The organism is Yoonia sp. SWMV100, from assembly GCF_056108365.1.
In genome coordinates, this window is record NZ_JBWBAQ010000003.1 from 506,798 (window position 1) to 563,789 (window position 56,992).

54 protein-coding genes, 1 tRNA gene and 1 riboswitch (2 of these 56 cut by a window edge) are annotated in these 56,992 nt (G+C 57.1%); of the genes, 27 read left to right on the top strand and 28 right to left on the bottom strand.

All coding sequences use genetic code 11. The features are described 5' to 3' along the window. From pncB to ACXJGX_RS07335, 3 genes are all read right to left on the bottom strand, one after another. Nucleotides 1-1,228 carry the 5' portion of a nicotinate phosphoribosyltransferase gene (gene pncB / locus ACXJGX_RS07325; protein WP_474780117.1) on the bottom strand. 65 nt of this gene lie to the left of the window's left edge, so 1,228 of the gene's 1,293 nt are visible here — the first part of the coding sequence; it begins with the start codon at nt 1,226-1,228; its stop codon lies off the left edge, out of view. Between the two features lie 247 nt (nt 1,229-1,475). Continuing rightward, the gene (pncA, locus tag ACXJGX_RS07330; RefSeq protein WP_474780119.1) at nt 1,476-2,069 is read right to left on the bottom strand and encodes a bifunctional nicotinamidase/pyrazinamidase; all 594 of its coding nucleotides are present in this window, start codon (nt 2,067-2,069) and stop codon (nt 1,476-1,478) included. Then, on the bottom strand, nt 2,032-2,598 hold the full coding sequence (locus tag ACXJGX_RS07335; RefSeq protein ID WP_474780121.1) for a P-loop NTPase family protein: 567 nt from the start codon (nt 2,596-2,598) through the stop codon (nt 2,032-2,034). The genes pncA and ACXJGX_RS07335 overlap by 38 nt, the downstream gene beginning before the upstream one ends. Nucleotides 2,599-2,701: 103 nt before the next feature. On the opposite strand from ACXJGX_RS07335, the gene ACXJGX_RS07340 reads away from it, so the two are divergent. Continuing rightward, nucleotides 2,702-3,949: an Hsp70 family protein gene (locus tag ACXJGX_RS07340; RefSeq protein WP_474780123.1), complete on the top strand. Its 1,248-nt coding sequence runs from the start codon at nt 2,702-2,704 to the stop codon at nt 3,947-3,949. A gap of 23 nt (nt 3,950-3,972) precedes the next feature. Continuing rightward, nucleotides 3,973-4,881: an oxygen-dependent tRNA uridine(34) hydroxylase TrhO gene (gene trhO, locus ACXJGX_RS07345; RefSeq protein WP_474780125.1), complete on the top strand. Its 909-nt coding sequence runs from the start codon at nt 3,973-3,975 to the stop codon at nt 4,879-4,881. On the opposite strand, the gene ACXJGX_RS07350 is transcribed toward trhO, so the two are convergent. Both ACXJGX_RS07350 and ACXJGX_RS07355 read right to left on the bottom strand, forming a co-directional pair. After that, a complete protein-coding gene (locus ACXJGX_RS07350; protein ID WP_474780127.1) occupies nt 4,878-5,186 on the bottom strand; it encodes a hypothetical protein in 309 nt (102 codons plus the stop codon). The two genes, trhO and ACXJGX_RS07350, sit on opposite strands and share 4 nt — an antisense overlap. Before the next feature lie 57 nt (nt 5,187-5,243). Continuing rightward, nucleotides 5,244-5,615, bottom strand: coding sequence for a class I SAM-dependent methyltransferase (locus ACXJGX_RS07355; protein ID WP_474780768.1), 372 nt, complete (start codon nt 5,613-5,615; stop codon nt 5,244-5,246). Nucleotides 5,616-5,734: 119 nt separating this feature from the next. On the opposite strand from ACXJGX_RS07355, the gene ACXJGX_RS07360 reads away from it, so the two are divergent. Beyond that, complete coding sequence (locus ACXJGX_RS07360) at nt 5,735-6,790, top strand: AbrB family transcriptional regulator (protein ID WP_474780129.1); 1,056 nt, start codon at nt 5,735-5,737, stop codon at nt 6,788-6,790. On the opposite strand, the gene ACXJGX_RS07365 is transcribed toward ACXJGX_RS07360, so the two are convergent. The 10 genes from ACXJGX_RS07365 to ACXJGX_RS07410 form a co-directional block, all read right to left on the bottom strand. Continuing rightward, nucleotides 6,787-7,932: an ABC transporter ATP-binding protein gene (locus ACXJGX_RS07365; protein ID WP_474780131.1), complete on the bottom strand. Its 1,146-nt coding sequence runs from the start codon at nt 7,930-7,932 to the stop codon at nt 6,787-6,789. The genes ACXJGX_RS07360 and ACXJGX_RS07365 overlap by 4 nt on opposite strands. A gap of 96 nt (nt 7,933-8,028) precedes the next feature. Beyond that, nucleotides 8,029-9,246, bottom strand: a complete 1,218-nt coding sequence (locus ACXJGX_RS07370) for an ABC transporter substrate-binding protein (protein WP_474780133.1) — start codon at nt 9,244-9,246, stop codon at nt 8,029-8,031. 40 nt (nt 9,247-9,286) lie between these two features. Next, nucleotides 9,287-10,168: a carbohydrate ABC transporter permease gene (locus ACXJGX_RS07375; protein ID WP_474780135.1), complete on the bottom strand. Its 882-nt coding sequence runs from the start codon at nt 10,166-10,168 to the stop codon at nt 9,287-9,289. Nucleotides 10,169-10,177: 9 nt separating this feature from the next. After that, nucleotides 10,178-11,062, bottom strand: a complete 885-nt coding sequence (locus ACXJGX_RS07380; RefSeq protein WP_474780137.1) for a carbohydrate ABC transporter permease — start codon at nt 11,060-11,062, stop codon at nt 10,178-10,180. Beyond that, nucleotides 11,059-12,222: a Gfo/Idh/MocA family protein gene (locus ACXJGX_RS07385; RefSeq protein ID WP_474780139.1), complete on the bottom strand. Its 1,164-nt coding sequence runs from the start codon at nt 12,220-12,222 to the stop codon at nt 11,059-11,061. Before ACXJGX_RS07385 ends, ACXJGX_RS07380 begins: the two co-directional genes overlap by 4 nt. A gap of 158 nt (nt 12,223-12,380) precedes the next feature. Then, complete coding sequence (locus ACXJGX_RS07390; protein WP_474780141.1) at nt 12,381-13,301, bottom strand: ROK family protein; 921 nt, start codon at nt 13,299-13,301, stop codon at nt 12,381-12,383. Then, the gene (nagA, locus tag ACXJGX_RS07395; protein ID WP_474780143.1) at nt 13,298-14,440 is read right to left on the bottom strand and encodes an N-acetylglucosamine-6-phosphate deacetylase; all 1,143 of its coding nucleotides are present in this window, start codon (nt 14,438-14,440) and stop codon (nt 13,298-13,300) included. Before nagA ends, ACXJGX_RS07390 begins: the two co-directional genes overlap by 4 nt. 9 nt (nt 14,441-14,449) lie before the next feature. Next, on the bottom strand, nt 14,450-15,538 hold the full coding sequence (locus ACXJGX_RS07400; RefSeq protein ID WP_474780145.1) for a D-TA family PLP-dependent enzyme: 1,089 nt from the start codon (nt 15,536-15,538) through the stop codon (nt 14,450-14,452). Nucleotides 15,539-15,540: 2 nt separating this feature from the next. After that, nucleotides 15,541-17,046, bottom strand: coding sequence for a M81 family metallopeptidase (locus tag ACXJGX_RS07405; RefSeq protein ID WP_474780147.1), 1,506 nt, complete (start codon nt 17,044-17,046; stop codon nt 15,541-15,543). A 2-nt stretch (nt 17,047-17,048) separates the two neighbouring features. Further along, a complete protein-coding gene (locus tag ACXJGX_RS07410; RefSeq protein ID WP_474780149.1) occupies nt 17,049-17,555 on the bottom strand; it encodes a hypothetical protein in 507 nt (168 codons plus the stop codon). 201 nt (nt 17,556-17,756) lie between these two features. Here ACXJGX_RS07410 and ACXJGX_RS07415 point away from each other — a divergent pair, with 201 nt between their 5' ends. From ACXJGX_RS07415 to ACXJGX_RS07440, 6 genes are all read left to right on the top strand, one after another. Further along, entirely contained in the window at nt 17,757-18,671 is a 915-nt protein-coding gene (locus tag ACXJGX_RS07415) for a MurR/RpiR family transcriptional regulator (protein WP_474780151.1), read from the top strand. Nucleotides 18,672-18,735: 64 nt separating this feature from the next. Further along, nucleotides 18,736-19,506 (top strand): SDR family oxidoreductase, encoded by a 771-nt coding sequence (locus ACXJGX_RS07420; RefSeq protein ID WP_474780153.1) that lies wholly within the window; start codon nt 18,736-18,738, stop codon nt 19,504-19,506. A 20-nt stretch (nt 19,507-19,526) separates the two neighbouring features. Continuing rightward, nucleotides 19,527-21,434, top strand: coding sequence for a beta-N-acetylhexosaminidase (locus ACXJGX_RS07425; protein WP_474780155.1), 1,908 nt, complete (start codon nt 19,527-19,529; stop codon nt 21,432-21,434). A 61-nt stretch (nt 21,435-21,495) separates the two neighbouring features. Beyond that, nucleotides 21,496-22,917: a M81 family metallopeptidase gene (locus tag ACXJGX_RS07430; protein ID WP_474780157.1), complete on the top strand. Its 1,422-nt coding sequence runs from the start codon at nt 21,496-21,498 to the stop codon at nt 22,915-22,917. Between the two features lie 2 nt (nt 22,918-22,919). Further along, nucleotides 22,920-24,110: an MFS transporter gene (locus tag ACXJGX_RS07435; protein WP_474780159.1), complete on the top strand. Its 1,191-nt coding sequence runs from the start codon at nt 22,920-22,922 to the stop codon at nt 24,108-24,110. After that, complete coding sequence (locus ACXJGX_RS07440) at nt 24,107-24,847, top strand: copper homeostasis protein CutC (RefSeq protein ID WP_474780160.1); 741 nt, start codon at nt 24,107-24,109, stop codon at nt 24,845-24,847. The genes ACXJGX_RS07435 and ACXJGX_RS07440 overlap by 4 nt, the downstream gene beginning before the upstream one ends. Here ACXJGX_RS07440 and nagB read toward each other — a convergent pair. After that, nucleotides 24,817-25,596 carry a glucosamine-6-phosphate deaminase gene (gene nagB, locus ACXJGX_RS07445; protein WP_474780162.1) on the bottom strand — a complete coding sequence of 260 codons (780 nt, stop codon included), beginning with the start codon at nt 25,594-25,596 and terminating at the stop codon, nt 24,817-24,819. The genes ACXJGX_RS07440 and nagB overlap by 31 nt on opposite strands. A 4-nt stretch (nt 25,597-25,600) precedes the next feature. Beyond that, nucleotides 25,601-25,993, bottom strand: coding sequence for a RidA family protein (locus tag ACXJGX_RS07450; RefSeq protein ID WP_474780164.1), 393 nt, complete (start codon nt 25,991-25,993; stop codon nt 25,601-25,603). Nucleotides 25,994-26,793: 800 nt separating this feature from the next. On the opposite strand from ACXJGX_RS07450, the gene nirB reads away from it, so the two are divergent. From nirB to cynS, 5 genes are read left to right on the top strand one after another with little or no spacing between them, the layout of a single operon-like run. Beyond that, nucleotides 26,794-29,241, top strand: coding sequence for a nitrite reductase large subunit NirB (nirB, locus tag ACXJGX_RS07455; protein WP_474780770.1), 2,448 nt, complete (start codon nt 26,794-26,796; stop codon nt 29,239-29,241). After that, nucleotides 29,238-29,558: a nitrite reductase small subunit NirD gene (gene nirD, locus ACXJGX_RS07460; protein ID WP_474780165.1), complete on the top strand. Its 321-nt coding sequence runs from the start codon at nt 29,238-29,240 to the stop codon at nt 29,556-29,558. Before nirB ends, nirD begins: the two co-directional genes overlap by 4 nt. Nucleotides 29,559-29,581: 23 nt before the next feature. After that, nucleotides 29,582-30,406, top strand: a complete 825-nt coding sequence (locus tag ACXJGX_RS07465; RefSeq protein ID WP_474780167.1) for a formate/nitrite transporter family protein — start codon at nt 29,582-29,584, stop codon at nt 30,404-30,406. 12 nt (nt 30,407-30,418) lie between these two features. Next, on the top strand, nt 30,419-32,134 hold the full coding sequence (locus tag ACXJGX_RS07470) for a bifunctional protein-serine/threonine kinase/phosphatase (RefSeq protein ID WP_474780169.1): 1,716 nt from the start codon (nt 30,419-30,421) through the stop codon (nt 32,132-32,134). Nucleotides 32,135-32,148: 14 nt separating this feature from the next. After that, nucleotides 32,149-32,592 (top strand): cyanase, encoded by a 444-nt coding sequence (gene cynS, locus ACXJGX_RS07475; RefSeq protein ID WP_474780171.1) that lies wholly within the window; start codon nt 32,149-32,151, stop codon nt 32,590-32,592. Nucleotides 32,593-32,636: 44 nt separating this feature from the next. Here the strand turns inward: cynS and ACXJGX_RS07480 are convergent, their stop codons facing one another. Beyond that, a complete protein-coding gene (locus ACXJGX_RS07480) occupies nt 32,637-34,082 on the bottom strand; it encodes an NAD-dependent succinate-semialdehyde dehydrogenase (RefSeq protein WP_474780173.1) in 1,446 nt (481 codons plus the stop codon). 3 nt (nt 34,083-34,085) lie between these two features. Continuing rightward, nucleotides 34,086-35,357, bottom strand: a complete 1,272-nt coding sequence (locus ACXJGX_RS07485) for a 4-aminobutyrate--2-oxoglutarate transaminase (protein ID WP_474780175.1) — start codon at nt 35,355-35,357, stop codon at nt 34,086-34,088. Nucleotides 35,358-35,504: 147 nt separating this feature from the next. Here ACXJGX_RS07485 and ACXJGX_RS07490 point away from each other — a divergent pair, with 147 nt between their 5' ends. Next, nucleotides 35,505-36,077 carry a cupin domain-containing protein gene (locus ACXJGX_RS07490; protein WP_474780177.1) on the top strand — a complete coding sequence of 191 codons (573 nt, stop codon included), beginning with the start codon at nt 35,505-35,507 and terminating at the stop codon, nt 36,075-36,077. Here ACXJGX_RS07490 and ACXJGX_RS07495 read toward each other — a convergent pair. Further along, a complete protein-coding gene (locus ACXJGX_RS07495) occupies nt 36,074-36,688 on the bottom strand; it encodes a TetR/AcrR family transcriptional regulator (protein ID WP_474780179.1) in 615 nt (204 codons plus the stop codon). The genes ACXJGX_RS07490 and ACXJGX_RS07495 overlap by 4 nt on opposite strands. Before the next feature lie 118 nt (nt 36,689-36,806). Between ACXJGX_RS07495 and ACXJGX_RS07500 the strand changes: the two genes are divergently transcribed. The 3 genes from ACXJGX_RS07500 to ACXJGX_RS07510 are packed head-to-tail and all read left to right on the top strand — an operon-like array spanning nt 36,807 to nt 42,000. Continuing rightward, on the top strand, nt 36,807-37,877 hold the full coding sequence (locus ACXJGX_RS07500; RefSeq protein WP_474780181.1) for an efflux RND transporter periplasmic adaptor subunit: 1,071 nt from the start codon (nt 36,807-36,809) through the stop codon (nt 37,875-37,877). Continuing rightward, nucleotides 37,874-38,953: an efflux RND transporter periplasmic adaptor subunit gene (locus ACXJGX_RS07505; protein ID WP_474780183.1), complete on the top strand. Its 1,080-nt coding sequence runs from the start codon at nt 37,874-37,876 to the stop codon at nt 38,951-38,953. Before ACXJGX_RS07500 ends, ACXJGX_RS07505 begins: the two co-directional genes overlap by 4 nt. Then, on the top strand, nt 38,950-42,000 hold the full coding sequence (locus ACXJGX_RS07510) for an efflux RND transporter permease subunit (RefSeq protein WP_474780185.1): 3,051 nt from the start codon (nt 38,950-38,952) through the stop codon (nt 41,998-42,000). The genes ACXJGX_RS07505 and ACXJGX_RS07510 overlap by 4 nt, the downstream gene beginning before the upstream one ends. Nucleotides 42,001-42,532: 532 nt before the next feature. Here ACXJGX_RS07510 and ACXJGX_RS07515 read toward each other — a convergent pair. Then, nucleotides 42,533-42,608: transfer RNA gene (locus ACXJGX_RS07515), tRNA-Lys, on the bottom strand. Between the two features lie 94 nt (nt 42,609-42,702). On the opposite strand from ACXJGX_RS07515, the gene dapF reads away from it, so the two are divergent. Genes dapF through ACXJGX_RS07535 form a run of 4 tightly spaced genes read left to right on the top strand, consistent with a single transcriptional unit; the run spans nt 42,703 to nt 46,073 of the window. Then, nucleotides 42,703-43,518: a diaminopimelate epimerase gene (gene dapF / locus ACXJGX_RS07520; RefSeq protein ID WP_474780187.1), complete on the top strand. Its 816-nt coding sequence runs from the start codon at nt 42,703-42,705 to the stop codon at nt 43,516-43,518. Continuing rightward, complete coding sequence (gene mtaB, locus ACXJGX_RS07525; RefSeq protein ID WP_474780189.1) at nt 43,518-44,777, top strand: tRNA (N(6)-L-threonylcarbamoyladenosine(37)-C(2))-methylthiotransferase MtaB; 1,260 nt, start codon at nt 43,518-43,520, stop codon at nt 44,775-44,777. Before dapF ends, mtaB begins: the two co-directional genes overlap by 1 nt. Before the next feature lie 35 nt (nt 44,778-44,812). Beyond that, a complete protein-coding gene (locus ACXJGX_RS07530; protein WP_474780191.1) occupies nt 44,813-45,451 on the top strand; it encodes a glutathione S-transferase in 639 nt (212 codons plus the stop codon). 19 nt (nt 45,452-45,470) lie between these two features. Further along, nucleotides 45,471-46,073, top strand: coding sequence for a glutathione S-transferase (locus ACXJGX_RS07535; RefSeq protein WP_474780193.1), 603 nt, complete (start codon nt 45,471-45,473; stop codon nt 46,071-46,073). Here ACXJGX_RS07535 and ACXJGX_RS07540 read toward each other — a convergent pair whose 3' ends face one another. Next, nucleotides 46,074-46,712 carry an outer membrane protein gene (locus ACXJGX_RS07540; RefSeq protein ID WP_474780195.1) on the bottom strand — a complete coding sequence of 213 codons (639 nt, stop codon included), beginning with the start codon at nt 46,710-46,712 and terminating at the stop codon, nt 46,074-46,076. 450 nt (nt 46,713-47,162) lie between these two features. Here ACXJGX_RS07540 and petA point away from each other — a divergent pair, with 450 nt between their 5' ends. The 3 genes from petA to ACXJGX_RS07555 are packed head-to-tail and all read left to right on the top strand — an operon-like array spanning nt 47,163 to nt 49,926. Beyond that, complete coding sequence (gene petA, locus ACXJGX_RS07545; RefSeq protein WP_474780197.1) at nt 47,163-47,723, top strand: ubiquinol-cytochrome c reductase iron-sulfur subunit; 561 nt, start codon at nt 47,163-47,165, stop codon at nt 47,721-47,723. A 12-nt stretch (nt 47,724-47,735) separates the two neighbouring features. Beyond that, nucleotides 47,736-49,064, top strand: coding sequence for a cytochrome b (gene petB / locus ACXJGX_RS07550; RefSeq protein ID WP_474780199.1), 1,329 nt, complete (start codon nt 47,736-47,738; stop codon nt 49,062-49,064). 10 nt (nt 49,065-49,074) lie between these two features. Continuing rightward, the gene (locus ACXJGX_RS07555) at nt 49,075-49,926 is read left to right on the top strand and encodes a cytochrome c1 (RefSeq protein ID WP_474780201.1); all 852 of its coding nucleotides are present in this window, start codon (nt 49,075-49,077) and stop codon (nt 49,924-49,926) included. A 69-nt stretch (nt 49,927-49,995) separates the two neighbouring features. Here ACXJGX_RS07555 and ACXJGX_RS07560 read toward each other — a convergent pair whose 3' ends face one another. Genes ACXJGX_RS07560 through thiB form a run of 3 tightly spaced genes read right to left on the bottom strand, consistent with a single transcriptional unit; the run spans nt 49,996 to nt 53,184 of the window. After that, a complete protein-coding gene (locus ACXJGX_RS07560) occupies nt 49,996-50,703 on the bottom strand; it encodes a thiamine ABC transporter ATP-binding protein (RefSeq protein ID WP_474780203.1) in 708 nt (235 codons plus the stop codon). Further along, complete coding sequence (locus ACXJGX_RS07565; protein ID WP_474780205.1) at nt 50,690-52,219, bottom strand: thiamine/thiamine pyrophosphate ABC transporter permease ThiP; 1,530 nt, start codon at nt 52,217-52,219, stop codon at nt 50,690-50,692. Before ACXJGX_RS07565 ends, ACXJGX_RS07560 begins: the two co-directional genes overlap by 14 nt. After that, a complete protein-coding gene (thiB, locus tag ACXJGX_RS07570; RefSeq protein ID WP_474780207.1) occupies nt 52,195-53,184 on the bottom strand; it encodes a thiamine ABC transporter substrate binding subunit in 990 nt (329 codons plus the stop codon). The genes ACXJGX_RS07565 and thiB overlap by 25 nt, the downstream gene beginning before the upstream one ends. A gap of 36 nt (nt 53,185-53,220) precedes the next feature. Next, nucleotides 53,221-53,319, bottom strand: a riboswitch (TPP riboswitch). 221 nt (nt 53,320-53,540) lie between these two features. On the opposite strand from thiB, the gene ACXJGX_RS07575 reads away from it, so the two are divergent. After that, nucleotides 53,541-54,308 (top strand): hypothetical protein, encoded by a 768-nt coding sequence (locus ACXJGX_RS07575; RefSeq protein WP_474780209.1) that lies wholly within the window; start codon nt 53,541-53,543, stop codon nt 54,306-54,308. A gap of 184 nt (nt 54,309-54,492) precedes the next feature. Next, nucleotides 54,493-55,599, top strand: coding sequence for a chorismate synthase (gene aroC / locus ACXJGX_RS07580; protein ID WP_474780211.1), 1,107 nt, complete (start codon nt 54,493-54,495; stop codon nt 55,597-55,599). Nucleotides 55,600-55,617: 18 nt separating this feature from the next. Here aroC and ACXJGX_RS07585 read toward each other — a convergent pair whose 3' ends face one another. The 3 genes from ACXJGX_RS07585 to ACXJGX_RS07595 all read right to left on the bottom strand — a co-directional run. Continuing rightward, on the bottom strand, nt 55,618-56,478 hold the full coding sequence (locus ACXJGX_RS07585; protein WP_474780213.1) for a DMT family transporter: 861 nt from the start codon (nt 56,476-56,478) through the stop codon (nt 55,618-55,620). A gap of 20 nt (nt 56,479-56,498) precedes the next feature. Next, nucleotides 56,499-56,831, bottom strand: a complete 333-nt coding sequence (locus ACXJGX_RS07590; RefSeq protein ID WP_474780215.1) for a DHCW motif cupin fold protein — start codon at nt 56,829-56,831, stop codon at nt 56,499-56,501. A gap of 92 nt (nt 56,832-56,923) precedes the next feature. Then, nucleotides 56,924-56,992 carry the 3' portion of an HU family DNA-binding protein gene (locus ACXJGX_RS07595; protein WP_474780217.1) on the bottom strand. Its footprint extends 222 nt past the window's final position, so only the last 69 of its 291 coding nucleotides appear in the window; its start codon lies off the right edge, out of view — the gene reads right to left on this strand; it ends in the stop codon at nt 56,924-56,926.

Here is a 56,992-nt window from a genome sequence, read left to right on the forward strand (position 1 = left end):
CGTCAACCGGTCCCATCGCCTTGTTGGGGTTGTCTGACAGTTTCACGGTGGGGCGGCCGTTGGCCGCGACGGCTTTGCACACGAGGCTGAACGGCGCGAGCGCGTCGCCTGCGGATAGGCCTTTGAAGTCGTTGGTCATCATGGTGCCCCAACCAAAGGACACGCGCACGCGCCCCACAAATTGGCTGTGCAGTTCAAGGATTTTATCCACGTCCAGCCCGTCCGAGAAGATGACGAGCTTTTGCGTCGGGTCTTCGCCACGGGATTTCCACCAGTTGATCGCGTTTTCAGCGCCGGTTGCAGGGTCGCCGCTGTCGATGCGCATGCCTGTCCAGCCCGCGAGCCAACCTGGCGCCCGGTCAAGAAACCCTTTGGTCCCGAATGTGTCAGGCAGGATGATCCGCAGGTTGCCGTCGTGCTCTTCTTGCCAGTCGGACAGCACGTCATAGGGCGATTGCAGCAGCTGCGCGTCCGTATCGGCCAGCGCGGCATAGACCATGGGCAGTTCGTGGGCGTTGGTCCCGATCGCCTCTATTTCACGCATCATGGCGATTTTACAGTTGGACGTACCGGTAAAGTTGTGTCCCAACCCTTCCATCATCGCCTGCACGCACCAGTCCTGCCAAAGGAAAGAGTGCCGCCGCCGCGTGCCAAAATCCGCGAGCTTCAGGCCTTCAATCGGCCGCAATTTTTCAACCTTTTCCCAAAGTTTGGTCATGGCGCGGGCATATAGCACCTGCAGTTCAAACCGCCCCATGTCACGCAGCACGGCCCGCGACCGCAGTTCCATGATCACAGCAAGGGCAGGGATTTCCCACAGCATGACTTCGGGCCATGACCCTTCGAACGTCAGTTCGTATTGGCCATCCTTTTTCTCAAGGTGGTAGGGCGGCAATTGCAGGTTTTCGAACCATTCCATGAAGTCGGGGCGGAACATCTGGCGTTTGCCGTAAAAGGTGTTGCCGCGCAGCCATGTGGATTCGCCGCGGGTCAAGCGCAGGGTGCGGATGTGGTCAAGCTGCTCGCGCAATGCGCCTTCGTCGATGATGTCAGCCAACCGGATGGTTTTGGTCCGGTTGATCAGCGAAAAGGTCACTTGGGTCGTCGGGTGGTTGCGAAACACCGACTGGCACATCAGGAGTTTGTAAAAATCCGTATCGATCAGCGACCGCACGATGGGGTCGATTTTCCATTTATGATTCCAGACGCGTGTTGCGATATCGACCATCTTAAGGCCCCCCTGACGTTTCGCCCGTTAGACCAACTGCCGTAAGGCAAGGCAAGGGTTTCGTGATCAACCGCACCGGCCATGTGTGTGTAAGCCATGGGGTAAGACTGCCGTTTCAAACCCAAATCAAATCAGGGCGGTTGCCGGGAAGCAGATGCCGTTTGCCGCCCCAACTGTTGCCCAATCGCCTTGTATTCGCGGCTAGGAACGGAGGCGGAGCGTGACATCCGGGAAACGACATATTCCCTTAGACAAACGTGACCCCGGCCCCGGTCATGGCTGCACGTGCGGCGTCAAGTGACCCGTCAAAATCAATCGCGCGGCACAGGCCCATATTGACGGTCACCTTGAACCCAAGTTTCGCGGCGTCTACCGCGGAATAGTTGACGCAAAAATCCGTCGCCAACCCGACAAGCGTCAAACGGTCGATGCCGCGTGTCCGCAAATACCCTTCGAGCCCGGTGGGAGTGCTGTGGTCATTTTCAAAGAAGGCAGAATAGCTATCGATGGCAGGATTGTACCCTTTACGGATAATCAAATCTGCCCGGTCCACGGTCAGATTAGGGTGAAGTTGCGCGCCGATCGACCCTTGGATGCAATGATCAGGCCAAAGAACTTGCGGACCGTAGGGCATGTCGATCATCGACATGGGTGCCGCGCCGTGGGTCGACGCGAACGAAGAATGTCCGGCCGGGTGCCAGTCTTGGGTCAGGATCACCGCGTCAAATTCGTTCATCGCGGCATTGATGCCGGGCACGATGTCATCACCGCCCGCGACGGCAAGAGCGCCACCCGGGCAAAAGTCATTCTGGACGTCGATCACAAGCAGGGCGTGAGTCATTTCGGGTCTCCTGTTTCAGGGGCAGGCTAGCAATATACGCGCGGACCTGCGAGCGGCTTTGTAGGTGGTGGACGGTCAAATGTGGGTGTTCGGCAACCACGCGCGCAACCCGCGCCCGCGTCCGGTGACGCGACGTGAAAATCCAGCGCCAGAATGCATAGGTTTCGCCGTGCAGGACCTCGGGGCAGTCGCGGGTCATGTCGGGACGTGTGGTCCCGTAATCGCGCAGCAATCGCCAGACCACCCGCCAAAACCGTAGTAAAACTGGCAAATCCAGCCAAATCAGCGTGTCGGCACGTGTGGCGCGGTTATCATAGGTCTCTGAAAATCCGCCTTCGAAAACCCATTGATCTGCGGCCTCGACCGCATGTGCCATTTTTATCCGCTCTGCGACATCGCGTGGCACCCAGCCCGGTTTCCAATGAATTTTGTCCATATGATAGACAGGCAGACCCATCCTGTCGCCCATGACCCGGGCGAGCGTGCTTTTGCCGGACCCCGGCCCACCTGTGATCATGACCCGCTGCATAGGGCGTTATTATCAACGTTTATGATGCGCGAAAAGCGCGGGTTGAACTGCGCGCGCGTTTTGCCTAGAACCCGCATCTTTCATAGCAGGAATAGAGGTTATCATGGCGACGTTGGGTATCGACTTTGGGACCTCGAATACGGCTGCGGGTGTGCTGGTCGGGGACCGCCCGTTTTTGATCGAGGTCGAGCCGGGGCGCAAGACGCTGCCGACTTCGGTGTTTTTTGATTACGATCGCAAGGTGACGACCTATGGGTCGGTGGCAAATGCCGCATTGATTGATGGCCGCGAGGGCCGGTTTATGCGGGCGCTAAAGTCCGTTCTGGGCACACCTTTGATGCGTGAAAAGCGCCAGATCGCCTATGAACGCCTGACCCTGATCGAGGTCGTCGCGCGGTTTTTGCAGATGATCCGCGAACGTGCAGAGGCGGCGACCGGACAAACCTATGACGTGGCGCTGTCTGGCCGTCCGGTGCGGTTCCATTCCGCCGACGATGCCCGCAACGCCCAAGCCGAAGTGGACCTGCGCGAGGCCTATATGATTGCAGGGTTCAAAGACGTGCATTTCATGCATGAACCCGAAGCAGCTGCGCTGGCAAGCGGTCCGTTGGACGCAGGCGCATTGGGTCTGATCGTGGATATTGGCGGTGGTACATCGGACTTTTCGGTGTTCGACCGTGACGGCGCCCGGACCCGTGTGATCGCGAGCCATGGTGTGCGCGTCGGCGGGACAGATTTCGACCGCGCGATCAGCATTGATCGGGTCATGCCGTTGCTGGGCCGCAATGCCGACATACGCAATGCAATGGGGTCGGGCACCCATGTCGCCCCAAATGCCATTTTCAACGATCTGGCGACCTGGCAGAAAATTCCGTTCACATACACGCCGGAAAATAAACGGATGGCGGCCGATTTTGCAAAGCTGGGCGTTGATCCGGTGTTATTTGCAAGGCTGCAATCGGTGCTTGCGATGGAATTGGGCCACGACATTGCCTTTGCGGTGGAAGCCGGAAAAATCCAGATCAACAAGCCGGGTGTCGACGAGGCCGGGATTGATTTGCGGGTGATCGAACGTGACTTATGGGCGCGTTTCACCAAGCCACAGATGGGCGAAATCCTGTCGGATCACGCAGGCCAGATCCGCAACTGCGCGACCGAGACGCTGCGCATGGCGGGTGTCACCCCGGCGCAGATCGGTAAAATCGTCTTTGTCGGCGGGTCGAGCCTGCTGCACGTTGTTGAAAACACAATGACCGATATGTTCCCCGATGCCGCGCTGGAACGCGCAGAGGCGTTTACCGCGGTGGCAGACGGATTGGCGATCGCGGCATCCACTCACTTGCCTCAGTAAAACAACAGGCGTATTTGACCCTCATGTATACAGTCGCTGCCCTTTACCACTTTACCCGCTTTGACGACCCTGCCGCGTTGCAAGGGCCGCTTTTGGACCTGTGCAAATCGCGCGGGGTCAGCGGCACGCTTTTGCTGGCCAAAGAGGGAATAAACGGCACAATCGCGGGTGATCGCGCAGGGATCGATGCGGTGATTTCGCATATCAAATCGCTTCCGGGCTGTGCGGATCTCGTCTGGAAGGAAAGCACCGCCAGCGTGCCGCCGTTCCACCGCATGAAGGTGCGCCTAAAGCGTGAAATCGTCACCATGGGTCAACCCGATGTGGACCCGATTGCCAATGGCACGGGGCATTATGTTGATCCTGCGGAGTGGAACGCGCTGATCAGTGCGCCGGACGTCGCTGTCATTGATACCCGCAACGATTACGAGGTGGCGATTGGCACGTTTGACGGGGCGATTGACCCAGAGACGAAATCCTTTGGCGAATTTCCTGCGTGGTGGGAAGAAAACAAACATCGATTCCACAACAAGCGGATTGCGATGTTTTGCACTGGCGGGATTCGTTGCGAGAAATCAACGAACTACCTGATGGGGCAAGGCGTTGAAGATGTTTACCACCTCAAGGGCGGCATCCTGAAATACCTTGAGGAAGTCCCCCAAGAAGACAGCAAATGGGACGGCGAGTGTTTCGTTTTTGACGCGCGCGTCAGCGTGGGCCACGGACTGAAAGAAGGCCCGCATATTCTGTGTTACGCCTGCCGCCGCCCCCTGTTGCCAGATGACCGAAACCGCCCAGAATTCGAGGAAGGCGTCGCCTGCCACCAATGTGCGCATGAAACGACCGACGACGATAAGGGCAGGTTCCGCGAGCGTCAAAAGCAGATCGGTTTGGCGAAAAAACGCGGGACGCATCACATCGGCGGGCTTTAGGCCGGTTTTTCGTAGACCGAAATGTGGAATGTGCTGTTCGCGGTGAAGGCAGATTTGTCCCAGCCGCCCCAGCGATGTTTCAACCGCAGCCCCGCAAGCCGCGCCATCAGATCAATTTCCGGCGGATAGGCATAACGCATCGGGAGTGGCACCAGTGTCATCCCGTTTTGGGTGATGCGGATTCGCTGAAAGGCGAATACCTGTTCCACGGGGTCGTGAGTGACCGCCTCGATCCAGACCGATTCCATATCAATTTGCTTCGTCTTGACCCGTTGGTTTTCGGTGAACCCGGTAAAATTTGGCACAAAGGTTTCGATCAGAAACGTTCCGCCGGGCGCAAGCCGCTTGGCGGTATTGTCAAATCATCTGATCTGCGCCTCTTGGGATGGCAGGTTAAAAAGCGTGTTAAAGACGAGGAAGGCGTGGTCGAACGTCCCTGAAACCGCGACATCAGCCATATCCCCGATATGGGTCGTAATCGCGTCTGCCCCCGGTTTTTCGCGCAGCTTGGCAACCATCTCGGGCGACCCTTCGATCCCGGTCACGTCAAATCCCCTCTGCGCCAACGGCAGGGCGACGCGCCCGGTGCCAATCGCGAGTTCCAACAGTTTGCCGCCTTTGGGCGCCAGATCTGCGATCAGCGCGACAGTGGCATCCGTAGTACCAGGGTCATGCAGGGCGTCATAGTCGTCCGCGTTGAGCTTACCAAATGTATCGGGTTGAAATGTGATCATCACTACAATCTCCTGTTGTGTGAACTGTAACAACTGCATGGCGGCCAAGTAACGGGGTTCGTTGACCCTGTAGGTTTCGCATCATATTGCAGTGGTAGGCACCCACCAAGGATCACCCTATGCCATTCATAAACCGCGCGGTTGCAGGGTTAGGCAATCAAATGCTGGCCCTGACGATTGGTATCGTTTGCGGCGTGGCGGCGTATCTGGCGGGCTTGCCACTGCCGTGGATGTTGGGTGCGTTGATTGGCAATACGGTGGCGGCGATGTCGCGCATCCCGGTGCGCGCGCCGGTAAAGCTGCGTCCTTTTGTAATTCCGATCATCGGCGTACTTTTGGGCGCGGGCGTAACGCCGCAAATTTTGGATCATGTCGCGACATGGTCTCTGACGGTGCTGCTGCTGCCACTGTTCTTGGGCAGCGCAGCGGCGGGATCATTCACGGTGTATCGCAAGCTGGGTGGCTATGACACTGTGACTGCATTTTACGCGTCGATGCCCGGCGGGCTGAACGACATGGTGGTTTTGGGCGCTGAAGCAGGGGGTGATGAACGCCGGATTGCGCTGGCCCACGCGGCGCGTATTTTGGTGGTCATCGTCTTTGTCGCGCTGTTTTTCGGGCTGGTTCTGGGGGTCAACAGCGGGTCGCGCAGCGCCGCACGCTGGGTGTCACTGGATGCGCTCAGCGTTGCTGATTATGCGATCCTTGGCGTCTGTGCTGCAGCGGGCACATGGCTGGGCCATTGGGCGAAACTGCCCGCCGCGCCAATTTTCGGCCCGATGATCCTTAGCGGAATCGCGCATTTTATTGGCTGGGTCGACGTCCCACCGCCAACCTTGATGATTATCTTGGCGCAGGTGACATTGGGCACAATCATTGGCACACGGTTTGCGGGCGCGACCTTTGACCAAGTCGGCCGCGATTTGGCTTTAGCCACACTAGCCACGCTTGTGATGCTAGCTGTCGCTATTGTGTTTGCTGTGATGATCGCGTGGGCGTCCGGCGTCCCCGTCAGCCAAGCCTTTCTTGCCTATTCCCCCGGTGGCTTGACCGAAATGTCGCTGCTTGCGCTCGCGCTGGATCAGGACGTCACCTATGTGTCGCTGATGCATATTTTCAGGATCACCATGGTGATAGCGATGGCGCCATTGGCTTTCAGCTGGCGCCGCCGTTAAGGCATCTGAATTTGCCCAACAACATCGGTCATTTCCGACAGGTTTATCTTGCGCTCAAAGGCCTGACCGTCAGCGTCGAACACATGGCAATCTGTTGTTGCGAATGACACAGTCACGGGCGCGTCGTCTTCGATAAATCGGGTGCCTGTCAGGACAAAACAGAAATGTTCTTCGCGCCCCGGAAGCGTGGCGTAGCCTATGGTTTGCTGGCCAAGGTGTTCCACCACCGCGGGTGTGACCGTCATCGCGGCGTTGCCCCCGTCGAGCGAGATGTGTTCGGGTCGAATGCCCAGCGTTATGTTTGTCCCAATCAGGGCGCTTCGTTTTTCGGCAGGCACGCCAACACCGATGGTCAGGGGCTGACCTTGCAGATCAACCGTGATGCCGTCGTCCGATGTCGACAAGACGGTAACCGGCAAAAAGTTCATCCGCGGGTTACCGATAAACCCGGCAACAAAGGTATTTTCCGGTTTGTGATACAGCGCGAGCGGGGCGCCGACTTGGGCGATATAGCCACCGTTTAATACCACAATCCGGTCGGCCATTGTCATCGCCTCGACCTGATCGTGAGTGACGTAAACCATGGTGGCGCCCAATTGTTTGTGCAGCCGGGTCAATTCGATCCGCATGTCGGCACGCAAAGCGGCGTCAAGGTTTGATAGCGGTTCATCAAATAGGAAAATTTCGGGCTGGCGCACAATGGCGCGGCCAATGGCAACGCGCTGGCGCTGACCACCAGACAGGTTGCCGGGTTTTTGGTGCAAGTGCGATTCAAGATGCAAGATCGCGGCGGCGGCTTCGACTTTGGCGCGAATTTCGGATTCGGGTGCGCGTTCGACCCGCAGGGGGAACGCGATGTTTTCATAGACAGACATATGCGGATAAAGCGCGTAGGACTGGAACACCATCGCAATGCCGCGTTTCACCGGGGCCAAATCGTTCACACGTTTGCCATCGATCACGATGTCGCCCGCTGTCGTATGTTCAAGGCCCGCAACCATGCGCAATAGGGTCGATTTTCCGCAGCCGGACGGGCCGACGAATACGACAAATTCGCCTTCGTGTACGTCCAATGAAACGCCTTTTACGACTTCAAAATCACCAAAGGTTTTCACGACGTTTTTCAAAGAAAGCTGGCCCAAGGGGGTCTCCTAGCGGTTAGAAATATCGGGCGCCCAAGGGTGGGCAAATGCAGTCCAGCCACCAAAGCGCGGCGGCTGGACCACTCTGGGGGACGCTTATTTATACTCTTCCAGCTCTGCTGCGGCCTTGGTCAACGCGGCAGCGGGTTCAGCGTCGCCGGTCACGACAGATTGCACCATGTCGATCATGACATTCTGGAACCCTTTGTAGTCGGTGAACAGTGGCTCTGGTCCACCAAAGGCGATGCCGTCGATAAATGGCTGCCAATATGGGCCATTCGCAAGCATTTCATCCACTGCTGCACCGGGGCGGAGCGGTGTCAGGCTGGCTGCGCCGCCGCCTTCATAGGCTTCTTGCACCACAGAGGATGTGATGAATTTAGCGAATTCCATCGCCTTCTCTTCCACACCAGAGCCAGCGAAAATCGCGAGCGAGTCAGTGATCAGCAGCGTGCCCGGACCGTTGGCATCGGGGCCCGTCGGCAGGTCGGTCACACCCCAGTTGATGTCGGTGTCTTCCAGCAGGAATGCGGCACCGACAGAGGTCTGGATCATGCCCACCGAACCATCAAGAAAGATCGCGCGCATCTCGTTCTGCTCATAGGCGGTCGCACCTTCGACGGAATACGGCGTGATGTCCTGATAGGCCTGAAGCGCTGCAAGAACCTGCGGGCTGTCCATCGTGATGTTGCCATCTGCGTCGATGATCTGACCGTTATTTGTATACACCCAGTGCAGGAACTGGTGCATGGTGTTGTCCATGGTTTTCGCGGGCAAACCGTAACCGGCCTTGTCGGTGCTTTCGGTGATCTGGCGCGCAAAATCGATGGTTTCTTCCCAGGTGGTCGGCGGCGTTTCGGGGTCAAGGCCAGCCTCTGCGAAGATGTCTTTGTTCCAGTAAAACGCCTTCGTGGAAAAGGCGATCGGGACGCCCCACTGTGTGCCCTCGAACGTGACGGTATCCACGATGTGCGGGTAATAAGATGCCTGTTCTTCCTCGGTCATCGGCACGGGCACGATCAATTCATTCAGCGCGAATTCCTTGAGCGTGCGCGAGCCAACGTAAGCCATGGCGACAGGGCTGCCCGCAACGGCCAGCGTCGTTGCCTTGTCTTGGCATTGGGCCCAACCGACCACTTCTGGGGTGACAGTCCAACCTTCGTTGGCGGCCTCCCATTCGGCGATGTATTGTTCATGGACTGGGTCGATTTTATCACCGCAATAGATCCAGCTGATATCGTCAGCAAAGGATGGCAGGGCGGTAGTGCCGGCCAGCATCAGGCCGATCAGGCTTTTTTGTGCAAGTGTTGTCACGTGTCGTCTCCCGGTTGGTTGTTGGTTGTTGCTTCGTTTCTTATTGTTTGATCGCGCCAGCGGTCAGCCCGCCGACAAGATAGCGTTGGAGGAAAAAGATGATGACCATGGCCGGGGCAATCCCGACGAAACTAGCGGCCATCAGTTCGTTCCAGATCACTTCTTGTTTGCCGAAATACGCAAACAGGCCCACCGGCAGCGGCATATATTCGGTCTTAGAGTTGAAGGTCAGCGCAAAGATGAACTGCTGCGCATAGGCCCCGATAAAGGTCATGATTGCCACCACGATGATCCCCGGACGGGCAATCGGCAGGATCACGCGGCGAAACGTGTAGAACTGCGATGCGCCATCCATATAGGCGGCTTCGTTCAGCTCGATCGGAATCCGCATCATATAGGTGCGCAGCAGCCAGATCGCCGAAGGGATCAGGAACGCAGCACCCGGTACGATCATCGCGTAATAGGTGTTCAGCAGCCCCAGTGTGCGCATCAACCGGAACAGCGGGATCAGCAAGACCGCGCCGGAAAACATCGACACCGCAAGGAATGCACCCAGCACCATTGCCATCCCTTTGAATTTGAACCGGGCAAAGGCATAGGCCGCAGGCACGACAAGGATCAGAACGATGATGGTTGAAATGACGGAAATCAACAGCGAGTTAAAGATATAGCGGCCAAAGCTTGGAACGCTGATCCACATCGTGCGGTACGCCTCGAATGACCCGTTTTCGGGCCAGAACGAATAGGGTGATGAAAACAGCTGCGACAGCGGTTTCAGGCTGACAAGGAACCCTTCGATGAAGGGGGCCAACATAAAAAACAAGAACAGCGCGATACCAAGATAGATCGCGATCAATTCGCCCCAGCTATAGCGATCGATCATTGCCCGGGTTTCTTTGGACCGAAAGGATAGACGTGCCATGGTTCCCCCCTATGCTTTCTCGGATGCCGCGAGTTTGCGGGTCATGCGGAAGTAAGCGACGCAGAACAGCGACAAGAAAATGCAAATCACCACAGCGCGCGCGGCGCCTTCGCCGTATTTTTTAGACCCTATGGCCGTATGGTAGGTGTCGATGATCATGGTGGTGGTGCTGCCAGATGGCCCGCCCTGGGTCAGGATCCAGATGATGTCAAAGCTGTTGAAGGTTGCGATCAATGACAGCATGGACATGGTGATAATGGCAGGCGCCATCAGCGGCACCGTAATTCGCCGGAACCGCATCCAACGGCTGGCACCGTCGGTCCATGCCGCCTCGTAAAGGTCGCGCGGTATCGACTGGATTGCCGCCAGAAAATAGATCGTGACCATCGGCACGCCAATCCAGACGTCGGTAATGATCGTGGCCCAATATGCGCTATTTCCGTAGGCTAGAAACACGACAGGTCCATCCGACAGGCCAAAGCGTTGCAGCAGGCCGGAGATCATCCCGAATTGGCCGTTATACATCCAGCCCCACATGAAAATCCCGATGGCCATTGGCACGATCCATGGCGGCATTGTCAGGATGCGGAACAGGTTCCGACCCGGCACGGCGCAATTTAACAGCACTGCGCCACAGGTTCCGATCACCATTTTCAGCAGCACGGAAAAGAAGGTCCATGTGAAGGTGCGGATGATGATTTCCAGGAAATCCTTGTCAAAAATTTTCAGATAATTCCGCCAGCCGACGTAGTTGGTTGTTTTGCGCAGCGATGCGTCGGTGAATGACAGCCGAAAGGTTTCGACCAGCGGCCATGCCACAATCACCAAAACATATAAAATCGCCGGGGCAAGCAGCGCCCACGCAAAATACCAAGCTGCGCGGTTCTGGGTCATGCAACAAATTCCTTGGTCACAAGCGCATTGTCATACCGGTCCCAAATCGGGCGCATGTCGATCACTTGTTTGCTGCGCCGCGCATCATCCATGGCCAGTGCAAGGATCCCAGCCTCGAGCGCGTCAAGCGGTGACACCGGCAGCGGCCCGCCATGCATCGTGTGCGCAATCACCTTGGCCGCCATTTCTTCGTCGGCACCATAATGTTGGGACAATTTGCTTTCGGCGTAGACTTTGTCGATCTTGGTTTCTTCGGTCAGCACATCCGTGACCTTGAAATTCGCACGGATAAAGTCGCCTTCGGCCTGACCTTTGGTGCCAAAAACAGCAAAGCGGCGAAACTGGTCGGGGGCGTTCAGGTTGGTGTGGAAATTCATGCCCACCCCGTTGGCGTATTCGATGATCGCCACCTGATAGTCGATAATATCGCCATCGCTGTCGAACACCTTGTCGGACCCGTTCCAGCCGGACGGTTTGCGGTGAAAGATGTCCAGATCGTTGATGCCGTCGTTGCGCGGATCATTGGCGGGAATGAAGGTCTTGCGCCCACCAAAGCTGGCGACGCGTTCGGGGCGCGCACCGATCAGCCCGTTGTACAGGTCCAGATCGTGGCAGCATTTTTCAAGCATGAAACTGCCCGACCATTTTTCATAACGCCGCCAATCACGCATGAAGAACGCGCCGTGGTAGGGATAGATATGTTCAGCAGCTTCGACCGAAACAATATCGCCCAGCATGCCCGTGTCGCGCGCCGCGATCAGGTCACGATATAGCGGGGCATAGCGCAGCACGAGGCCGACCATCAGGTTTTCCGGTCCGCATTTGCCCATCAAGGCGGCCAATTCATAGGTTTGTTCAATCGTTGAAACGATCGGCTTTTCGGAAAAGACTTTGTTGCCTGCCTCAAGGCCAAGCCGGATATGGTCAAGGTGCAGGTGATTGGGCGATCCGATCATCAGGAGGTCATAACCGCCCGCTTTGATAAGCTCTTGGGGGGATGCATACTGCGTCCCCGCGCTGATCCCGTGCTCTTGCAGGGTGACCATACCAGCGGGTGCAGGATCAAAGTAACCGACGATCTCAAAGTCCGGGTCCATCTCGCGAAAGACGTATCCAAGATACCCAAGACGGTAGCCAAGACCGATAATGGCGACTTTCATGTCGCACCCCCTGTGAAGAAATTCTTTTTCTAACCCTGCGGCAAAACGCCCTGTACCGTCAAGAAATATTCATAAAATTGTGATTTAATTCTAGATGTATGTAATTCGTTTTCACGTATTGCTAAAAAAACAGCGCTTCGGTGAAACTGGACTGCCGCCTAGGCGGCAACTGTCCCGCAACGTTGCAACCCTAGAATGGCCGCCCCAACAAGACCGGGTTCAATTGGGCATTCAGCAGGCACCACCAGTGGTCGCGCGAATCGTCGCAGACATTTTTCACGCACCGCAGCGTCAAGTGCAGCGATCAGCCCGGTCGCATTCGACATCCCGCCACCCACCGCGACAATACCGGCCCCCAACATGTTTTCCATCACCGCAAGCGGCCCCGAAAGCAGCGCAAGCCAGATCGCGATCGTTTGCGCAGCTTGGGGGTCATTGTCTTCCCAGCCGGTCACGATTGCTGTGCTGGACAATCGTGTGCCGTGCAAATGATGGTGCAACCTTTCCAACCCGCGCGCTGAACATATCGCATCCAAACACCCAACCTGCCCGCACCCGCAAGCAAAGGCAGGCAACGTCACGGCAGGATCATCGAACACGCGCTGCGCGATGGGGCCATGACCCAGTTCACCCGCAAAGCCGCCAGCCCCGTTGATCAACTGCCCCCGCACAACAACGCCACCGCCAACGCCGGTGCCAAGAATAAGGCCAAAAACCACGTCGTGGCCGCGCCCAGCGCCCACTGTTGCCTCGGCCAGCGCAAAACAGTCGGCATCATTGGCCAGAACAACAGGCAAGCCCAAAGCAACCTCGAGGTCGGCCTGCAACCGACGCCCCGTCAGGCAGGGAATATTGGCGACGGTCGCGATACCGCTGTCAGGGTCCAGCACACCCGCCAACGAAAACGCCAACACCTGCGGGCGCACGTTTGCCTTCGCGATGGCGTCGCGCAACACGGTGACGAAGCTGTCGAAATTTTCGGTCGGTGTTGTGACCCGCCCTTTGGGGATCACTTTGTCGGCGCCATAGGCTTCGGCCACTTTGATGGCGGTGCCACCGATGTCAAAGCACAGGATCATACTTGGCCCTCGATTTTCTGTCCGGCAATCCATGTGCCATCTGCCCGGATATCAGCGGTCAGGTTAAAAAAGTCTGCGTGGGCACCCGGCCCAAGATGGCCACGGTCGGTGATTCCCATCGCGCGTGCAGGTGCCAGCGCCGCTAGGTTCAACGCAAGATCAAGCGGCAGCCCCAGCGATTGATGCAGGTAACGCACTGCATCGATCAATGCGATATCCGCACCGGCTAGCGTGCCATCAGCCAGCGTCAACCGCCCGTCGGCGCGGTAAATCAGGCGCCCGTTTAATGTGAACCGGGTAAAATCGCTGCCAACGGTCGACATGGCGTCCGACACTAAAAACATGCCTGCGGGGCCTGCTTTGCCACGCAATGCAATGCGCATCGCTGCATCGGCCACGTGAAACCCGTCGGCGATCAGCCCCGCCCACAGCCGCCCGTCATCCAGCGCGGCCCCCACAAGGTTCGGTGCGCGATGTTCCATCTGGCCCATCGCGTTGAAAAGATGCGTGACCATTGTTGCACCGGCATCGGCATACGCGCGTGCAGTCGCATGGTCGCAGCCGGTATGACCAAGACTGACGATGATACCCGCCTGTGCCAATGTCGCAACCTGATCCAGCGTCGCGGATTCGGGCGCGATAGTGCAGATCATATGGTCAACCGTACCTGCCGCCGCGACCAGTGCCGTAAGATCACTGGCATCCATGGGTCGGATCAGCGCAGGATCATGGGTGCCTTTGCGGGCAAGCGCCAGATGCGGCCCCTCAAGGTGTAGACCCAGAAAACCGGGCGTGTGGCGCGCATCCCGTCCGGTAGCGAAAGCCACATCAGTGCTTTGGGCGGTATCGGTGATCAGCGTGACCATGACCGATGTCGTTCCATAGCCAGCATGGGCGGTGCAGATGGTGCCGATTGCATCGGGGGTCAGGTCGTTGTTGAAAAGCACCCCACCGCCGCCGTTAACCTGAAGATCGACCAACCCCGGCACAATCGCGCCTGCAACCTGCACCCCGTCAGGCGCGTCATGTGCGGGCACAATACCCGTCACGCGCCCAGCAGCGACCAGTAGTGCTGCATCGCTATGCCATGTGGTACCGTCAAAAATGCGAGGAGCGTGAAAGGCAGTGTGCTGTGTCATATGCCAACCTTACCAAACCGTGCCGCGCGCCGCCACTTGTTCAACGCGGGTGACGATGCCATCGCGGTGAAACACCATGCAGTCGAACAGGTTGGACACCACACAGGTGTGGTTTGGGATGACACGGACCTGCGCGCCAACAACGGGCAATGGCGCGGTGCAATCTGTCAGGTCGACAACGGCGTGTTCTTCGGACAGCGACACGATCCGCGCGCCGGGCAGTCCCACAATTTCACCGTGGTCAGCAAACCCAAGCAAATCAGAGGTCAGCGCCTTTGACCCCGCATCCAGCACGGCCCGCGTGGGTGTGGGCCGTGACACCACCGTCGCCAGCACATGCATCGCGATATCGTCCACGCTGCATTCCCCGGCCCGCACCATAGAACGGTCGTTATACACATAGGTGCCCGCGCGATGTTCTGTCGCACTGGGGACTAGGTGGGCCGCAAACAGGTCCGGGCTACCGCCGTTCGATCGCACCGGGCAGTCGATACCCAGATCGGACAGCGCGGCCATCGTGTTTTGCAAGAATGCCTCGACCACCGCAGCACCACCGACAGCAGGATAGGTCAAAAGCCCGCCAAAGCGCAGACCGTGCGCATCGCTGATCTGCCGCGCCAGCGCAACCGCATCACGGGGCGATTGCACACCGCATCGCCCGGCACCGGTGTCGCATTCGACCAGCACCGACAGGGGCTTTCCCGTTGCAAACGCCGCCGACAGCCCGGCGATGGTTGTTACGTTATCCGCCACCACCCGCAATGTGGCGACCCGATCATTCAGCGCCTTAAGCCGCGCCAAACGCGCCGCGCCGAGGATGTTATAGGTGATCAAGATGTCATCAAAGCCCGCGTCGGCAAAGGCTTCGGCCTCGGTGACTTTCTGACAATTGATACCGACCGCGCCTGCGTCCAGCTGTTGTCGGGCGACGGCGGGAATTTTGTGGGTTTTGATATGGGGGCGAAACGCCTTGCCCTGCGCGGTCATGTAGTCCTGCGCGCGCGTGATGTTCGCGGCAAGCCTGTCTTCGTCGATGACCGGCATCGGGGTGATGACATCCGCCAAAGGCGTACCAATAAGAGGCCAAGGAAAATCCAAAATCAGTCCTCTTGCGCAAAGGGGTTGTCGATGCGCGGCCAGATATCTGTGCGCACGAAACGATAGGGGTTGGTCGCCGGATCGTTAGGATAAGGCTTGCCCGCCGAACAATACAAGATTTCTGCCGCGATCGGGGCGAAAGCGGCGTGAAAATGATTGGTGGATTTGATCACCAGTATCTTTTGCGCCAACGGGTCGATGCCCAGCGCCGTGAACAGTGACGGGTCATAGCTTTGGGCGCGCACGGTGTTCAAGATTACCTCGATCCCGATTTCTGCGCCGCTGGTATCAAGCAGGGCAATCCGCACGGCAGGCCCGAACGGCACCACGCTTTCGCCAAAGACCATGGCTGCATCCTCGGACATGGTGACAATTTTGATCAGCGCATCAACCGGGTCGCCCGTCATCGGCGCGGATTTCGCGCCAAACCGCAGCGGCATCACCGCACCTATGCCAGCAACCATGCAAAGCTTTACGGCGATCGGGTCCCAAATGGTGCCAATGGCCACACCAGTGGCCCCTTGCGCCATCAGTTCACGCAGCACCAGCGTCCCGTCGCCTGCCGTACCACCACCGGGATTATCCCACATATCTGCCAGCACCACAGGGCCAGAATGCGGTTTCATCGCGGCAGCGACTGCGGCGCGTTCATCCAGCGACGGCATCATATGTTTACCGCGGTTCGCGAATAATTCCTGCCCCAATCGTTCAGCCAGCGCCGCACCATGTGCGGCGGCATTGTCGGTGACGACGATCATCTTGGTGCCCATTTCAGGCACATCACCCGCCATAAAGCCGTGAATAGCAGAGACCGACAGCACCATTGGATCAGATGCTTCAAGCGCGATCATCCGGTCGACAAAGCTGCGCATCGGTTCGCGCGATGTGGGGAACACGTCAATCATCCGGCAGTCATAGGTGGACATCACCGGGGTGATCTTGCCCGACAGTGTATCGACGACCAGCGACCAAAGGTCTTCGGCACGTTCCACGAAATCGGTATGAGGGAATTCCTTGAATACCACAAAGAAATCCGCCGCAGCCACGCGTTTCGCGGTCAGGTGACTGTGTGGGTCAAGTTCAGCACACACAAGGACGTCGGGACCAACAATTTCGCGCACCCGCGCCAGCAAATCACCTTCGGGGTCGATGCACCCTTGGGCCACCATGGCGCCGTGCAAACCCAGCACAACCGCATCAACCGGCATCGCTGCCCGCAACTGGGTCAAGATTTCGTCGCGCAACTCTTGGTGGGCGGGCCCGGACAACAGACCTGCGGGATCAGCCCATGCGGCGCTGCCTTCGATCAGGGTCCAACCTTGTTCGGCGCAGACCTTGCGGCCCACAGGGATGGGCGCGGTGCATAGGGTTGCGGTCGCGGGGTGTGTGCCGGGCGCAGCATAGAACGATTCTTCGAACGCGCGCCGGTCAACCACGATAGGCGAAAACGTGTTCGTTTCGGTGGCCATGGCCGCCACAAAGACGCGCTTTGGTGTGGATACGGTCATTATTATTCCTTGATATAAGGCAGATATCCTACAAACCCGGCGATCTTCCAACGGCCATCTTGGCGGCGGCACCAATAGAGCGTCTGCCAGTTCATCCGTTCATTTGGGCCATCCGTGCGGGCAAGGTGCCCATCGAATTTCTTGCGGACCAATGCGGTGTCGCCGGTGATTTCGATCTCTTCCAGACGGGTGGCGTTGTAAATCCCGGTCCGCGGATCGCCCGCATAAACACCCGCATCGCGCCGCGCCGCAAAATCATGCGCCTGCTTCAACCAGTCGGTGCGGTAGGCGTCCAAAGTGGGATAGGCCAAATCGTATTTATTTGGGTCGTCCTGAAAATGACCACTGATCCCGGTAAAGTTCTCGGTGATGAAGTCTGCGGCCACCGCCGACCAATCCGCAGTGACAAATGCGTCGATGTCGCGCGGCACGAGCATCTCCCAGATCGTAGAGCGATCTGTATCGCCCGCAGGAAATGGGTTAAGGAAAGGGTCACGCAAAGTCGTCATTTTCATCATCCTGTGAAATTCATTTCTACTTTGATACAATTTCACTGGAAAAATCTAGCCGATTATGGCTCAATGAGCATAAATCACGAAAATGAATTTCGTGAGCGCCCAAAATTTGGTCTCGACGCGGGGGTTGATTGTCTTGCACAGTCCCTGAAAGACGACAATTGCGAAAGGGCCGCCCCGCGGCAAGGAATAACAATGACTGATCCTTCTGATTTCTCGCTGGCGGCTGGCACCACATCCGCTGGCAATCTGATCGTCGCGCTCGCGGATGAAGACGGGCGATTGTCCGTCTTGGAAAAAAAGCTGGCCGAGTCGGTTTTGGCAGATGTCAATTACGCCACCAACGCGTCGATCACCGATATCGCGACGCGTGCAGGCGTATCGCCACCGACGGTCACACGGTTTTGCCGCCGGTTGGGCTGTGCGTCTTTTTCGGATTTCAAAGTGCAGCTCGCCAAAAGCGCCTATGTGGGCTTGCGTTATCTCAAGCCGGAATCGGTGACCACCACCCCCGTGCAAGTCGCCGAAGACATCGTCACCAAAGCACAAAACGCATTGTATGAAATGCACCGCACCCTTGATCTGGATAACGTCAATGCGGCCGTGGCGCTGCTGGCCAAGGCTGAAATGATCTATGCCTTCGGGTCGGGCGGCAATTCATCGATGATTGTGAACGAACTGCAAAACAGGTTGTTCCGTTTGGGCGCACGCATTTCGGCGTCCAATGACCACGGTATGAACCTGATGCTTTCGGCTGCCGCGCAAGCGGGAACTGTGGTTTTCGGGTCTTCGGTGTCGGGCCGCAACCAAGAATTGACCAACTGTTTTGCACTGCTGCGCGAACGCGGGATTCCCACCATCGCGCTGACGCAAGCCGGGTCGCCACTGGCCGAAGTAGCGGATGTGGTGATTTCGGTAAACCTACCAGAAGGGCAGAATATTTTCCGCGCGACATCAACACGTTACGCATCGTTGGCCGTCGTCGACATTATCGCCAACCTTGTGGCCTATCAGGACCGCGCCAAATCCACACGCATCTTGCGCGGCATCAAAGAGCAATTGGTCAAGCAACGCGATGGCGGCGACGACAGTCAAATCTTGGGCGACTAAGCATATCATCCGGCGTGCGCGTGGCCGCGCCGGTCCGATTCACAAGCCGCGAACGAGGGAACACATGGCGTCTCGCCTTGCTATCATTACCGGGAGCGCGGGTGACATTGGCCGCGCGATCGCTGCGCGTCTGGCCAGCGATCACGATGTTATCATTCTAGCCGATCTGGATCTGGCGGCGGCCAAAAGTGCCGCCAAGCAGTTGGGTGCAAAATTTGTCCCCATGCATCTTGATGTAACGGACGCCGATAGCTGTGCCGCATTGGCCGCTTTGACCGGACCGATGGGTGATCTGGTGACGCTGGTGAACAATGCCGGCGCATCCTGTGCCGTCAGTCTGCAAAGCGCATCAGTGGCAGACTGGAAATTCGATCGATCCTTGAACCTTGATGGTGCGTTTCTGGTGTTTCAGGCGCTGTCGGACCAGTTAATCGCGGCGAAAGGTGCCGTCGTGAACATCGCGTCGGTCAATGGCATGGGCGTGTTCGGACACCCCGCCTATTCAGCCGCAAAGGCGGGCATGATCCATCTGACCAAGCTGATCGCAGTGGAATACGGAAAATACGGCATTCGTGCCAACGCCGTCGCGCCCGGCACCGTCCGCACCCAAGCCTGGGAAGACCGCGCTGTCGCCAACCCCAAGGTTTTTGACGAAGCCGCAGAACACTATGCGCTGGGCCGGATTGTGAACCCCATCGATGTGGCAGAGGCGGTCGGGTTCCTTGCCTCTCCGCTTGCTGCTGCGATCACGGGGGTTTGCCTGCCTGTCGATTGTGGCCTGACGGCGGGCATCCCGGCGCTTGCCCGTACATTTAGCCAATCTGACGATTATTAATCCCCCGCCAACAGGACCAAATGATGACCTATTTTCTAGAGAACGCGTGGCACCCAGCGCCCGCGCCTGACGGCACGTGGACCGTCACCCTGACAAACCTGTCGGATACACCGCTGACTGATTTCAAATTGTCGCTGACGTCGATCACCCGGATCATGCCAACACATGAATTGACCGGGGCGAAATTCCTGCGCCGCGACGCGAATTTCCATGAGTTTGCGCCTGTGGATGCGAACCCCATTGCACCCGGCGACAATTGGACCTTTTGCGTGACCGGCATCAACCGGTCGCCTTTTCACCGCAACGACGCGGCCAAAACGGCTTGGGTCACACAGGCTGATGGCACACATATCGCCGTGCAAGTCAGCGATTTGATGCATGCGGGTGCGGCGCCTGTGCGCCCGCAACCGCGTCTTCCGGATGGCCGGTTGACGCTGCCGTTTGCCCTGCTGCCATGGCCCAATCAGATTGAAGCCACTGCAGGTGCCGCCCCCGTCATTATTTTTGCCGCTGATGGCGTGTCGGTTGCGGACAAACGTCTGATGCTGGCGGTCGATGCCCTGCATACGCGTCTGTTTCCGACCGCACCATGCGTCTTTCAATTGTCTGCGGCGCTGGGCGCACGCGCGCTGCAATTCGCAAACGACCCGTCCCTGCCCAAAGAAGGATACCGCCTAGACTTTGGTGACAAAATTACCCTGACGGCCAGCGCGGACGCGGGGCGACGCTATGGGCTGATCGCTTTGGCGCAAATGATGCACGGCGCGTTCACAGACCCGGAATTTCAATTCCCCGCCAGTGGCGAAATCACTGATGCGCCGCGATATGACTGGCGCGGCTGCCATCTGGATGTGTCGCGGCATTTCTGGACCTTTGACGAGGTGTTGCGCGTTGTTGATATCCTTGCATGGCACAAGATGAACCAATTCCACTGGCACCTGACCGATGACGAAGGCTGGCGCGCGGAAATTTTGGCCTATCCCGAACTGACGAAGGCAGGCGCCACGCGCGGTGCGGATGTCGCGGGCATGCTACCGCAACTGGGTGACGGCGCAGAAACCCGGCATGGTTACTATACCCAAGACCAGATGCGCTCCGTTGTCGCCCATGCGGGTGCGCTGGGGATTGATGTCATGCCCGAAATCGAAACCCCGGGCCACGCGGCTGCAGTTTTGGCAGCGCTGCCTTTCCTTATTGACCCAGACGAGCCTGCGAACAGCTATTACCCTGTCCAAGGCTATTTCAACAACGCGTTGAACCCTGCGGTGCCGGAAACCTTTACGGTGCTGGAAACCGTCTTTGACGAAATTGGGGCGATTTTCCCATCCAAATATATCCATATCGGCGGCGACGAGGTGGCGCACAACGCATGGCTGACGTCGCCCTTGGCACTGGCGCTGATGGAAAAGGAAGGGCTGCAAGGCACCTTTGAACTGCAAAGCTGGTTCTTGCGCGAGATCAAGGCAATGCTGACCGCGCGCGGCAAGGTCATGGTCGGCTGGAACGAGATCGCCCATGGCGGCGGCGTCCCGCCCGAAGACACGCTGCTGATGGCATGGGAAAACCCCAAAGTCGGGATTGAATTGGCGCAAAAAGGATACGATGTCGTCATGACCCCCGGTCAGGCCTATTATCTGGACATGGTGCAAGGGGCCGATTGGCTGGAAAATGGCGCCGGATGGGCCGGACCTGTCCCGCCGGAACAGACCTATAATTACGAAGCCGAAGGTGATTTTCCGCCGGAACTGCGCGGTCAAATGCGCGGTGTGCAATCGTGCATCTGGTGCGAACATTTCACGACACGGCAGTGGTTCAACGACCTTGTTTTTCCCCGCCTTAGCGCAGTAGCCGAAGCCGCGTGGACCCAAAAAGACAACAAAGACTGGCTGCGTTTTGCCCGTCAGGTGCGTTTACATCCCGAACTGTGATCAGGGTGGGCCGGTTGCGGCCCCCTTGCCCTCTTTCGTAGGCTTCCAAAGGACCAAAACCATGCGCATCGCTGTTGGCGGCATTCATACCGAATGTTCGACGTATTCCCCTGTTTTGATGCAGATCGACGACTTTCGGGTCATGCGTGGGGGCGACCTGACCACGGATCCTTACTTCGCATTTTTGCAGGACTTTCCCGCAACGGTCGCCCCGCTGTTGCACGCGCGTGCCGTGCCGGGGGGTCCGGTGTCGCTGGATACATATGTGGTGCTCAAGTCGGAATTTCTGGAACGGCTTGAGGCGGCGAAACCATTTGACGCAGTGTATTTGGCGATGCATGGCGCGATGCATGTGGATGGTATGTTCGACGCCGAGGGCGATTGGATTTCCGCCGTGCGCGAATCCGTCGGGCCCGATATGTTGATCGCTGTCAGTTATGATCTGCACGGCAACCTGTCGCAAAAAATCGTGGATCACATCGACATTTTTGCGGCCTACCGCACAGCGCCGCATATCGACGTTGCCGCCACGATGACCACATCCTTCAAAATGCTGATACATGCGCTGGAAACCGGCACGCGCCCGGGTGTGGTGCGGGTTCCCGTGCCCCATTTGTTGCCGGGCGAGCGGTCATCAACCGAAGATGAACCGGGGCGGTCGCTTTATGCGGCCCTGCCGACTTTTGAAAACGACGATGTCTGGCGCACAGATTTGATGATTGGCTATGTTTGGGCGGATGAGCCCCGCGCGACGGCCTGTGCTGTGGTGACCGGAACCAGCATCGCAGCCGCAAAGACAGCGGGTCGCGCGATTGCAACCGCGTTCTGGGAGGCCCGCGATGCATTTCGTTTTGGCCCCACAACCGGAGGATTGGATGAAATGCTGGATATTGCGGCGGCGGCCACGACTCGCCCGGTGATCCTGGCCGATAGTGGCGACAACCCGACCGGTGGCGGCGTGGGCGACCGGGCTGATGTGTTGGCGGCGTTGATCGCACGCGATTGGCAAGACGCGCTGATCGCAGGGATCACGGATCGACCGGCAGTTGACGCCTGTTTTGCGGCAGGGGTGGGCGCGACGATTCCGTTGAAAATCGGTGCATCACTTGATCCTGCGGGGGGGCGCGTCACCGCAAACGCGCAGGTGATCACGCTGCTTGACGGCGACCGACAGGCGGTGGTGCGGATTGGCGGCATCACAGTTGTCTTGGCCGCGCGCCGCCGTCCCTATCATAACATTGCCGATTTCACCGCACTCGGGCTCGACCCGGAAACAGTGGCGATGCTGGTCGTCAAATCAGGGTATCTGTCCCCGGACCTTGCACCAATTGCTAATCCCAACCTGATGGCACTGACGGACGGTGTTGTTAACCAAGATATCCCGTGTCTTGCCAACATCCACCGCGCCAAAGGCACACTGCCGTTTGATACCCCCGCCGGTTACACGCCAATCGCCCTGCCTTCAGCCCGGTTCAAGGCCTGATCATGGGTCCATGGTTCGCCATCTTGCGCCGGCATCGTGTGGTGCGCGCATCTGCTGCGGCGATATTCCTGTATGGGTTCGCGGGCGCGGCAACGTCACCTTACCAATCCCTGATTGCCATTCGCGAACTGGGAATGAGCGATAGCGCCTATGCCGCGGTCGCACTGTGTGCCGCTGTCGCCAATGTCGTGATGGCAATTGGTGTTGGTATGATCTCGGACCGTTTCCAAAGCTATCGACGGCCGTTAATTTTTGTCAGCTGCTTTGGCGTGTTGGGCTACGGGATGGTTTGGGCGGTGCCGTCAGTAACCACATTCGCGATCGCGACGCTGGCACCGCTTGCCATGTTTCACACGATGAATTCGATGTTGTTCGGCAATGTGCGCGCCCATGCGTCCCGATTTGATGAAGACGAAGCGCGGATCGCAAATGCGCTGATGCGGATTATGATTTCGCTGTCGTGGGTGGTGATGCCCGGTGCCGTGGGGCTGTTGCTGCGCGGGCAAAGCAGCATGATCGCCGCCTATTTGATTGCGGCATTGGTTGCGGCGGGCATTTTTCTGACGGTGACGTTCTGGCTGGAACGAGATGCAAAGCCAGCCGCCACCAGCCGTGCGCCTGCGGTGCAAGACCTGCGCCTGATTATGTCCCCCGGTCTGTTGGCGCGGGTTTTGGGTGTCGCGCTGATCAGCCAAACTCTGCATATCAACGGCGCGGTACTGCCGCTGATCGTAACAGGGCGTGCAAACGGTCTGCCCGAAGACGTGGGGTATCTGGTCGGGATTGTTGCGGTGATCGAAGTCATATTCATGGTGTTTTGGGCACGCGCCACCCGAACGCTGGCGATCACGCATGCGTTGCTGATCTGTTCCGCGCTTTATCTTGCCTATCTGGCGGGGATCGCGATGGCCAGCGCACCTTGGCATGTGTACCTTGCCAGTTGTCTCGCGGGGTTTGCAGCTGCTGGTATCATCTCACTACCGATCGGTTATCTGTTGGACCTGATCCGCGACCGTCCGGGTCTTTCTGCATCGCTGATTGCGGTTAACGTCTGCGCTGGCGGCGGGATCGGCGCGTTCATTTTTGCCATCGGCACGGGTTTTGGCGGCTACGGTCTGGCCGCAGTATTAAGCGGGATCGCAGGCTGCGGTGGTGCGGTGTTGCTGATTGTTCTGGAGAAAAAACGCGCATGACACGGATCATATTGGAAGTATGCGTGGACAATATTGCCGGAATTACTGCGGCTGCGAAGGGCGGCGCGGACCGCATTGAGCTTTGCGCGGCGCTCGCGCTGGGGGGGCTGACCCCATCGACCGGGCTGCTGAAAATCGCGCGCGAAGCCGCCTTGCCTGCCATGGTTATGATCCGTCCCCGCGCCGGGGATTTCGTTTGGACGCACGATGAACGCCGGGCGATGATCGCAGAAATCGAGGCGGTTCGCGATGCCGGTCTTGCCGGGGTGGTCATTGGCGCATCGCTGCCAGATGGGCGGTTGGACAGCGAAACACTGGCTGATCTGGTAAACGCGGCCGCAGGTCTGGACATCACATTACACCGCGCAATTGACCTGACACCGAATGTGGATGCCGCGTTGGGAATTTGCCGTGATTTGGGGATCACACGGGTGTTGTCATCGGGCGGCGCGCAAAATGCATTGGCCGGGATTGAACGTCTGGCACAGATGTCGACACACAACATCACTGTGATGCCGGGCAGCGGGGTAAGTGCCGAAAATATTGCGGATTTTGCGGCGCGTTTGCCGCTGACCGAAGTGCATGCATCCTGTTCCGTCGCCAGCCCGATACCGCAAAACCCGAAAATCGAGGGCTTTGGTTTTCAGCCCAATGGCGCACGGGCGACGGACGCCAACCGCGTCGCCGCCCTGCGCAAAGCATTGGATCAGATCGCCGGATCGCGCACTTCGGGGTGAACTTCTTCGTAATAGGTGCGCAGCGCAAGTTCACTTGCTGCTGCCACGTCCAGAACAACCGTGACCTTGCGGTGCATTTGTAGGATGGACGCGGGGCAGGCGGCGGATATCGGACCTTCGATCATTTTCGCAACAACACCCGCCTTGCCCATGCCAAACGCCAACAGTACGATTTCATCGGCGCGCATAATTGTGCCAATGCCCATCGTGATCGCAAGACGCGGCACATCGTCGAATGTTTCAAAATACCGCGCGTTCGCCTCGCGGGTGGATCGCGTCAGAGTTTTGATCCGCGTGTGCGATGACAGGCTGGATGTCGGTTCATTAAACCCGATGTGACCGTTTGCACCCAAACCCAACAATTGCAGACCGATATCGCCCGCCTCTACAATCGCAGCCTCATATCGGGCGGCTTCGGCGACGGGGTCGGCGGCGTCGCCTTTGGGTAAAAACGCATATTTGGGGCGCATATCCACGTGATCGAACAGTTTTTCACGCATGTAGTGCCAATAGGAACAGGGGTGATCGGGCCGCAACCCCACGTATTCGTCCAGATTGAACGATCGCGCCTGCGCCATCGACATTTCGCCTGCCTGATGGCGGGTGATCAGCCGGTCATAAACCGCCTCCATTGTGCCACCGGTCGCAAGGCCCAAAACTGTTTCGGGCTGTTGCGCCAAGCGGTCCGCGAACAGGCCCGCGACGCAATCTGCGGCGGTCGCCTGTGTTTGATGGATCAAAACCTTCATCAGACTACAGCGGCTTCCATGCCAGCACGTCGATTTCGACCTTGGCATCGACCATCAACCGGGATTCCACCGTGGATCGGGCCGGGGGGTTCGCCCCGAAATGTTTCGCAAAAACGGCATTGAAAGAAGAAAAATCGCGGGCATCGTCAAGCCAGCAATTCACCTTGACGATATCCTCCATTCCGCAGCTGGCCAGCGCGAGAACCTCTTTGATATTGGCAATCACCTGTTCGGTTTGCGCCACGATACCACCGGTCACAACCTCACCGTCGACGGTCGGGACCTGGCCAGAAATATGGACATAATCGCCCGCGCGCACGGCCTTGGCGAAGGGCCGTTTTTGGCCACCGGCCTGTGTGTCGGCGGTGTCATAGCGGATCAGGCGTTGTTCGGACATAAGGTCCTCCAAATAAAGGGGGTTTTTCTATTTTACCCTAGCCAAAAAGAGGCTCACCAGCAAGCAAACAAGGTGATTTGTCACTGAGAATTTTGGCAAAAAGCAAGGTTTTTGCGCAAATGCGAAACGCGGCCGCAACCCTGTTACGCTTGCCCGGTCATTCGCCGTGTCGCTTGGCACTTTCAGGCCGCACTTGGGCGTTTTCGCAACCGCCGGATTGATCGTTTCGCGGCGCGACGGCCGCACGCGGATTTGTCCGCTCAATGTCCACGCCTTGCAGATCGCAGGGGATTGGTTGCAGTCGTGATGCACCCGACATTCCAGCGACGGACCACGGTCATTGGGTTTGACGCGGTGGAATACGGGGCGCAAACGCTTCGCAAATTGGCAAATCACGTCATGCCATTCCCATTGGATTCGCACTGACCCTCGGAATAACAGCCGTACCATTTTCGCCCGAACATTGGGCGATTTTGCCGTTTTGCGCATACCAAAACGGCATCTCGGCATTCTGTCGCGAAAAAATGCCCGGTTTACTCTGCGACGCAGCATTGGCCCATTGCGTGAAAAACAATTCGGTGGGAATTAACTATTAACGTCAAGTTTTATTGGGCTTTTCGCCCGATCACCGCAACGGCGTGGTGATGTCGATCTTGGCCTTCGGGCCAACAGCAATGGCGCTGTTTCATTCTGAATACTCTTCGAAACGAGGAGCGGGTGCGCAAGATTTGCCGCCGCTTTGCCAGACATCTTACGCCGTGACCGACCCTGTCGTCCGGCATTATCAAGCCGAGACAAACATGCAAAAACAACACCTTATTATCATCGGAAATGGCATGGCGCCGGGTCGGATGCTGGAACATCTGTTCGACGCAACCGACGCGTATCGCGTGACCATTTTTAATGCAGAACCGCGCGTGAACTATGACCGCATCATGTTATCGCCCGTTTTGTCGGGTGAAAAAACATATGATGACATCATCATCCACACCGAAGATTGGTATGCCGAACGTGGGATTTCCCTACACAAGGGCGAAAAGATCGTTGCCATTGACCGCGATGCCCGCACGGTAACATCCGATAAGGGCACGATTGAAACTTACGACAAGCTGGTGATTGCCACCGGATCGACCCCGTTCATCATCCCGGTCGAGGGACACAAGTTGCCCGGCGTTCTGGCGTACCGCGATCTTGATGACACCGAGGCGATGATGGCAGCTTCGGCTGCTGGCGGTCGTGCTGTGGTCATTGGTGGCGGTCTTTTGGGGCTAGAGGCCGCAGCAGGCCTGAAAATGCGCGGCATGGATGTGACCGTTATTCACCTGATGCCCACCCTGATGGAGCGCCAGTTGGACAGTGCCGCAGGGTATCTGCTGCGCCGCGAGCTTGAGGGGCGCGGGATCGAAGTGATCTGCGAGGCCAATACGAAGCAGATCCTTGGCACCGATAAGGTTGAAGGTGTCGAATTGGCCGATGGGCGCATTATTGATGCGTCTTTGGTTGTCATGGCCGTAGGTATCCGGCCCAACGTGGAACCTGCAAAATCCGCCGGCCTTGAAATCGGGCGCGGGATTGTGACCGACGCCACGCTGCGGACGTCGGACCCTAACATCTATTCGATTGGCGAATGTGCCGAAGTGGGCGGGATGGTTTACGGGCTTGTTGCGCCGCTGTACCGCATGGCAAAAATCGTCGCCGACCATTTGGCGGGCCCGTCAGACAGTGCCTTTGTGCACGCTGAAACACCAACAAAACTTAAGGTGACGGGCGTGAACCTGTATTCCGTCGGTGATTTTGCCGAAGGGCCGGACCGCGAAGATATCGTTCTGCGTGACGCGATGCGGGGTACCTACAAACGCGTTATCCTAAAGGAAGATAAGGTCATCGGCGCGGTTCTGTACGGCGATGTTGCCGACGCAACCTGGTATAACGAGATGCTGAAGTCCGGCGAAAACATCGCCGAGATGCGCGAAACCCTGATCTTTGGTCAAGCTTATCAAGGTGGCGGCGCAATTGATCCGCTGGCGATGGTGGCGGGTCTGGCGGATGACGCCGAAATTTGCGGCTGCAACGGCATCACCAAAGGCATGATCGTGAATGCGATCAAGGACAAAGGTCTGACATCGCTGGGCGACGTGCGCGCGGTCACCAAAGCATCGGCGTCTTGCGGGACATGTACCGGGCTGGTCCAGGATTTGATGGGGCTGACGTTGGGCGATACGTTCATCATCCCTGAAAGCGCGGGTATGTGCCCTTGCACCACGCACAGCCATGGCGATGTGCGTCGTTTGATCGTGGCGAAGGGTCTGAAATCTATTCCTGCCGTCATGCAAGAACTGGAATGGGCCACACCCGAAGGCTGTGCCAAATGCCGCCCCGCGCTGAACTATTATCTGGTCAGCGATTGGCCCGGTGAATACGTCGACGACCAACAATCGCGGTTCATCAACGAACGCGTGCACGCCAATATCCAGAAAGACGGCACCTATTCTGTGGTTCCCCGCATGTTTGGCGGCCTGACCACCCCAGACGAATTGCGCGCCATCGCGGATGTTGCCGACAAATTCAAAATCCCTACTGTGAAAGTAACGGGTGGTCAGCGGATCGACCTTTTAGGCGTCAAAAAAGAAGATTTGATCCCTGTTTGGGCTGACCTGAATCAGGCGGGAATGATTTCGGGCGCAGCATATGCCAAAGGGTTGCGGACTGTTAAAACCTGCGTCGGCAAAGAATGGTGCCGGTTTGGCACCCAAGATTCCACCGGGCTTGGCGTCAAATTAGAGCAGTTCTTGTGGGGGTCTTGGGCACCTGCCAAACTGAAACTGGCTGTATCGGGTTGCCCGCGAAACTGTGCTGAATCCACCTGCAAAGACATCGGCGTGATCTGCGTCGATAGCGGCTACGAGATTCTTTATGGCGGCGCCGCCGGTCTGCATATCCAAGGCACATCCCTGCTGGGCAAAGTCGCCACCGAAGAGGAATGTATCGCCGTGATCGGGGCATTGACCCAGATGTACCGCGAACAGGGGTATTATCTGGAACGCATCTATAAATGGGCAGATCGCGTCGGGTATGACTATATCAAATCCGTAATCATTGATGATCTGGACGCGCGCGCCGCATACCTAGAACGCTTTGTATTTTCACAGAAATTTGCACAGGTCGACCCTTGGGCTGAATTTGTTGGCGGCAAGGACGCCCACGAATTTGCGCCCATGGCAGAGCTGTCGTTGGAGGCCGCAGAATGAACGCTTTGAACAAAAACTGGGTCACCATCGGGTCGATCAGCGACATTCCACGTCAGGGCGCACGCCGCGTCAAAAACGGCGATATGACCATCGCGATCTTCCGCACATCTGACGACCATATTTACGCGCTTGAAGACAAATGCCCGCACAAGAACGGGCCACTGAGCAACGGGATCATCCATGACGGTTGCGTCACATGCCCGCTGCACAATTGGGTGATCTCGCTGGAAACCGGGGCCGCACAAGGCGCCGATGAAGGTCAGACAGCCACATTCCCGATCAAAATGGACGGCACAACCATCCTTCTTGGTCTTTAATTTTCTAAAACAGGGACACCAATATGTCATACGTTCAACCCGCGGAGTTCGCCGCAAAAATGGTCGAAGCCGGCGAATCTAAGGTTCTGATGTCCACCAAGGACACCTTGATCCGATCCTATATGGCCGGGGCCATTCTGGCGCTTGCTGCCGCCTTTGCTGTCACCATCAACGTGAACACGGGGCAACCGCTGATCGGCGCGCTCCTGTTCCCGGTCGGGTTTTGCATGCTGTATTTGCTAGGCTTTGATCTGCTGACCGGCGTTTTCACGCTTGCGCCCTTGGCCATTCTAGCCAAGCGTCCCGGCATATCGTGGAACGGCGTTTTACGGAACTGGGGCCTTGTTTTTCTGGGCAACTTTGCGGGCGCGATGACCACGGCGGTCTTTATGGCGATCATCTTTACCATGGGCTTTAGCCAAGAACCAAACGCAGTTGGCATGGCCATCGGTCGTATCGGTGAAGCCCGTACATTGGGCTATGCCGAAGCTGGCGGCGCTGGTCTGTTGACCGTCTTTATCCGCGCCGTGATGTGTAACTGGATGGTGTCGACAGGCGTTGTTGCCGCGATGATGTCCACATCTGTTTCCGGAAAAATCATGGCGATGTGGATGCCGATTCTGGTGTTCTTCTACCTTGGCTTCGAGCATTCGATCGTGAACATGTTCCTGTTCCCATCGGGCATCATGCTGGGCGGTGAATTCACATGGGCAGACTATTTCATCTATAATGAAATTCCGGTCGTTGTGGGGAACCTCGTGGGCGGTCTGACATTTGTTGGCGGGATGATCTATTCAACCCACTACAAAACATCGCCAAAGCGCAGCATCGCAACACCAGCAGAATAAGCGAAACACGGTATGCCCAAGGATATAGCCACGACCCTGCGCGTGACCCTTGGGCAAGCGAGCAGTGCTGGCAGTAAACCCGAAAATCAGGATTTCCATGGTGCGCGCCTTCCCGAAGGGCGCGCGCTAGCGTTAAAAGGTGTGACGCTGGCCATTGCCGATGGCATCTCGACCTCTGAAGTAAGCGCGGTCGCAGCGGAAACCACTGTCAAAGCCTTGCTGACAGATTATTATGACACTCCCGACAGCTGGACGGTTAAAACCGCTGCGTCACGGGTGATTTCCGCAACAAACTCCTGGCTACAGGCGCAATCATCTTTGACAGGGATTGGGGACGTGGATCGCGGGTATGTTTGCACCCTTGCCGCCATGATCATCAAAGCCCGCACAGCGCACCTGTTTCATGTGGGCGACAGCCGGATTTGGCGGCTAAGCGGGCAAAGCCTTGAACCGCTGACCGACGATCACCGCGCCACCTATGGGGGCCATAGCGTGTTGGCCCGCGCGATGGGGGCGGATGGCCACGTCGATATTGACTACCGCACCGTTGACCTGACCCCCGGTGATATTTTCCTGCTGACCACTGACGGGGTGCATGATTTCTGGCGTCCCAGCCGTGTGGCCCAAGTAATCAGGGACAGCCCGAATTTCGATAGCGCGGCCCAACAGATCATCACTGACGCATTAGAGGCTGGTTCGACAGATAACCTTACCCTTCAGATCCTGCGGATCGACGCCTTGACGGACAGTGATCTGGGATTTAACGACGTCCAACTGCCCGTTCCGCCGCTGCCCCGCGTCGGTGACATGCTGGACGACTACGAGATTTTGCGCAGCCTGCATGGGAACCACCGGTCGCACCTGTTTCTGGCCAAAGACCCAAACGGGGCCAAGGTCGCGCTAAAAATTCCCGGACCTGATATGGCCGACGACTCCGATGCGCTGCGCAAAATGGTGATGGAGGAATGGATCGCGCGGCGCATCGACAGCCCACACGTGTTGCACGCGCCACCAAGCGGGCGTCGCACCGCACTGTATATTGTGCTGGATTACATCGAAGGCCAGACCCTGCGCCAATGGATGCGCGACAACCCGAAACCTGATTTGGGCGATGTCCGCGATATTCTGGAACAGTTGATCAAAGGCCTGCGGGCATTTCACCGCCGTGAGATGCTGCATCAGGATATCCGCCCCGAAAACGTGATGATCACACGCGACGGCGTTGTGAAACTGATCGACTTTGGTGCGGCCTTTGTTGCGGGGGTGCAAGAGGCCGCACCAGAACGCGGCGATGACGGGATCACCGGCACCTATCAATACACCGCCCCCGAATATTTCGCGAACGAGGCGGTCAGTTGGCGCGCGGAATTGTTTTCTGTGGGTGTGATTGCCTATGAAATGCTGACCGGGCATCTGCCCTATGGCACCCAAGCCGCAAAGGTCCGCAGCACCCGCGACCGGCAAAGCCTGCGGTATCGCAACGCCCGCGATGATGCCCACCCGATCCCCGACTGGCTGGATGATGCGCTGCGCAAGGCCGTCAACCCCGACCCGCTGCGCCGCCATGACGCGCTGTCGGAATTCACCGCCAACCTGCGTGCGCCATCCATCAGCTATCAGGCCCGCCACAAACGCCCGCTGGCGGAACGCGATCCCGAACGGTTTTGGAAAACCCTGTCCGGTCTGCTGGCGCTGCTTTGCCTGATTTTACTTGCCCGTTCATCTTAAAAAGGACCACCGTGATGATGACCAAAGACGACGTGACACTCTTGATCCTCTCTGCCAAAAAACAGGCGGGATTAACATGGGAAGGGATTGCCGAAGATATCGGTATGAGCCCGGTTTTCACCCATTCTGCCTGCGTCGGAATGAACGCTTTTCCGCCTGCCAAGGCAGATGCCTTGGTCGCACTGCTGGGTTTGCCCGCCGAGGCAAGCAGTGTGCTGTCCGAAAGCCCCACCAAGAATTTCGCACAGCTTGTGCCAACGGACCCCTGTATTTACAGGTTCTACGAAATCATCGGGGTCTACGGCCCGACGCTCAAGGCGTTGATCCAGGAAAAATTCGGTGATGGGATCATGTCGGCGATTGACTTTGAAATGTCCGTAACGCGCGAAGAAAACCCCAAAGGTGACCGGGTAAAGGTCGAAATGTCAGGCAAATATTTGCAGTATAACACGTGGTAATCGCGCAAGCTGTGGCGGCTGAAACGCCGCCACAGTGCCGTGTTTTAGACCGATAGGCACAGATATTTCAGTTCGAGGAAATCCTCGATGCCGTATTTGGAGCCTTCGCGGCCAAGGCCGGATTGTTTGACCCCGCCAAAGGGGGCCACTTCGGTTGAAATCAGCCCTGTATTGACCCCGACCATGCCGGTTTCCATCGCTTCGGCGACACGGAAAATCCGGCTGATGTCACCGGCATAGAAATACCCGGCCAGACCAAATTCACTATCGTTGGCCAGCGCTATCGCGTCTTCTTCGGTTTCAAACCGCACCAACGGCGCAAGCGGGCCAAAGGTTTCTTCGTGTGCGACGTCCATATCCTGGGTCACGCCCGTCAACAGCGTTGGTTCAAAGAATGTACTGCCAAGATTGGACCGTTTGCCGCCGCGCTGGACCTGTGCGCCTTTGGCAACCGCATCCGCGATGTGGCGTTCAACCTTTTCGACGGCGGCTTCGTTGATCAGCGGGCCGGTGGTCACGCCATCCTGCATCCCGTTCCCCAAGGTCAGACTGCCCAGCGCCGCGGTCAGTTTTTCGGCAAAGGCATCATAAACACCTGCCTGTACGTAAATCCGGTTGGCGCACACGCAGGTTTGCCCGGCGTTGCGGAATTTGGCGATCATCGCGCCTTCGACGGCGGCATCCAGATCAGCATCGTCAAATACCAAAAACGGTGCGTTGCCGCCCAATTCGAGCGAGAGTTTTTTGATTGTATCCGCGCTTTGGCGCATCAGGATCCGACCAACACGAGTCGATCCGGTAAAGGTAATTTTTGCGACCTTGGTATTTTCACATAGTTCCTGCCCAACGCCTGCCGCATCGGTGGAAGGAATGACATTGAACACGCCAGCGGGGACGCCAGCGCGTTCGGCCAGCACAGCCAGTGCCAGCGCGGACAACGGGGTCAATTCGGACGGACGCACCACAAACGTACAGCCAGCGGCCAGCGCCGGTGCAAATTTGCGGGCGATCATCGCGTTTGGAAAGTTCCACGGGGTAATTGCACCGACCACACCGATTGGCTGTTTCATCACGATGATCCGCTTGTCGCGTTGGTGACCGGGAATGGTGTCGCCGTAAACGCGCTTTGCCTCTTCGGCGAACCATTCGACAAAGGAAGCACCGTACAGGATTTCACCACGCGCCTCGGCCCAGGGTTTGCCCATTTCCGCAGTCAGGATAGTCGCCAAATCATCGGCATTGGCGATCATCAGGTCATAGAATTTACGCAAAATCGCGCCGCGTTCTTTGCCAGTCAGGGCGGCCCAGCCCGCCTTTGCAGCGTGCGCCGCATCAATCGCGGCACGCGTTTCCGCGCGACCCATATCAGCCACAGAGACCAGTTTTTCACCTGTCGCAGGGTTGGTCACATCAAAACTGGCGCTGGCATCCTGCCATTCACCATTGATATAACCTTTTGCAGTTAAAAGGCTTTTGTCATTCAGGTTCATTGCTTAAACTTCCCTTGCGGCTAGAATTGCATCGTCAAGGATATCAAGCGCGCGCGCAAATGTATCGTCTTCGATGGTCAGTGGCGCCAAGAAACGGATCACGTTCCCGTAAACACCGCATGTAAGCAACAGCAAGCCGCGCTTGAGCGCCTCAAGCCGGATACGCCCGGTCAGCGCCGCATCCGGCACCCCATCAGTGATAAATTCGGCGGCGATCATAAAGCCGGGTCCGCGGACCTCGGCCAGTTCGGGCACGCGTGACTTCAACGCCTCAAGGCGGGCTTTGAGAGCGACACCCAACGTTTCGGCACGGGCACAAAGGTTTTCTTCGGCGATCACATCCAGCACGGCATTGCCCGCCGCGATCCCCAACGGGTTGCCGCCATAGGTGCCACCCAAACCGCCCGGTTCGGCGGCATCCATGATCTCGGCACGTCCAGTGACGGCAGCAATCGGGAACCCGCCGCCAAGCCCCTTGGCCATTGTCGTTATGTCGGCGGCCACATCGTAATGTTCCATCGCAAACAGTTTGCCAGTCCTGCCAAAGCCAGTCTGTACCTCGTCCGCGATCATCACGATCCCATGTGCGTCGCACAGCGCGCGCAGGCGGGTCACAAATTCGGCAGGGGCGGGATAGAAACCACCTTCGCCTTGCACCGGTTCAAAGATGACAGCAGCAACACGCCCCGGATCAAGGTCGGCTTTGAACAGCTTGTCCAGCGCTGCAAAACTGTCGTCCACGCTGGTGCCATGAAGCGCGCAGGGGAATGGCGCGTGGAAGACATCGCCCATCATCGTGCCAAAACCCTTTTTGTACGGAACCACCTTGCCGGTCAGGGACATGCCCATGAACGTGCGCCCATGAAAACCGCCGGTGAACGCGATAACAGCATCACGTCCCGTTGCCGCGCGCGCGATTTTCACAGCGTTTTCGCAGGCTTCGGCACCCGTGGTCACAAAGACCGACTTTTTCGCAAATGCGCCGGGGGCGGCGGCGTTCAGACGTTCTGCCAGTTGTACGTAGTTTTCATAAGGCAGGACCTGATGACAGGTATGCGTAAAGGCATCAAGCTGCGCGCGCACCGCCGCGATCACCTTGGGGTGGCGGTGACCTGTGTTGATTACGGCGATACCCGCGGCAAAGTCGATCAACGTATTGCCATCTGCATCTGTTACGGTCGCGTTTTCCGCGTGGGTCACAAAATGGTCAGTCATGACGCCCACGCCACGGGCCATGGCGGCAGTGCGACGGGCAGCGATTTCAGCATTCGTCATCGGTCGGATCCTTATGGGGCAAAATGCATTACCCGCGTTGCAATGATCCCACGACACTACAGCGTTCATTATATTTACAGAAGAAGGTTTCTTTGCCAGTCTAAAGCATTGTAATCTATATCCGCATGACCAAAGTGTTGTAGGATAATGAACGATCTAAACACCCAAAGCACTGAACTGGATGTGGGCCGGCGTTTGCGGTTGCTGCGCGAACGGGCCGGGCTGTCGCAACGCGCGCTGGCCAAACGCACCGGCGTACCCAATTCCACCATATCATTGATTGAATCCGGGCGGTCCAATCCGTCGGTTGGGGCGCTGCGCCGCATATTGGATGGCGTCCCCGTCAGCCTGTCGGAATTCTTTGCATTTGAGCCGGTGTCAGAACAACAAATTTTCTATGCCGCAGAAGATCTTGTTGAAATTGGCAAGGGAAAGCTTTCGTTAAAACAGGTCGGTGCCACGCTGTTTGGGCGGGCGATGATGCTATTGCAAGAAACCTATGCGGTGGGCGCCGATACGGGCCGTGTGATGTATGGGCACGAGGGCGAAGAAGGTGGGATCGTGATTTCCGGCAGGATTGAAATTACGGTTGGCGAGGTGCGCAAAATTCTAGGGCCGGGGGACGCCTATTACTTTGACAGCCGGTCGCCACATCGGTTTCGGCAGGTTGGTCCGGCGCCTTGTGTCCTGTTTTCCGCCTGCACGCCACCGACATTCTAGCCGCTGTTCTGTGGCGCTGTCATTGCGGCCTCAAGAAACACATGCAGCGTGTCAGCTACATACCCGGCGTCTTGATGCGCTGCCTGCTGTTTGAGGCCGCGCGCCATCGCGATCATACCATTGGCAAGCTGCAATGCGGGGGCGCGCAAAACGAAATTGCGCGCGCGCGCGATGTCTTCCATCACGCCTGCCATCTGTCGGGCATGTTCATTCAACAGGGCGAAATAGGTTTTCGCAAAGTCCGGATCACGCAGCGCGTGCAGGCTGATCTCGCTGTCCAGCAGCGATTTTTCGGCAGACGCACAAATACTGTCGAGCCATCGGGTGGCCTGCGCGACCAGATCTTTGGCGGGTATATCGGTTTGGACAGCAAGCGCGGTCAGCCCGTCATATGCTTCTTGAAACATCGCACGCATGATCGCAAAGACAAGGTCATCCTTGCTTTGGAAGTTGGAATAGAATGCGCCCTGCGTAAACCCGGCCCGCGCCGCGATATCGCGCACGGATGCACCCGCATATCCGTTCTGCGCAATCACCTGTGCCCCCGCCCGAAGCAGAGCATCACGTGTGAGCTGTTGTGATTCAGCGCGGCTGGTTGGTTGTGTCTTCATATCGTTACAGATAGCAGTTGTAATCCGGACTTTCCAGTTCTATGTAACGCTAAATATCACTTGCTATCTGAAATAAAATTATTCCCAGCGAACGAAACCCATACGCCCAGGAAATGTGATGAAACCTATTCCAAGCCTCTTCGCTGTGACATTTGCGTTTGCGAGCTTTGCGGCGGTGCCGGTCGCTGCGGATACCCCGCTGACGGTTGAAATTGTCACGGCCACAGCGACCCCGCTTGAACGGGGCCTATCGTTGACTGGCGAAATCGTTGCCCGCAATTCTTTGACGGTATCATTCCCAAGCGGTGGCCGCATCGAAAGCGTTGCCGTGCGCGAGGGTGATCATGTTGCCGCCGGTGAAGAGCTGGCGCGGATCACCGCCATTCAACAAGAGCAGGCGTTGCGGGCCGCACGGGCCGCGGTGTCAACCGCCACAGCAGACCGTGATCAGGCTGTCGAGGATTTGCGCAGGCAGGATGCGCTGCTGGAACGCGGCGCGACAACCCGCGTCGCCCGCGACAACGCCGCCGACCAGACCCACGTAAAAGACGGCATTTTGGCCCAAGCGATTGCTGATCTGGAGCTAGCAGAAAAAGCGTTGGAGGATACCGTTGTTGCAGCGCCTGCTGCCGCGACAGTCACACGACGATTTGCAGAACCAGGTCAGGTGGTGGGCGCGGTGCAACCTGTTGTCGAATTGGCGCTGGGCAGCATGGTGGACGCTGTATTTGATGTTCCGGAAAGTTTGCTGACCGGCAGCACGACGGTTGATCAGGTGCAACTAACCCCGCTGGGCCGCCCCGATCAGATATTGATTGGCGCAGTGCGCGAGGTATCACCGCTTGTGGACCCGACAAAAGGCACAGTCACGATCAAGGTCAGCATCGACGCAAAGCCGGAAGGCGTTGAATATGGCGACGCGGTGCGCGGCACCACGATTGAATCAGTCGGGGAAGCAATTGTATTGCCCTATAATGCGATGAGCGCGACAGCGCAGGGGCCAGCGGTCTGGGTGGTTGACCCGGACACGATGGCGGTCAGCCTGATGCCTATTACCATAGAGCGCTATGAAACCGGCCGTATTATCGTCAAGGACGGGATCGCGGAGGGGGCGCTAGTTGTCGCTGCCGGGGCGCAACTGCTTTATCCCGGTCGGATCGTCCGCGCCATCGAAGGGACAAACCCATGAATCGTTTCGTTATGATCGTGGCTTTGGCCGCCGCATTTCCCGCCCTCGCGGAATCCGAAGCCGCCACCGACGCTTCGCTGCAATCTGAAACACCGCGTCCGGTCATTTCTGAAAAAATTGGCGCCGCCACCCAACAAGAGCTAAGTTATATCGGCACCGTCGCTGCCGGTAACGAGGTGGCGTTGGGTTTTCCGATCAGCGGTACACTGGTAGAACGTCGCGTCGATTTAGGGGCTTTGGTCACAAAAGGTGACGTTCTCGCGCAGCTTGACCCCAAAGACCTGCAAGCAGAGGTGCGCAGCGCCGAAGCGGGTGTTTTGGTCGCAGAAACCAATCTGGGTGCCGCCCAAGAGGCTGCAACGCGTGCGACCGAACTTGCTGAACGCGGCGTCGATTCTGCGACCCGCCAAGAGGATTCCCAGCGCGCCTTGGTCGCCGCCCAAGCCGGGCTAGAACAAGCCCAAGCCAATCTGGCGCGGGCGCAAGACAAGCTTGACCTTGCCGAACTACGTGCCCCGCAAGACGGCGTGATCACCGGCGCGTTCGAGGACGCAGGCGCATTGGTGTCTCCGGGCCTTGAGGTGCTGCGCCTTGCCAGTACTTCAGAGCGGGAAGTTGTGGTGGATATCAGTGAACAAGGGCTTACCGGGTTAGACATTGGAATGAATTTCGCGGTCGCTTTGGTTGCAAATCCACGGCTGACCACAACCGCGCAATTGATCCGTATCGACCCTGTCGCCGAAAGCGCGACCCGCAACCGGCGTGCGCATTTACTGCTATCGGACCCGCCAGCCGAGTTTCGGTTTGGCGCGTTGGTCCGGCTGAATATGTCCGACGAAGACGCCACCGTCGTCAGTATCCCCGTTAGCGCGGTGATGAATCCGGCTGACGATCCGACCGTGTGGCTGGTTGATCGCGACCATAACACCGTCCACCGCCAGTCGGTCACATTGGGCGCACAGTTTGGTGACCGCGTGCGCGTTTCAACAGGGCTTAGCGCGGGCGACGAAGTTGTGCTGCGCGGCATCCATTCTTTGCATGACGACCAGATTATCGGACGGAGTATTTCCCAATGAACCGTTTTAACCTGTCCGATTGGGCGTTGTCCCACCGATCGTTTGTCTGGTTCCTTATGATCGTTTCGGTCTTTGCAGGCACCTTGGCTTATATGAACATCGGCCGGGAAGAAGACCCCAACTTTGCCATCAAAACCATGATCGTATCCGCAGCATTGCCCGGCGCGGATATTGAACAGACGCTGTCACAAGTGACCGACCGGATCGAGAAAAAGCTGGAAGAACTCCCAGAACTGGATTTCACACGGTCGGTGACGGCTGCGGGGCGCGCCATTGTCTATATCGAACTGCTGGCCTCGACCGATGCGGATGAACTGCCGCGTATCTGGCAACGTGTCCGCAGTATGATGGGCGATATCCGCGGCGAATTTCCGCGAGAGTTTTCAGGATTTCAATTCAACGACAGCTTTGGCGACGTGTTCGGAAACCTTTATGCGTTTACGTATGACGGCTTTACCCCGCGCGAAGTCCGCGATTACGCCGAACGCGTCCGCCGCGAAATCCAAGCGCTGGATGACGCAGGCAAGGTAGAAATTTACGGCGTCCGCGACGAAGTGATTTACCTAGAGTTTTCGGCCGAACGCATGGCCGCGCTTGGCTTGAACCAAGAAGCGGTGCAAGCCACGCTTGCCGCGCAAAACGCGCTGCTGCCGTCAGGTGTGATCAAGGCTGGGCCTGAACAAATCTTGGTCCGTATCGGCGGCCAGTTCGCAGACGCAGAAAGCCTTGCTGACATCAACCTGCGCGTCGGGGATCAGTTTTTCCCACTGACAGATGTGGCCACGATCACACGCGGCTACGAAGATCCACCGTCAGAGCTGTTCCGCTTTAAGGGTCAAGAGGCGATCGGATTGGCCGTGGGTATGCGCCAAGGCGCAAATATCGTTGATTTTGGTGTGGAACTGGACCGCGTGATGGCCCAAGCCATCACTGAATTACCGATTGGTATCGACGTGCATCAGGTCGCCAACCAACCCCATGTGGTCGAAGAGGCCGTCGGTCATTTTTTACAGGCTTTGCTAGAGGCAGTGCTGATTGTTCTTGCGGTCAGCTTTGTCAGCCTAGGCATGCGGGCCGGGCTTGTTGTGGCCCTGACGATCCCGCTGGTTCTGGCGATCACATTTGTAATTATGGATTACACGGGCTTTACGCTGCAACGGATTTCACTGGGCGCATTGATCATCGCGCTGGGCCTGTTGGTCGACGATGCGATGATTGCGATTGAAACCATGATTTCGCAGTTGGAAAAGGGGAAAAGCCTTGTCGCCTCTGCGTCTTACGCGTGGACATCAATCGCGTTCCCTATGCTGACAGGCACGCTGATTACGGTTGCCGGGTTCATCCCGATCGGGTTGAATTCATCCGCGGCGGGCGAATTTACTTTTTCGCTGTTTGTTGTGATTGCAGTGTCGTTGTTGGTGTCATGGATCGTCGCGGTGTTGTTTGCGCCGTTGATCGGCGTGACCCTGTTGAAGGAAAACATCGGTCACCACCACGCAGAGCCGGGCCGTTTCCGGCGCATGTTCCATGTCGTGCTGCGCGGTGCGATGCAGTTTCGCTGGCTGACAATTGCGCTGACCATCGCAACATTTGGCGTTTCTATTTACGGCATGCGCTTTGTGGAACAGCAGTTTTTTCCAAGCTCTGACCGACCCGAATTGGTGGTGGACCTTGCCTTACCACAAAACACGGCGATTGCCGAAACAGAAGCCCAGTTGGACAGGTTGGAAACCTATCTTGTGGGTGACGAAAATGCGTTGTTCTGGACGTCTTATGTGGGGCGCGGTGCACCGCGGTTCTTGCTCGCATTTGATGTGCCCACACCGGGCCCGAACACCGGACAGATCGTCATCCAGACCCCATCAGTCGAAGCCCGCGATGCGCTGCGCACCAAACTGAACCTTGTTGCACAAACCGAATTTCCGGGCGCGGATATCTTTGTGAAACTGTTGGAAATTGGACCGCCTGTTGGCCGCCCTGTGCAATACCGTTTGAGCGGCCCGGATTTGGATATCCTGCGAGATCAGGCGCGCGTTCTTGCGGCGGTTTTATCCACGGATGATCGGCTGACCAGCATCGTGATGGACTGGAATGAACCCGCGCGCGTGGTACGTATTGATATCTTGCAAGACAAGGCACGGCAGCTGGGGTTGTCGTCCACAGACATCGCGACAGCACTGAATACCATCTACGATGGCAAATCCATCACCGCGCTGCGCGACGATGATTATCTGGTCGATATTCGTGTGCGCGGCAGCGATGTTGACCGGCAATCAATCGAGGCGTTATCGAACCTGCAACTGTCATCACCCACCGGTCAAACGATCCCGCTGCGGTCAGTTGCAACCTTCCGCTACGATACCGAACAACCTGTCATCCATCAACGCGACCGGACGCCGACGATTACGGTGAAGGCCGCCATATCAACGGCAGATCAACCCGCCACCATTGTGACCCAGTTGAAAGACAAGATCGCTGCATTCAACGCGGACCTTCCGTTGGGATACGTCGCAGTCATCGGGGGCGCGGTGGAATCAAGCGAAGAAAGCCAAGCGCCGATTGCTGCCGTTGTGCCTGTCATGTTGCTGATCATGCTGACATTGATCATGGTGCAGATGCAGGGGTTCCGGCTGGCCTTTATCGTGTTTTGTGTGGCGCCTTTGGGGCTGATCGGGGTTGTGGCGGCATTGGTGCCGTCTGGCGCACCGCTAGGCTTTGTGGCGATCCTTGGGGTGCTGGCGCTGGTGGGGATTCTGATCCGCAACTCGATCATTCTCGTGTCTGAAATCGAAGTCTTGCGCGACAAGGGGCGCAGCGCATGGGACGCCGTGTTCGAGGCGAGCGATGCGCGCGCGCGCCCCATTTTGCTGACTGCCGCTGCGGCCAGTTTGGCGCTGATCCCGATTTCACGCCAGATTTTTTGGGGACCGATGGCCTTTGCGATGATGGGTGGGATCATTGCGGGGACAGTGATCACGCTGGTTTTTGTGCCTGCTCTGTATCTGGCAGTGTTCCGCGTGAAAAAGGATGCGCCGGACAGCGCATAAGGCAACGCTTTTAGTGGCGACAATAACGTCTGTAACCGTGCGAAAACAGTTCGTTCAGCGGAGTCGTCAGCTGTGTTAACCAAAGTGGTCCACACAATCTGAAGACATGGGCGAACGTCTGTCACAAAAAGCTGATCGTGTTCCTATCCCGTACCAGTCCGTTGGTCGTTCGAAACCCTGCTGCCTGCATTTGCGGTAACCCATTTTGCCGAAAAAATGGGATATCGTCATGTCGAAGCGATATATGCCAGTCTGCAAACGGACAAAAACCCGACCACCAACACGCTGACCGAATCCGAGAATCGCGCGGGTGCGGCCAGCCATGGGGATCCTCTTTCATCAGCACAAGAACGCCTAGATTTGGCTATTGTGCAGCGATTGGATCGTATGTCTGCCTGTGATGGAATCTAGCGGCGGTTTGGCATGAAACCGCTTCGCTATATCAGATGCGCCAAATGAACCCAGTCCTTACGCATAACGCAAATATCATGACTGAAAGGGAACGCAGTCGTGATTACTTTCAAGTAAAAAGTGGTGAGCCGGTCGGGATCCGAACCCGAGACCTACTGATTAAAAGTCAGTTGCTCTACCAACTGAGCTACCGGCCCACTGGTGGGGCTTCTAGAAAGGCCGCGCGCTGGGGTCAACCCCCAAATGTGATCTTGACTAGAATAGTCTAAAAGACTTCACTATATGGCGCCCATGACCACGCAAACCCCATCATATTTACCCTTCATGAAAATGCATGGGTTGGGCAACGACTTTGTCGTTATCGACGAACGGGGAATCACCCCGCGCGTCAATGTGACGTTGGCGGTTGCGATCGCAGACCGGCACCGCGGGGTCGGCTTTGATCAGCTTGCTGTCCTTTCCGATACCGACGTGGCTGACGTGCATCTTACGTTTTGGAACAGCGACGGGTCACTTTCCGCCGCGTGTGGGAATGCGACCCGCTGCATTGCGCGGTATTTGATGGATGAAACCGGGCGCGATGCGCTAAAGATCACGACGGATCGGGGCACGCTTTATGCCCGTGACGCCGGCGATGGGCTGACTTCGGTGAATATGGGGCATCCACAACTGGACTGGCAGGATATTCCGTTAGCCTACGACGTGGACACGCTGCATTTGCCCATAGAGGGTGATCCGGTCGCGACAGGTATGGGTAACCCGCATTGCACATTTTTTGTGGATGACGCCGACGCTGTGGATCTTTCCGCACGCGGTGCCGCGGTAGAACACAATGCACTGTATCCCCAGCGGACCAATGTTCAGTTCGCCAGCGTGATAGGGCCCGATCACCTGCGTATGCGCGTCTGGGAGCGGGGCGTGGGGGTCACGTTGGCTTCTGGGTCATCATCATGCGCCACGGCAGTTGCGGCCGCAAGGCGGGGCCTGACAGGGCGCGCAGTACGGATCGATCTGGATGGCGGGACGCTGATGATCGACTGGCGTGACGATGGCGTGTGGATGACGGGCCCAACCGCGCATGTGTTCGATGGACAGTGGCGACTGTGATGGATCGCAAAGCCCCTATATTTTCGAACCACGGCTGTCGGCTGAACGCCTACGAGGCCGAAGCGATGAAAGAACTTGCTACGGCACATGGCGTCGAAAACGCGATTATCGTCAATACCTGTGCTGTCACGTCAGAGGCTGTGCGCAAGGCGCGCCAAGATATCCGAAAACTGCGCCGCGAAAATCCGGGCGCCAAGATGATCGTCACCGGATGCGCGGCACAGACCGAACCCGGCACATTTGCCAATATGGCCGAAGTCGATCTGGTGATCGGCAACACCGAAAAGATGGACCCGGCAACCTGGGCGAACATGGCGCCTGACCTGATTGGTAAAACCGAAGCGGTGCAAGTTGATGACATCATGTCAGTCACAGAAACTGCGGGTCACTTGATTGATGGTTTCGGCACGCGCAGCCGCGCCTACGTGCAGGTGCAAAACGGCTGTGATCATCGCTGCACCTTTTGCATCATTCCTTTTGGGCGCGGCAATTCACGCTCTGTGCCCGCTGGCGTTGTTGTCGATCAGATCAAGCGGTTGGTGGATCGCGGCTACAAAGAGGTCGTTCTGACCGGTGTCGACCTGACCAGCTGGGGCGCTGATCTGCCCGCCACACCCAAACTGGGTGATCTGGTGATGCGGATCCTGAAGCTCGTGCCGGATTTGCCCCGCTTGCGGATCAGCTCGATTGATAGCATCGAGGTGGACGAAAACCTGATGCAGGCGATCGCGACCGAGCCGCGATTGATGCCGCATCTGCACCTATCGTTACAGCATGGCGACGACATGATCCTGAAACGGATGAAGCGGCGGCACCTGCGCGACGATGCAATCAAATTCACCGAAGACGCCCGCAAGTTGCGGCCCGATATGACCTATGGTGCGGACATCATCGCGGGCTTTCCGACGGAAACGGACGCTATGTTCGCCAATTCTCTGGCGTTGGTGAAGGACTGTAACCTGACGTGGCTACACGTCTTTCCCTATTCTTCACGGCCGGGTACCCCGGCTGCAAAAATGCCCGCGGTCACGGGCACCCTGATCAAAACCCGGGCGGCAAAACTGCGCGCGGCAGGGCAGGCACAGGTTGATGCGCATTTGGCAGCGCAAATTGGCAAAACGCATCATATATTGATGGAAAGCCCCCGCATGGGACGTACAGAGCAATTCACCGAAGTCGGGTTTGCCAGCGACCAACCCGAAAGTCAGATCGTGACCGCCACCATCACCGGTGCCCTAAATCAGCAACTGACAGCTTAATAGCGACCGACCTTAAGTGTCCCGCCGGAGGCAACATGCCCGTGCAACATCTCCCCATCCTCTGGTCGTTTCGCCGATGCCCATATGCCATGCGTGCAAGGCTTGCTATTCACGCCAGCGGCCAACAAGTAAGCCTGCGAGAGATCGTTTTGCGGGACAAACCGGCCGCCTTTCTGGCCGCGTCATCGAAAGGCACGGTGCCGGTTTTGCAGTTGGAACACGCTGTGATCGCCGAAAGCCGCGACATCATGATTTGGGCGTTGCAACAAAGCGACCCCGAAGGTTGGCTTGATATGTCAACCGCGGGATTCGACCTGATCACCACCTGCGAAGGACCGTTTAAACGGGCGCTTGACCACACAAAATATGCCGTCCGTTACCCTGACCTTGATCCGGACGCGGAACGCGAACAGGCCCTGCATTTTTTACATGAACTGAATACCCGGCTTACTGCGGCGCCATTTCTTATGGGCCAGCATCGCACGCTTGCGGATATGGCCATTCTGCCATTTGTGCGGCAATTTGCACAGATAGACCGCGCTTGGTTCGATGCGCAGGGCCTAAAGGCATTGACGGGTTGGCTGGATGATTTTCTGGCTTCGGACCGGTTTGCCGCTGTCATGATGAAATATCCGCCTTGGCAAGACGGACAAGATCAGGTCTTGTTCCCCTGAACCCAAAAAGGATCACAGTATGCAGCTTTTGATGTCACCCGCGTCACCTTTCGTGCGCAAAGCGCGCGTTGTTATTCGTGAACTTGGGCTGGCCGACCAGATAACCGAGACGGCCATCAGCACCAGCGCGCTCGATTCTGATCCAACAATTGTGGCCGCGAACCCGATCGGGAAAATCCCGGCGTTGGTGCGGCCCGATGGCGTCACCTTGTATGACAGCCGCGTCATAACGCGCTTTTTGAACGATCATGCTGGCGGATCACTTTATCCAGACTCGCAAATCTGGGAAATCCTGACCCTTGAGGCGACAGCCGACGCAATTATGGAAGCGGCATTGGCAATGACCTACGAAGTGCGCTTGCGCGCGCCGGAACACCAATCGACCGACTGGATCGAAGCCCAATGGGCCAAGGCCAGCCGCGGAATCGCAGCAATTGATACACGCTGGATGAGCCACCTGAGCGGGCCGCTGAATATTGGCCAGATCGCCGTGGCCTGTGCGCTGTCATATGTCGATCTGCGTCACGATGCGCGCGGCTGGCGCAGCGGAAATGACACGCTTGCTGCGTGGCACGCAAACTTTTTGCAGCGCGACAGCATGGTCGCTACCGCACCCGCGTAATCAAAAGTTGAAGCTGAGGCCCATGTTCACAGCATTCGTAAAGACATCCGTCTCGATCGTGCCGCCTGTGTCCAAGTCACCCTTGTTTGACGAAAACGTGCCTTTGTATTCACCGAACACGGACCACTGGTCGGTGATCGGGTAACTTGCGCCAGCAATCCATGTCGCGGCGGGGCCGGTGACCTGATAGCCAAAGGTTTCGGATGCGCCATTTGTTACTTCGACGTGCGGAATTGCAAGGCCAACGCCACCACCGACATAGGGAGTCACATCACCGAATGCGTCGCTCCACCGCCGATAAGCATTCACAGTCAACGTATTCAGCCCATCAGTGAATTCTAACACATCATATCCGGCGGGCAGCTCTGTCGGGTAAATCTTGTTGTGCGAAAAATCGAGCCCATAACCATAGTCATCGGTGCGCCACTGGGTTGCACGAATGCCATAATACACAGGTGCATCGGCCGAACGCCCTTCCCAGTCCACTTTAAAGTCTTCGTTGCCAATGACACCATCCCGCACCGACACGTCAGACGCTGGCGCCGATTGGGCGCCACCATAAAAGCTCAGCTCGACCTCGGCCGTTGCAGCAACGGGGGTCAACAGAAACAGAGCAGTAAGTGCGATCGCACGGGACATTGGAAGTTCCTAAAACGTAGAATGATGATCTGACCGCGAAGCACCGCGGCTATGAGTGAGAGGTAAGGTGGCCGCCGTAAAGTGACAAGACAACTTGAGGTGAGCTTTATATCATAGGGTAGAAATGTGTCTGACCGAACACAAATATCCGCTCGTTTTATCTAAATTGAGCGGAAACCCCCGTGTTTGGCGGAAATCCAACCACTTTCTCGCTAAAATTGGAAATGATGCGGGGTGCCTGTACGCTGTCGCACAAAGCTGATTCCTGAATGACAGTTTACGAAGTCTTGGTTGTTTCGCCACAATAACGGATACAATGATGCCTGCGCCCTATTGTCCGCTGGACGGATCATGTTTTCATGGCTAAACAGCGCCAGAATGGGCTAATGGAAGCATTGGCCTGTCTTTCCCGTGGGCCAGGGCCCAACCAAAGAATCGGAGATGCAAGCCGTGTCACATGCAGACGATCACCAGGGCACACGCCGCGACTTTATATATTACGCAACCGCCGGAGCCGGTGTTGTTGCGACAGGCGCAGCGGTGTGGCCACTCGTTAATCAAATGAACCCTTCCGCTGACGTTCTGGCGCTTGCGTCAATCCGCGTCGATATCAGCGCTGTCGAACCCGGCACCCAGCTGACAGTTTTGTGGCAAGGCAAGCCCGTTTTCATCCGGTCCCGCACCGCAGATGAAATTGCCGCTGCGCGCGCCGTAGATCTGGCTGATCTGGTAGATCCAAACGCCGAGAACGCAAACCTGATTGGTGACGAGCCCGCGACAGATGAAAACCGTGCCTTGTCCGAAGACGGTACTTGGCTGGTTCAGATGGGTGTCTGTACACACCTTGGCTGTGTGCCTTTGGGCGAACAAGGTGATTTCGGCGGCTGGTTCTGCCCGTGCCACGGGTCACATTACGACACCGCCGGTCGAATCCGCAAAGGCCCTGCACCGCGCAACCTTCCCATCCCTGTCGCGTCCTTCGTGGACGAAACAACAATCCAACTCGGTTAAGGAGCGCGCACCATGTCTGGTATCCCCCACGACCATTACGAACCTAAAACTGGTGGCGAAAAGTGGCTGCACAAGCGTCTGCCGATCGTTGGCTTGATCTACGACACATTGATGTTGCCGACACCGAAAAACCTTAACTGGATGTGGATTTGGGGCATTGTCCTTGCGTTCACCCTGGTTCTGCAAATCGCAACCGGTATCGTTCTTGTGATGCACTACACGCCACACGTTGATCTGGCGTTCAAGTCTGTTGAACACATTATGCGGGACGTAAACGGCGGGCATATGATCCGCTATTTCCACGCAAATGGCGCATCGCTGTTCTTTGTGGCGGTTTATCTGCACATCTTCCGCGGCCTGTACTACGGGTCGTACAAAGCCCCGCGCGAGGTCACATGGATCATCGGTATGCTGATGTATCTGGTGATGATGGGCACAGCGTTTATGGGTTACGTTTTGCCATGGGGCCAAATGTCGTTCCACGGGACAGCCGTTATTACCGGCCTCTTTGGCGCAATTCCATTCATCGGTGAATCGATTCAAACATGGTTGCTGGGCGCGTCGGCGGTTGGACAACCTGCGCTGAACCGCTTCTTTTCGCTGCACTATCTGCTACCATTTGTTCTGCTTGGCCTGACAATCGTTCACGTCTGGGCATTCCACACGACGGGCAACAACAACCCCACAGGGGTTGAGGTCCGCCGGACCAGCAAGGAAGACGCCGCAAAAGATACGTTGCCATTCTGGCCGTACTTCGTGATCAAGGATCTGTTCGCACTGGCCATCGTTCTTGCCGTGTTCATGGCGATCGTCGGGTTCATGCCGAACTACCTTGGCCACCCTGACAACTATGTCCCTGCAAACGCGCTTGTAACGCCATCGCACATTGTGCCCGAATGGTACTTCTTGCCATTCTACGCAATTTTGCGCGCGTTCACTGCGGACGTTTGGGTTGTGCAACTGGTGAACTTTGTCAGCTTCGGGATCATCGACGCTAAATTCTTTGGGGTTCTGGCGATGTTCGGTGCGATCGCAGTTATGGCGCTGGCGCCATGGCTGGATACATCATCCGTACGTTCGGGCCGTTACCGTCCCATGTTCAAATGGTGGTTCGGTCTTCTCGCGCTCGATTTTATGATCCTGATGTGGGTTGGGGCAATGCCGACAGACGGTATCTACCCGTATATCTCGCTGATCGCTGCGGCCTATTGGTTTGGCTACTTCTTGGTCATCCTACCGCTTCTTGGCGTGATCGAGAAACCGCTGGCGCAACCTGCCACCATCGAAGATGACTTCAATGCGCACTACGCGCCGCACGCCTCTGGCAAGTCGGCCGAGTGAGAAAGGACAAATGAACATGTTCCGCAAACTCACATTCACCGCAGCCACTGCACTTGCCCTGACAATGGGGCAAGTCGCCACTGCAGAAGTTGAAACTGAAATTGAAGATTTCGCCTTCTCTTTTGAAGGTCCGTTCGGCAGCTATGACCAAATGCAGCTTCAGCGGGGCCTGCAGGTCTACACTGAAATTTGTGCTGCCTGCCACGGGCTAGAGCTGGTTTCGTTCCGCACGCTGCATGATGAAGGCGGCCCGGGCCTGCCCGAAGAACAGATGCGCGCCTATGCAGAGTTCTACGAAGTTTACGACGCATCGATCGATGACTTCCGCACAGCCACACCCGCCGACCATTTCCCGGCTGTGACGGGCGCGGGCGCACCTGACCTGTCCTTGATGGCAAAGTCGCGCGCGGGTTTCCACGGCCCTTACGGGACCGGGATCAACCAGTTTATCAAAGGCATGGGCGGCGCGGAATATATCGCATCGATCCTTGATGGCTATCACGAAGCACCAGAATGCGCGCCAGAGGATTTCCCTGGATACTATAACGTCGCATTTGCCGCTGGTGGTTTCCCAGAAAGCTGTATTGACGACCACGGCCACCACGAAGTGCCGGGCAGCTGGATTGGTATGCCACAGCCGCTTTGGGGTGACGACGTCGTTTATGCAGACGGTCATTCGACCGATGTTGAACACACCTCGCAAGACGTCGCAGCGTTTCTGATGTGGACAGCAGAGCCAAAGATGATGGCCCGTAAACATGCTGGTCTGGCCGGTGTGATCCTGTTGGTGATGCTGTCAGTGTTGCTTTACATCACAAACAAACGTCTTTGGGCACCACACAAACACAAAGACAAAGACTGATTTGAATTGTCTTAGACATACAAAAGGCCCGCCAGTTTGGCGGGCCTTTTTGTTTATGAAGGGTGGATTTCAGTCCGCAGTGTTTTGTCCAAGATACGTGGCAAGTGCGGGTGGCGGACTATCCAAAAGATCAGCGGTTGCAGTTGGCTGTCGGACCACCCCGTCTGCAACAAACGCGACCTGATCCGCGATACGCCGTGCATCCGCTGGGTTATGGGTAACCATGATCACAGTGCGGCCTAGATCCGCGAGCCGCGTTTTCACCAAATCAAGCATTTCATCCTTTAGACCCGGTCCAAGTGCCGCGAAAGGTTCGTCTAGCAAGACAACCGGACGATCCGCCAATAAAACACGCGCCAACGCCGCGCGACTTTGCTGCCCACCAGAAAGCGCGGCAGGCTTGCGGTTTGCCAAGTCGCCCAATCCGACGCTGTCCAATATCTCGGCCACCTTTGCCTGGGCGGCAGTATCCAGCCGCAGCCCCTTGCGCAGCCCTAATCCAACGTTCTGTGCGATCGTGAGGTGTGGAAACAAGTTGTTATCTTGGAACAAAATACTGACAGGCCGATCGGCCGGTGGCAGGCTGGTGATATCAACGGGGCCCCACAAAATCTGCCCCGCCGCAGGCGTCAGAAACCCCGCAATTGCTGATAGGAACGTCGATTTGCCGGACCCTGACGGCCCGATCAATGCTGTAATGCAGCTCGCCGTAAACATCGCGTTTACAGACAATTGAAAACCGCCTTGACGCAACTCCAATCCCTTACAGGTCAACATCGCGGCGGCCCCCTTGGTCACATATCCAGAACATCAGAAAACTTAGCGCCAACAGCAAGACGGCGGCACCTGCGGCCGCATCCATCTTGTACGCGCCCATCAATCGATACATCGCAAGCGGCAGGGTTTCGTTGGATTGATCCGCGAACAGCGTAATGACCCCCAAGTCACCCATTGACAGCGCCGCCGCAAGTCCCGCGCCAAACCCCAACGGTCTGCGAATTCGTGGCAGCACCACAATCCAAACCCAGCGCCAGCCGGTCAACCCAACCGAGGCACCAAGATGAGCAAAGTTCGCCTGCACCGATGCGATCGCCGGGTCGATCGCCCGCAATACAAATGGCAATGCGAGTGTCGCGTTTACCAGCATCGTAATAAGCAGGGCCAGATCGCTTGGATTAAAGTACGGGTATATAATCAAGAATGCCCCTGTCCCGACCACAAGACTTGACGCGGCCAATGGCAGCACGCCCATCACGGCAACGATCCGTCCGCCCCACAGACCCAAACCAATCGCCATCGCGCAACACAATGCTGCGGACGCGCAGGCAACAATTACAGACCGCAGCGCCGCAACCCAAACCGTGCTTGGCAAAACGATCAACGCCGGCAACCCGCGCCAGATAACCATCCCAAGCGGCAGCAGCAAAAACAGCGTCGCGCCAGCAATCAGCGCATAATCGAATCCAGCGCGCCGCACATCCCAGCGCGTCACGACACGATCCAATCCCGCGCCCATCGCATCAATACCCGTCAATCGCCACGCAAGCACAGCCGCCAGAACACACAACCCGAATTGGAAACACGCCAGCAGCGCGGCGCGCCCAAGGTCGAAATCAAACCGGAGCGCCTGATAGATTGCCAATTCTACTGTGGTACTTTTCGGTCCACCGCCAAGGGTCAGCGCGACCGCGAAACTGGTCAGACATATCAGGAATATCACTAAAAATGTGCTCGGAACGACGGTGCGCAGCATCGGCCACTCGAGCAACCGCCCAACTGGCGCACCAAGGCTCGCAGCAAGCCGAAATCTTTCTGCCGGAATGGCAAGCCACCCTTGCAGGATCAATCGCACAGCAAGTGGCAGGTTGAAGAAAACATGCGCCAAGACGACACCATGAAACCCGTAAATTGACATCGTCTCAAAGCCCAGCGCACCAAGCGCCGCATTCAATATGCCGCCGCGCCCGAACACCGCCAACAACCCGACAACAGCGACCATTACCGGCAATAAAAACGGCGCGCCCAGCAGCGTGATCAACACCTTCCGCCCCCGAAACTGCCGACGGGCCAGCGCCCGGGCAACCGGTATTCCAAGGATCACGCTGATCGCGGCGGACACGAACGCTTGCGTCACGGTAAACTTGATCGCCGCCCAATCCGCAGCACCCAGTCCGCGCAGCCACTCTGCACGGGCAGCGACCGCCACCAATGTACCTGCCGTCAACACCAGCACCAGCACCCCCGCAAGGGCGCCGGGCCAGCGCGGGCTTATTGAGACAGCGCGGTACGCCAAGCGCCCAAAGCCGTATCGCGTCTTGCCAATGCTTCGTCAGAGGAAAACAACAACGCTTTGTCTGCACTCACGGGATTATCGAATGCGGCGGGCAGGCCACCATCTGGCATCACCGCCGGATACATCCAATTGGTTTCAGGGATAATGCTTTGGAACGCATCGGACACCATAAAGGCCAAAAACTGATCGGCCAAGTCAGGTTGATCGGTTCCCGCGACTTTGCCAGCCACTTCGACCTGCATATAGTGACCTTCCTCAAACACCCAAGCGACCTTGGTGGCGTCGTCTTCGGCGATGATGTGATAGGCAGGTGATGTGGTGTAGGACAGCACCGCGTCTGCTTCGCCATCCAGGAACAATCCATAGGCTTCGGACCAACCGGGTGTCACGGTGACAATATTGTCCGCCAGATCGGCCCAGATCGCAGGGGCATCATCGCCATATGCGGCGTCAACCCACATCAGCAATCCCAAACCAGGGGTCGACGAACGGGGGTCTTGGATCACGACTTTTAAATCACTGTCTGCCAAGGCCTGCAATGACGTGGGGGCATCGGTATCCGCGTTCCCGACAAAGGCGAAATAGCCCCAGTCAAACGGCAGGAATTCGGTATCATCCCATTCAATCGGAAGATCAAGATCAACGGTCACACCATGCGGTGCAAACAGGCCTGTGGCACGTCCGGCGGCGGTTAGGTTCGTATCCAGACCCAGCACAACGTCGGCCTCTGTGCGCGCACCTTCAAGCTGAAGCCGCGCCAGCAAAGCCGCGCCATCACCTGCGGCGACAAATTGCAGATCGCAGGCACATGTCGCCTCGAATGCAGCTTCGATAGCAGGGCCGGGACCCCATTCGCTGGTAAAACTGTCGTAGGTCAGAATTTGCAGCACCGGGGTTTCGGCCATTGCGCCCGTAGCACAAAGGACAAATCCCGCGACAGCTGGCAGATAGATTGGTTTTTGCATCGTATCCTCCAAATGCGACGGGCGGATTGGGGGATAGCGCGATTGCCATACCTTCCCTCCGCCGGTCTTAACCGGTTCAGGTTCAACGGGTCCGCTTGCGCATCTCAGCCAATCAAGGCCCCCCGAGGTGCAGACTGCATACTTGTAGCGCGCAGAAATGAAAAGGGTTGGTCTTTTCGGGGTTAATATACCTTAAGCATGCAAGGGGACACGTAGCGCACATGTAGGGTTGAAAAGCGGTCCCCTACGGCAACATCGCCTAAAAAGCACGTCAATGGTTTCGTCATTCCTGATGCGTCGGGTGAAGTTTACAGATGTATGGTGTGGCTTCGGGTCAAACTTTTGAAAGGTACGCCATGAAAGTATTATCAACATTCACTTCGGCCCTCGCGATTTGCGCTGCAAGCGCAAGCGCGCACTCCACCCCCAGCGTTTCGCATGATGGCAGCACGATCACGCTTGGCTATAACTTCCACAATGACGCAGACGGCGCACCGTTCCGCGATAACTTTACGACGCAGTTAACGGCGGCTTCAAAGTATTCTTTAGGCGCAAATTTCGGTGCTGCTGTTTCATTGGTTTACAATAAAGAACAGCATCAAAGCAGCTTTTACTCCGAGCGGTACTTGATTGATGTGAACCCTTACTACGACTTGGGTGCCGGGTCGGCTGGCGTTTTCTATACTGCGATAGCCTATTACGATGGTGACTCGGAAACGCATGCGCAATACGGTGTGACCGCGGACTATAAGACCAACGGTATGGGTTTCGAAGCCTATGCAGGTCTATACGAGGAAGATCGTTCGTTTGAACAAGATACCTATGGGATAGCGGTCTCGTATGACGTGACGGACGCCGCAATGATCTACATTTCAGAGCGCAGAGACGTGAGCGATGGTGACTCTTATGGCCTTACCGCAATCGGCGGCACATACGACCTCGCAAACCTTACGGGGAACCTCCCTATCAGCATCCGTGCAGAGGTTTCTGGGTTTCATGATAACGACAACACCCTGAGCGAGGGTGACTGGACGCAGTTTTCGTTGATGGCTAGCTACAGCTTTGGGGATGGCGCAGAATCTATTTTCCGTGGTGTTCGCGCTGTAAATTACTACTACGACTGATTTCGACCGTTAAAAATTTAAGATCCGCGCCATCTTCGGGCGCGGGTCATTCTGTGACCTTTGTCGTTTAGCCGGGTTGAGCGTGACACAGTTTGCACATTCGGGAAAATCAGTCGCCTAGCCAACCTAGATTGAACAAACGCGGGCCTTCCTGTAATCGGGTTCCAACAAAAGAGGCGCGCATATGTCGATCAACAGTTTCGGACATCTATTTCGGTTTACCACTTGGGGCGAAAGCCACGGGCCCGCGTTGGGCGCAACCGTCGACGGCTGTCCGCCCGGCGTCCCGCTGGAACCTGCCATGTTGCAGCAGTGGCTTGATAAGCGGCGCCCCGGACTGAACAAAAATACCACGCAACGGCAGGAACCCGACGCCGTGGAAATTTTGTCGGGCGTTTTTGATGGCAAATCAACCGGAACGCCAATTCAGTTGATGATCCGCAATACCGATCAGCGCTCTAAGGATTATGGCGACATCGCCAATACCTTCCGTCCCGGTCATGCCGACATTACCTATCACCAGAAATACGGCATCCGCGATTACCGCGGAGGCGGTCGATCATCGGCGCGTGAAACAGCATCGCGCGTTGCAGCGGGCGGTGTCGCACGCGAAGCCATTAAAATGATCGCGCCCGGTGTTCAGATCAAAGGGTACATGACCCAGATGGGCGCAAAGCCGATCGATAGATCCAACATGGATTGGGATCAGATCGACCAAAACGATTTCTTCTGCCCGGATGCAGAGGCAGCTGCCGAATGGAACGACTATCTGGCATGGCTGCGCAAAGACGACCACAATTCGGTCGGCGCAATCATCGAAGTGGTGGCGCGCGGCGTACCTGCGGGCATTGGTGCGCCGGTTTATGCCAAGTTAGACACTGATTTGTCCGCGGCAATGATGTCAATCAACGCCGTCAAAGGGGTTGAAATTGGCGAAGGTATGGCCGCTGCTGCCCTGACCGGTCGCGAAAACGCGGACGAGATTTTCATGGGTCCAAACGGGCCGGAATACAGTTCCAACCATGCCGGTGGCATCTTGGGCGGCATCAGTACCGGGCAGGATATCGTGGTGCGATTTGCCGTCAAACCAACATCATCAATCCTGTCCCCGCGCAAGTCGATCCGGATGGATGGCAGCCCGACAGAGGTCATCACCAAAGGCCGCCATGACCCTTGTGTCGGCATCCGCGCTGTACCCGTTGGCGAGGCAATGATGGCGTGTGTTATCCTAGATCACCTGCTGCTCGACCGTGGTCAAACGGGGGGAATTCGCGGGCATATCGGCGCCTAGGCTGGGCCTTGATCCGATTTACTGCTTGGACAGTTGCACGGCCAAAATACCGCCCGCGATAATCACAACACCGACGACATCCATAACGCCGATCGCTTCGCCCAAAAGGACCGCAGCGATGGCGACACCCAGAAACGGATTAAGAAAGTGAAAGGTCGACGCCTTTACCGCGCCGATGCGCCCGACCAAAACAAACCACACCCATGTTGCGGCAAGGCCCGGAACCAGCGTCGTATATAAAAATGCGACGATCAACTTCCAGTTCCACGTGACTGTCCAGTCTTCGAAGACGATCGCAGGGCCAGCCAAAACAACAGATCCGACCAGCATTTGCAGCCCCACGATCATTAACACATTGCCCCCAGACGATGCGCCCATCACCGCTAACGTCGCAATCGTCAGCGCCACAACACCAATCAGGCAAAGCATCAAGCCAAATGGATCGACCCCACCTTGCAGGCGCGCACCCATAATCAGGGCAACGCCAATAACGCCAGCAATCAAACCGATCAGCCCGAGCGGCTTCACCTTGCGCCCGAAGATAACCCAACCGACCAGCGCAACCATCAATGGCATCGTTGACGCGATAATAGCAGCCAACGACGCCGGCACAGTCTGCATCGCAACAAAGTTCAATCCAAGATAGAGCGCATTCTGGCACAGTCCGAAAACCAGCACACCCAACCACTGCTGCCGGCTGAGTCGGACAGATTGGCCCAATGCAAAGGCGATGATAATTCCGATTACCCCGGAAACGAGGAACCGCAATGACAGCGCCGTCAGTGGCGGCGCATAAGCAACAATGACATGTGCAGAGGTGAAGGCCGATGACCACATCGACGCAAAGGCGAGCCCCATAAGAATCGCTTTAATATCCATTGGAAATACCCACCAAAATACTAGTCTACGATGAACAGTTTGGCCCCGATGGCCGTTGACGACCGGTGCGCCGCATCGCCAAAATCGGACACTTGATAGCTCATTCCAGCGGAGAGCGTCATTCTTCGCCCATCCTTAAGCTCTGATATCAGCTCGCCTTCAAGCACGTATAAAATGTGACCACGATCGCACCAATGATCCGCAACGTACCCTGCAGAGTAATCGACCTGCCTGATCCTGATGTCGCCAATCTGAATAGTCCGCCAAACCGCGGTGCCGGTTTCACCCGGATAAATGGTTTCGGCAACCGCAGACCAATCTGTGACCGTAAAGGGCATCGTGGGAATTTTCATGCGCAGACCTGTTGTGACGACAGCGACAAAAAAAGGCCGCCCGATATGGGCGACCTTTTCCTAACTTTACCTATGGCACAAGGCCAAAAGGCTTAGCCGTTCACGCTGTCTTTCAGCGCCTTTGCGATTGTCATTTTGACAACCTTGTCGGCTTCTTTTTT

Bases quoted from the DNA above. Each gene is read 5' to 3' on its own strand.
- ACXJGX_RS07510 (WP_474780185.1), top strand. From the start codon at position 38,950: ATGAACCGTTTTAACCTGTCCGATTGGGCGTTGTCCCACCGATCGTTT.
- ACXJGX_RS07590 (WP_474780215.1), bottom strand. From the start codon at position 56,831: ATGAAAATTCCCACGATGCCCTTTACGGTCACAGATTGGTCTGCGGTT.
- ACXJGX_RS07375 (WP_474780135.1), bottom strand. From the start codon at position 10,168: ATGGCACGTCTATCCTTTCGGTCCAAAGAAACCCGGGCAATGATCGAT.
- ACXJGX_RS07420 (WP_474780153.1), top strand. From the start codon at position 18,736: ATGGCGTCTCGCCTTGCTATCATTACCGGGAGCGCGGGTGACATTGGC.
- ACXJGX_RS07355 (WP_474780768.1), bottom strand. From the start codon at position 5,615: ATGATCACATTTCAACCCGATACATTTGGTAAGCTCAACGCGGACGAC.
- ACXJGX_RS07440 (WP_474780160.1), top strand. From the start codon at position 24,107: ATGACACGGATCATATTGGAAGTATGCGTGGACAATATTGCCGGAATT.
- mtaB (WP_474780189.1), top strand. From the start codon at position 43,518: ATGGATCGCAAAGCCCCTATATTTTCGAACCACGGCTGTCGGCTGAAC.
- ACXJGX_RS07425 (WP_474780155.1), top strand. From the start codon at position 19,527: ATGATGACCTATTTTCTAGAGAACGCGTGGCACCCAGCGCCCGCGCCT.
- ACXJGX_RS07470 (WP_474780169.1), top strand. From the start codon at position 30,419: ATGCCCAAGGATATAGCCACGACCCTGCGCGTGACCCTTGGGCAAGCG.
- ACXJGX_RS07555 (WP_474780201.1), top strand. From the start codon at position 49,075: ATGAACATGTTCCGCAAACTCACATTCACCGCAGCCACTGCACTTGCC.
- ACXJGX_RS07450 (WP_474780164.1), bottom strand. From the start codon at position 25,993: ATGTCCGAACAACGCCTGATCCGCTATGACACCGCCGACACACAGGCC.
- ACXJGX_RS07390 (WP_474780141.1), bottom strand. From the start codon at position 13,301: ATGATCCTGTGCTTTGACATCGGTGGCACCGCCATCAAAGTGGCCGAA.
- ACXJGX_RS07585 (WP_474780213.1), bottom strand. From the start codon at position 56,478: ATGGATATTAAAGCGATTCTTATGGGGCTCGCCTTTGCGTCGATGTGG.
- ACXJGX_RS07530 (WP_474780191.1), top strand. From the start codon at position 44,813: ATGCCCGTGCAACATCTCCCCATCCTCTGGTCGTTTCGCCGATGCCCA.
- ACXJGX_RS07385 (WP_474780139.1), bottom strand. From the start codon at position 12,222: ATGAAAGTCGCCATTATCGGTCTTGGCTACCGTCTTGGGTATCTTGGA.
- ACXJGX_RS07465 (WP_474780167.1), top strand. From the start codon at position 29,582: ATGTCATACGTTCAACCCGCGGAGTTCGCCGCAAAAATGGTCGAAGCC.
- petB (WP_474780199.1), top strand. From the start codon at position 47,736: ATGTCTGGTATCCCCCACGACCATTACGAACCTAAAACTGGTGGCGAA.
- ACXJGX_RS07560 (WP_474780203.1), bottom strand. From the start codon at position 50,703: ATGTTGACCTGTAAGGGATTGGAGTTGCGTCAAGGCGGTTTTCAATTG.
- nagB (WP_474780162.1), bottom strand. From the start codon at position 25,596: ATGAAGGTTTTGATCCATCAAACACAGGCGACCGCCGCAGATTGCGTC.
- nagA (WP_474780143.1), bottom strand. From the start codon at position 14,440: ATGACACAGCACACTGCCTTTCACGCTCCTCGCATTTTTGACGGTACC.
- ACXJGX_RS07535 (WP_474780193.1), top strand. From the start codon at position 45,471: ATGCAGCTTTTGATGTCACCCGCGTCACCTTTCGTGCGCAAAGCGCGC.
- ACXJGX_RS07500 (WP_474780181.1), top strand. From the start codon at position 36,807: ATGAAACCTATTCCAAGCCTCTTCGCTGTGACATTTGCGTTTGCGAGC.
- ACXJGX_RS07575 (WP_474780209.1), top strand. From the start codon at position 53,541: ATGAAAGTATTATCAACATTCACTTCGGCCCTCGCGATTTGCGCTGCA.
- cynS (WP_474780171.1), top strand. From the start codon at position 32,149: ATGATGACCAAAGACGACGTGACACTCTTGATCCTCTCTGCCAAAAAA.
- aroC (WP_474780211.1), top strand. From the start codon at position 54,493: ATGTCGATCAACAGTTTCGGACATCTATTTCGGTTTACCACTTGGGGC.
- thiB (WP_474780207.1), bottom strand. From the start codon at position 53,184: ATGCAAAAACCAATCTATCTGCCAGCTGTCGCGGGATTTGTCCTTTGT.
- ACXJGX_RS07405 (WP_474780147.1), bottom strand. From the start codon at position 17,046: ATGACCGTATCCACACCAAAGCGCGTCTTTGTGGCGGCCATGGCCACC.
- ACXJGX_RS07430 (WP_474780157.1), top strand. From the start codon at position 21,496: ATGCGCATCGCTGTTGGCGGCATTCATACCGAATGTTCGACGTATTCC.
- ACXJGX_RS07485 (WP_474780175.1), bottom strand. From the start codon at position 35,357: ATGACGAATGCTGAAATCGCTGCCCGTCGCACTGCCGCCATGGCCCGT.
- ACXJGX_RS07490 (WP_474780177.1), top strand. From the start codon at position 35,505: ATGAACGATCTAAACACCCAAAGCACTGAACTGGATGTGGGCCGGCGT.
- ACXJGX_RS07505 (WP_474780183.1), top strand. From the start codon at position 37,874: ATGAATCGTTTCGTTATGATCGTGGCTTTGGCCGCCGCATTTCCCGCC.
- ACXJGX_RS07410 (WP_474780149.1), bottom strand. From the start codon at position 17,555: ATGACGACTTTGCGTGACCCTTTCCTTAACCCATTTCCTGCGGGCGAT.
- ACXJGX_RS07340 (WP_474780123.1), top strand. From the start codon at position 2,702: ATGGCGACGTTGGGTATCGACTTTGGGACCTCGAATACGGCTGCGGGT.
- ACXJGX_RS07360 (WP_474780129.1), top strand. From the start codon at position 5,735: ATGCCATTCATAAACCGCGCGGTTGCAGGGTTAGGCAATCAAATGCTG.
- ACXJGX_RS07540 (WP_474780195.1), bottom strand. From the start codon at position 46,712: ATGTCCCGTGCGATCGCACTTACTGCTCTGTTTCTGTTGACCCCCGTT.
- pncA (WP_474780119.1), bottom strand. From the start codon at position 2,069: ATGACTCACGCCCTGCTTGTGATCGACGTCCAGAATGACTTTTGCCCG.
- ACXJGX_RS07335 (WP_474780121.1), bottom strand. From the start codon at position 2,598: ATGCAGCGGGTCATGATCACAGGTGGGCCGGGGTCCGGCAAAAGCACG.
- ACXJGX_RS07415 (WP_474780151.1), top strand. From the start codon at position 17,757: ATGACTGATCCTTCTGATTTCTCGCTGGCGGCTGGCACCACATCCGCT.
- trhO (WP_474780125.1), top strand. From the start codon at position 3,973: ATGTATACAGTCGCTGCCCTTTACCACTTTACCCGCTTTGACGACCCT.
- ACXJGX_RS07495 (WP_474780179.1), bottom strand. From the start codon at position 36,688: ATGAAGACACAACCAACCAGCCGCGCTGAATCACAACAGCTCACACGT.
- ACXJGX_RS07435 (WP_474780159.1), top strand. From the start codon at position 22,920: ATGGGTCCATGGTTCGCCATCTTGCGCCGGCATCGTGTGGTGCGCGCA.
- nirD (WP_474780165.1), top strand. From the start codon at position 29,238: ATGAACGCTTTGAACAAAAACTGGGTCACCATCGGGTCGATCAGCGAC.
- dapF (WP_474780187.1), top strand. From the start codon at position 42,703: ATGACCACGCAAACCCCATCATATTTACCCTTCATGAAAATGCATGGG.
- nirB (WP_474780770.1), top strand. From the start codon at position 26,794: ATGCAAAAACAACACCTTATTATCATCGGAAATGGCATGGCGCCGGGT.
- ACXJGX_RS07380 (WP_474780137.1), bottom strand. From the start codon at position 11,062: ATGACCCAGAACCGCGCAGCTTGGTATTTTGCGTGGGCGCTGCTTGCC.
- ACXJGX_RS07480 (WP_474780173.1), bottom strand. From the start codon at position 34,082: ATGAACCTGAATGACAAAAGCCTTTTAACTGCAAAAGGTTATATCAAT.